Source organism: Antribacter gilvus (assembly GCF_003946865.1).
Classification (GTDB): Bacteria; Actinomycetota; Actinomycetes; order Actinomycetales; family Cellulomonadaceae; genus Antribacter; species Antribacter gilvus.
On sequence record NZ_QXTH01000001.1, the window covers coordinates 1 to 57,671 of the forward strand.

A 57,671-nucleotide genomic window follows, 5' to 3' on the forward strand; every position below is an offset into this window, starting at 1 on the left:
CGACAGCTCCACTTCACAACCGGAGGCCTTCCTCATCCGGTAACCCGAGCCCGTGTCGACATCACGGGCTCGGAACAACCTCCCTGGACATCACAGCTAGACCTGCAGGCACACCCCTGCGCATGTCGAGCACTGGGGTGGCGCGGACTAGCAGCGACACTCTTCCAGTGGGACATGGGGTTCGTTGATGCAGGATGGGATGGTCATTGCCAGTGAACGGGACGACCGACCTCGACGAATCCAAGCCGGCCGTAAACTCCTTGTCCGATGTCGCTGCTGCTCAACGTAGCCGGCAACTCCGAGGCGAGGGCGAGGACTCGCTGCAGCAGCGCGGTGCCCAGCCCCGCGCCCCGGACCGCGGGTAGGACCGCGACTGCGCTGACGACGAGGCAGGACCTGGTCACCAGACCCAGAGCACCCCCGGCCGGGCGGCCATTCAGTTCTGCGAGCAGGAGCGAAAGACCTGGTTGCCGCTGAGAGCCTGCCGGGTGGAGTTCTCCGGGGCGGCTGGGCGGCCCTCCGTTCGCCTCGAACACCACCCGCTCCCAGGCAATGGTGTCCGAGTCCGAGGTCACTGATCGGATCGTGAACCCGACCGGGAGCGTGTGATCATCCACCGCGCCCGGGGCTCGGTGCATCCACGGGTTCGACTCCGCGCGTCGACGGCTTGGCATGTCGTTCTCATCGAAGGTAGCGAAGGAGTCACACACGGTGCCCTGCACCTCGGCAAGGGCACCCGCCGATGCCGTCATATTCAACGTCACAGCGCCGAGGAGGAAGCGGTGCGGAACTCCCTCCGGGGTCCAGCCGTAGTCGTTGCCCACCGCCCAGGAACTCCCAAGACCCTGGTGGAGCACCCGCTGCAGCTCGCTTTCACCTTCGGCGCACAAGGCCGCACGGGCGTCTGTCATGGCAAGCAGTCTAGGGAGACTCACCAGGTCTCTCGCTCGCAACCTGCTGCCTTACCTGGGCGTATACATCGACGTTGAGCTCTGGGGCTACCCAGAGACCCTCAAGACCGCGAGGCACAGGACGGCCGTCTGGAACCAGTGGCGAGCCACCCGCTCTGCCATCATCACGGGATGGAGCTCCTATGCCGCCGGTGCCACCGCCCCGTGAGCGTCAGCGCAGCCGGATACGACACATTCGAGCAGATGCACTACATCTGCTTCCACTACGAGTTCGAGCACCGGGGTTTCGACGTCGATGAGAGCTGTGGCCTCGCTGGGTGCCCATCGGCCGCATACGGGTCAGGGAAGCAGGCCGTCATCGCGACAGCCAGATCACTTGCGATCGCCGCTGCGGCCGACGAGCCGTGGACCAACCCAACGTTGCACGAGTACCTCGAAGCTCTCGCTGGTTGGCTCGAGGACTCCGACGGGTACTACCTCAACGTCGTCGGGCGCCGGACTCCGCCTCAGAACGGCTGGGAGGTGTTCAATGACGCGCTCCAGGCGGCTGCGACCTACGAGTGAACCCGCGGCCGCCCACGTTGTGCCCAACCACGCGGCCACTACACCGCCAGGTGGTCACCCACGGACCCGCTAGTGGCCTTGTAACAAAGGTGGACCGTTTTACAACCTAGGCTGCACGTCCACAGCGCGCTCCTACACCTGCATGTCGACGAAGCGCTGGTAGTGGCCCTGGAAGGCGACGGTGATGACGTCGGTGGGGCCGTTTCGGTGCTTGGCCACGATCAGGTCGGCCTCACCTGCCCGCGGGGACTCCTTCTCGTAGGCGTCCTCGCGGTGCAAAAGTATGACAACGTCCGCATCCTGCTCAATAGACCCAGACTCTCGCAAATCAGACATCTGCGGTTTCTTGTCCGTGCGCTGCTCGGGACCACGGTTCAGCTGCGAGATCGCGATGACCGGGACCTCGAGCTCCTTCGCGAGCAGCTTGAGCGCACGGGAGAACTCGGAGACCTCCTGCTGTCGCGACTCGACGCGCTTGCCGGACGACATCAGCTGGAGGTAGTCGATCACGACGAGCTTGAGGTCGTGGCGCTGCTTGAGCCGACGGCACTTGGCCCGGATCTCCATGAGCGACATGTTCGGCGAGTCGTCGATGAAGAGCGGCGCGTCCGACACCTTGCCCATGGTGGCGGCGAGCTTCTGCCAGTCGCCGTCGTCCATCTTTCCTGAGCGCATGCGGGTCAGCGGCACCCGGGCCTCGGCCGCGAGCATACGCATCGTGATCTCGTTGCGGCTCATCTCGAGCGAGAAGATGACGGCCGCCATGTTGTGGTGGATAGCGGCATGACTCGCCACATTGATGCCCAAAACGGACTTTCCAATTGCCGGTCGCGCCGCGACCACGATCATCTGGCCCGGGTGCAGGCCGTTCGTGAGCCGGTCGAAGTCCGAGTACCCGGTCGGTACGCCTGTCATGCCCTCGCCGCGGCCCTGAGCGGCGTCGATCTCGTCGAACGTGGGGCCGATGATCTCGGACAGCGGCAGGTAGTCCTCCGACGCCCGCCGCTCCGTGACCGAGTACAGCTCGGCCTGGGCGTTGTTGACGATGTCGTCGACCTCGCCGCCGTCGGCGGCGTAGCCCATCTGCACGATGCGGGTCCCGGCTTCGACGAGACGGCGCAGCACCGCGCGCTCCCGCACGATGCGGGCGTAGTACCCGGCGTTGGCGGCCGTGGGGACGCCCGCCATGAGGTCGTGGATGTAGGGCGCCCCGCCGATGCGCGCCAGCTCACCGCGGCGGGCGAGCTCGGCGACGACGGTGATCGCGTCCGCGGGCTCACCTCGCCCGTACAGGTCGATGATCGCCTCGTAGATCGCCTCGTGGGCCGGGCGGTAGAAGTCGTTGCCGCGGATCTGCTCGATGACGTCAGCGATCGCGTCCTTGGACAGCAGCATGCCGCCCAGCACGCTCATCTCAGCCGCGATGTCCTGCGGCGGGGTCCGGTCGAGGCCCGGCGTCCTGGCCGGGGCAAAGCTCTCGAGCTCCTCGATCGACATCCACACCTCCGCTTCACCGTCACTGCGCGACGTCCGCCGCCCGTCCGGCACCGGGCCCTACATCAGTTCTACTCCGGGTGACCGACACGATCGTGGACCTCGTCCACAGGCGTTTCCGCGAACCGCGCCCGATGACCGTACGGCGGTGTCCCAGGCACCGCAAGGAGACCTGTGGACAGTGGTGTGCACAGGAGTGTGGAAAGGTGGCACCGGGCTGTGCACACAGGGTGGACAACTCCGTTCACATCTGGGGATAACCCCTGTGTACAACGCCACACACCCCTTCTGACCTGCGACGACACTTCCCTCAGCCTGTGGAGAAAAAGAAGTTGGGCGACTTGCGCCACACCAGCCCCGAGAGGGCCGTCGACGCGGCTTCCCGGCGCCGCGTCGACCGCGAGATCCTCGCGCTCGCCGTCCCGGCGCTCGGCGCGCTGGTGGCCGAGCCGCTCTTCGTCCTGGTGGACAGCGCCGTCGTCGGCCACCTCGGCACCCCCCAGCTCGCCGGGCTCTCGCTGGCGAGCAACGTGCTGCTCACCGTCGTGGGACTCTGCATCTTCCTCGCCTACACGACCACCGCCCAGGTGGCCCGCCTCATGGGCGCCGGCAAGGAGCGCGAGGCGCTCCGGTCCGGTGTCGACGGGCTCTGGCTCGCCGTCGGCCTTGGTGCGGTGCTCGCCGTCGCCGTGGCGACCACCGCCCCGCTCGCGGTCGATGCGCTGGGGGCCCGCGGCGACGTCGGGCAGCATGCCGTGACCTATCTGCGGTGGTCCGCGCCCGGCCTGCCCGGGATGCTCCTCGTCCTGGCCGCGACCGGCGTGCTCCGCGGCCTGAAGGACACGCGCACCCCGCTCGTGGTGGCGACAGCGGGGGCGATCGTCAACGCCGTCCTCAACGTCGTGCTCGTGTACGGGGCGGGCCTGGGGATCGCCGGCTCGGGCCTGGGGACGGCCGTGACCCAGCTGGGGATGGGCGCCGTGCTCACCGCCGTGGTGGCCCGCGGGGCGCGCGCCCGCCGGGCGGGCCTGCGGCCGCACCGTGCCGGCATCCTGTCCGGTGTCGCCGCGGGTGCGCCGCTCCTGGTCCGCACGCTCTCGCTGCGGCTCGCGATCCTGCTCACCGTGGTGGTCGCCACCGACCTCGGTGACGTGTCGCTTGCCGGCCACCAGGTGGTGAGCTCGCTCTGGGGCCTCGCGGCGTTCGCGCTGGACGCGCTCGCCATCGCCGCCCAGGCTCTCGTGGGGCACGGCCTGGGCGCGGGCGACGTCGGCCACGTGCGGGGCGTCCTCCGTCGCTGCCTGCAGTGGGGCGTCGGTGCGGGGGCCGCGATCGGCCTGGTGCTCGCGGCGGCGGGCTGGTGGATCGCCCCCCTGTTCTCGTCGGACCCGGAGGTGCGCGTCGCCGCGGCCCTCGCCCTGGCGGTCTGCGGGCTGCTCATGCCCATGGCGGGCTGGGTCTTCGTGCTCGACGGCGTCCTGATCGGCGCCGGTGACGGGCGCTACCTCGCCTGGGCCGGCATGATCACGCTCGCCGTGTACGTCCCGTTCGCGCTCGCCGTCCAGACCTGGGCGCCCGACGGCGGACCCGGCCTCGCGTGGTTGTGGGCAGCCTTTGCGGGGGTCTTCATGGCGGCCCGAGCCGTGACCACGGGCCTGCGCGCGCGCGGCACGGCCTGGCTGGTGACCGGCGCCTGAGCCGGGGGCGTCAGGCCGCCACCATGAGCCGGTAGCCCACCCCGCGCACCGAGGCGACCTCGAGGTCCCGCACGGTCGTGAGGCGCTTGCGGAGGCGCTTCACGGCGGAGGTGACATGGTCCGGGTCGCCCAGGTACTCGCTGTTCCACACGGTGGCCGTGAGCTCGGCGAAGGACCACACCCGGTCGACACGCGACGCGAGCACGGCGAGGAGGTCGAACTCGCGCACCGAGAGGTGGATCCGGCGGCCGTACGCCGTCACCTCGCGGGTGGCGGGGTCCAGCACGAGCGGGCCGCGCACGAGCGGCGCGGGACGTTCGACGAGGTTGTGGACCATGGGGACACGCCCCGCACCCGTGGAGAACCGGGGCCGGAGGCTGAGGTTCGGGACGCCGCGCCGTATCGAGGGGACGCGGCGGACGGTGCCCGCCGACCCCGCCGCCGCAATTGCCCCCGCCGCCGCCCCCGTCTCCCCCGCACCCGCCGCCGCACCCGCCGCCGTGCCTGCCGCAGTGTGGGCGGCCTGCGTGGGTGCAGGCCGGTGGCCTCTCGGTCCCGGTGCCCGGACCACGGGGATCGCCAGCGTTGCCGCCGCGTTCCATGCGCCGGCTCTGCTCCGTCCCTCGGCGGCGCCCTGCGGGCTGACCGTGAGAGGCGGGGCGACGTCGGGACCTGTCGGTACCGGCACGGGGTCCGCCGGGACCACGCTGACCGCCCGCGGGCCGGGCGCTCCGGCTGCCCTGGGGGCAGGCGGGCCGAGCAGCGCCCGTGCGCCCTCGGTGTCGGCGGTGGCGAGCACGACGCCGTGCCCCCGGAGAAGCCGTGCGATCTCGCTGACCTGGCTGAGTGTCAGGCCGACGCAGACGACGTATCCGCCGTCCGCGCCCGCCACGGGCTCGTGCGTCATGGACCACCCTCCCTGACGACGCTGACTTTCAGGGTGTTCGGGACCGCGGATGCGGAGCCCGCACCGAGTCTTGCCCGAAACCGTACCGTCGAGGTCAATTGTTGGTTACCGTCCGGTGACGGGGCGAAATTGGCGTATTCCTGCCTGGATGGCGGGTTTGTGCAGTCGAGGGGTGAAGTTCAAGCAACTGCCCTTGAAGTGGGACGGTTCTGTCCGGTATGCGCACAACGCTCAGTAGGCGGTCCGTCGGTGTTCCGACCGCAAAGTGTCCGTCGGCTGACGGGTAACTGCCCTTAACCTGACCGACGACCAACCTTGTTGCTCCGGACGACTAACGCGACGGTAGGTGAGGCCCACGACCGTGGGTCGTCGCATGCACGCCCGCCTACCGGAGGGTGTGCTCGCACCTGGAGGCCTCATGCACCGTCGCACCATGCTGGCGAGGCGCGGGGCGGTCGCTGTCACAGCGCTCGCCTCACTCGTCGTCGCCTCAGCGCTCGGCGTCGCCCCGGCGATCGCCGCGCCGTCACCGACAGCGCCGCTACCGACATCGTTGTCGGCAGCGGACGTGGCTGTCGCAGCGGAGGACAAGCTCACGACAACCGCACGGGACCGGCTCGAAGCCGGCACAGCCGACTTCTGGGTCAAGATGGCCGACACCACAGACCTCTCGACGGCGAGGGGGATCGTCAGCTGGGCTGATCGCGGCCAGTTCGTCTACGACGCGCTGACCAAGACGGCCGAGGCGTCACAGGCTGGAACCGTTGCCGAGCTCCAGGCTGTCGGGGCCGAGTACGAAACCTTCTGGATCAGCAACCGCATCCTCGTCAAGGCCGGCACCCTCAAGCTCGCCACCTCGCTCGCCGCCAGCGCCGAGGTGAAGGAGATCCACGAGACGGAGACGCTGGAGGCACCGGAGCCCGTCGAGGCGGCGCCCTCGGGCCCCGTCGGCCTGGACGCCCCGGAGTGGGGTCTCAACGCGATCCGCGCCCCCGAGGCATGGGCCATGGGCGTGACGGGCGAAGGCATCGTGGTGTCGAGCGTCGACTCCGGCGTCCAGTACGACCACCCCGCGCTGGTGAACCAGTACCGCGGCAACGACGGCGACGGTACGTTCACGCACGACTACAACTGGTTCGACACGTCCGGCCGATGCGGCGGCGTCCCCTGTGACTTCGCGGCGGCCAGCAGCCACGGCACCCACACCATGGGCACCATGCTCGGGTCCGACGGAGGCTCCAACCAGATCGGCGTCGCCCCCGGGGCCCGGTGGATCGAGTCCAACGGCTGCGACACCTGCTCGGACGCCGACCTGATCCAGGCCGGCCAGTGGATCACCGCGCCGACCAACCTCGCGGGCACGAGCCCCGACCCGGCCAAGCGCCCGCACGTGGTGAACAACTCGTGGGGCATCTCGACGGCGGGCGTCATCGACCCCGAGTGGTACATGGACGTCACCGCGGCCTGGGAGGCGGCGGGCATCTTCGCCGTCTGGTCCGCGGGCAACAAGGGCCCGACGTGCGACACGACGTCGTCGCCCGGCGCGAACCTCTCGTCCTACTCCGTGGGCGCGCTGCAGTCGAACGGCACCATCGCGTCCTTCTCCTCGCGCGGCGAGGGCGAGGGCGGCCAGATCAAGCCGCACATCGCGGCGCCGGGCGCGGCCGTGCGCTCGTCGATCATCAACGGGCAGTACGGCAACCTGTCGGGCACGTCGATGGCTGCGCCGCACGTGGCGGGCGCGGTCGCTCTCCTGTGGAGCTACGCCCCGGCTCTCGTCGGTGACGTCACCGAGACGCGCCGCCTGCTCGACGCGTCCGCCGTCGACACCAGCGACACCACCTGCGGTGGCACCGCGGCGGACAACAACGTGTACGGCGAGGGCAAGCTCGACGTGGTCCGCCTCCTCGAGCTCGCACCGCTCTCCGCCGGGACCGTCGCCGGAACGGTGACCGGGGCCGGCGCGCCGGTCGCCGGGGCGACAGTCGTCCTCGACGGCTCGACCGACCGCACGGTCACCACTGGCGCCGACGGCACCTTCTCCGTCAGCGTCGAGGTCGGTGACTACACCGTCTCCGCCTCTGCGTTCGGCTTCGTCACCGAGTCGACCACGGCGACCGTCGCGATCGACGCGACCACGACCGTGGACTTCGACCTGGCCGCGGCCTCGCGCTACGCCGTCTCGGGCACGGTCACCGACAAGCTGGCGGGCGGAGCCGTGAGCGGCGCCACCGTCACGCTCGCGCCGGGCAGCCTCAGCACCACGACGGCCGCGGACGGCACGTTCTCCTTCCCGGCCGTCCCGGCCGGGACCTACACGCTGGGGACGCCGGGCAGCGCCTGCGCGGACGCCTCCAGCACCAGCGTCGTGGTCGACGGCAACGAGACCGTCCCGGTCAAGATCTCCTTCAGGTACGACGGCGGCGGCTACTTCTGCTCCGTCGGTACCGGCGGATTCGTGGCAGGCGACACCAAGCTGACCCTGACGGGCGACGACGTGGCCACCTCGGTGCCCCTGCCGTTCGCCTTCCCGCTCTACGGCACGGACTACAGCACCGCGTTCGTGTCCTCGAACGGCTTCCTGAACTTCCTCGCGAGCGCGACGTCGCTGAGCAACGTGGCGATCCCGGCCGCGGGGGTTCCCAACGCCGCGCTCTACCCGTTCTGGGACGACCTGCTCATCGACTCGTCGGCGGGCGTCTACACGGCGACGAGCACGATCGGCGGCGTCCAGGCGTTCACTCTCGAGTGGCGCAACGTCCGGAAGTACAGCCCGTCGACCGACCGGGTGAACTTCTCCGTCACGATGTTCGAGGACGGCAAGGTTGTCTACGGCTACGGCGACCTCACGGAGACCGCCACGGCCAAGGGCAGCTCGGCCACGGTGGGCCTGGAGAACGCGAACGGCACCATCGCGTCGCAGTTCTCCTACAACACTGCCGGGCTGTCGGACGGCATGTCGATCACGTACGACCTCGCCCCCATGGGCACGGTGTCCGGCGTCGTCAAGGACTACAACACCAAGGCGGGCATCGCCGGGGCCGACGTGGTCCTGACCGCCGCGGACGGCAGGTCCACGACGCTCACGACGGGCGCCGACGGCACCTACTCCACCGCCCTCGTGATCGGCCGGTATGCGCTGGCGTTCTCGGCCGACGCCTACCAGGGCGTCTCGCGGAACATCACGGTGACCGACGGCGGCGCGCTCGTCTCGAACGCCCAGCTCAAGGCGGGCAGGCTGGTCGTCAGCACCACGGCGATCACCTCCAGCCTCGCGATGGGCGGCTCGGTCTCCCGGAACGTCCGGGTCACCAACACGGGCTCCGCCCCGGTCGAGGTCAACCTCTCCGCGGGTGGCAGCGACTTCGCCCCGCTGGGCGCGACCGGGGCCACCGGCGTGGTTCAGGGCGTGGAGAAGCCCGCGACGAGCGTCACGACGTCCGGTTCCGGCGGCTCCTCCACGCTCGCCAGGGCGTCGGCGGCGACGAAGGCGACGACGGCTGCCACCTCGGTGACCCCGGCGATGGACATCGACCCGCTCGCGACGACGATCACCCACTCGGCCTCGCAGAACATCCTCGAGGTCAACTCGGTCGCCTGCCCGAGCGGCCCGACGTCGCACCTGCGCACGTTCACGCTGAGCGACTTCGGCGTCGATGGCTCGTTCGACGTGTCGAGCGTGTCCTTCGGCGTCGAGATGAACCGCCAGGCGCAGGACGTGGACGTCAACCTCTACACCCTGTCCGGGGCCTTCGTGTACGCGAACCTCACCCCGATCGGCTCCACGACGGTCAACCTGCCCGCGCAGGAGCTGACCATGGTGGAGGTCCCGGTCACCGGTGCCGTCCCGGCGGGAGGCACGCTCGTGGTGGAGATCTCTCAGGCGATCGGAGGGTCGTTCTACATCGGCTCGAACGACGCCGGCGAGACCGCGCCGTCGTACATCGCGTCCGAGACCTGCGGCATGCCTGACCCCGCCTCGGTCGAGGGCGAGTGCTTCCCAGGCGTGCACTACGTCATCAACGTGACGGGTGACGCTGCCGGTGGCGGCTCGGGCGTCGAGTGGCTGGACGTCCAGCCGCCGTCGTTCACGCTGGCCCCGGGGCAGAGCGTCGTGGCGATCGCCACGATGTCCGCCACGGTGGACCAGCCCGGGACCTACACGGCGAACATCACCGTCGGTGGTGAGACGCCGTACGCCAACCCGTCCGTCGCCACCACGATGACCGTCAAGGCGCCGGCCGGCTGGGGCAAGATCACGGGCACCGTCTACGGCAACGGCACGCCGCTCGACGGCGCCGTCGTCCACCTGGACGGCATCTCGTACGACGTGACGCTGCTGACCGACGCCGACGGTACGTACTCGTACTGGATGCAGAAGTCGAACGCGCCGCTCCAGCTGACGGTGGCCGCGGCGGGCTTCGTCCCGCAGACCACCAAGGCGCAGATCATCGCCGGCCAGACGACGGTCTACGACTTCAACCTCGCCCCGCTCCCGTAGCCGGGCCGAGCGGCGCGTAGGAGGACCGGACGCCATGAAGGGGGCGGCCCCGCGACGTGAGTCGCGGGGCCGCCCGTCGTGCGACCAGGGCACGGCACAGGTCGTGTGGGAGCCATTCCGGGCCGCTCGCCCAGACCCTAGCCGCGCCAGCCGGGTGAAAAACGGGCCGACAGGGTCTCGAGGCCGAAATGTCGGTCATAACGTGTGCCCGGGGCCGTTATCGTGTGCGCCAGTGCGCCCACAGTGGGCGTTTCCTCGATCGGAGTTCCATGAAGGCTTCGTGCTGCACGGCAGGGGGCGTCGTCGTCGGCGCGCTGCTCGTGTCGAGCCTGGTCGCTCTGCCGGCTGCGCAGGCCGCTACACCGCCCGGGTCCTGGTACTACCTGACGAACGGCACCACCGGCGGTTCCGCCGACATCGCCTTCGCCTACGGCAAGGCGGACGACACGGTCCTGGTCGGTGACTGGGACGGCGACGGCACAGACACCCTCGGTGTCCGCAGGGCCCAGATGTACTACCTGACCAACGGCACCACCGGTGGTACCGCGGACATCACCTTCGCCTACGGCAAGCCGGACGACGTCGTCCTGGTGGGCGACTGGGACGGCGACGGCACGGACACCCTGGGTGTGCGCCGCGGCAACATGTACTACCTGACGAACGGGACCGCCGGCGGTTCGGCCGACATCACGTTCGCCTACGGCAAGAGCTCGGACGTCGTCCTGGTGGGCGACTGGAACGGCGACGGTACCGACACGCTCGGCGTGCGCCGCTCCAGCACGTACTACCTGACCAACGGCACCACGGGTGGCGCGGCGGACATCACGTTCGCCTACGGCCGGGGTGACGACGTCGTCCTGGTGGGCGACTGGAACGCGGACGGTACGGACACGCTCGGCGTGCGCCGCTCGAGCGCGTACTACCTGACCAACGGCACCACCGGTGGCGCGGCGAACATCACCTTCGCCTACGGCCGGGGTGACGACGTCGTCCTGATCGGTGACTGGAACGGTGACGGCAGCGACACCCTCGGCGTCCGCCGCGCGACGGGCCCCGCGTCGATCCCAGCGGCGCCCGCGTGGTTCTACGATGACGAGTACATCGGATTCAACGTCGGCGGATTCCGGGTCTACCCGCACCTCACGAGCGTCCCCACCGGTCTCTACAAGACGCCGAGCTCCGGCTACGCCTGTAACTGGCAGACGCAGGACGCAGCAGGCAACGTGCTGGGCGGCTTCTTCGGCCCCGGTCCGCTCCACATCGAGCTGACCGCCGACGTCGCGGTGCTGGCAGTGTCCGGCGGCTGCGACCTTCCGTGGGCCACCGTGTTCCCGGGCGCTCAGCCGCGCATCGCCAACACCTTCGGTGAGGGCGAGTACGCGCTGGGCAAGGACATCCGGCCGGGTGTCTATCGCTCGCTGGTGCCTTCTGCGGAGTGCTTCGTGCTGGCGCTCAACGACTTCCAGGGCCGCGACTCGTCGATCCGTGGCGGCTGGGAGCCGTTGCCCGAAGAGATCGGCCAGGAGGTCTACCTCATCATCGAGTCGACAGATGTCGCGGTGCGCAGCTACGGCTGCGGAACCTGGGAGTGGGTCGAGGAGGAGCCGGCGGCTGCCGCCGCCGGCGCCCGCACGTTCGACTCCCTGGCGCGGCTGGACACCCCGGCGGCTGAGCTCTCGACGCTTGAGGGCCTTGAGGCCGTCGAGGCCGTCGAGGCCGTCGAGGCGAAGAACTGACCTGACCTGACCGGTCACGACGAAGCCCTCGTCCTCCTCTGAGGGCGGGGGCTTCGTCGTGCCGCACGTTCCCCGACGCCGCAGGCGTCATCGTGATCGGAGTTCTATGAAGACGCTTCGTGCTGCGCGGGCAGGGGGCGTCGTCGTCGGCGCGCTGCTCGTGTCGAGCCTAGTTGCTCTGCCCGCGGCTGAGGCCGCTACCCCGCCGGGGTCGTGGTACTACCTGACGAACGGTACGGCCGGTGGGTCTGCCGACATCGCGTTCGCCTACGGCAAGGCGGACGACACCGTCCTGGTCGGTGACTGGGACAAGGACGGTACGGACACTCTGGGTGTTCGTCGGGCTCAGATGTACTACCTGACCAACGGCACCACCGGTGGTGCCGCGGACATCACGTTCGCCTACGGCAAGCCGGACGACGTGGTGCTGGTGGGTGACTGGGACGGTGACGGTACGGACACCCTGGGAGTGCGTCGTGGTAACTCGTACTTCTTGACGAACGGCACCACGGGTGGCGCGGCGGACATCACGTTCGCGTACGGCCGTGCGGACGACGTGGTCCTGGTGGGCGACTGGGACGGCGACGGTACGGACACGCTCGGCGTGCGCCGCTCCAGCGCCTACTACCTGACCAACGGCACCACGGGTGGTGCTGCGGACATCACGTTCGCGTACGGCCGTGCGAACGACGTCGTCCTTATCGGCGACTGGAACGCGGACGGTACGGACACGCTCGGCGTGCGCCGCTCGAGCGCGTACTACCTGACGAACGGGACCACCGGTGGGTCTGCCGATATCGCGTTCGCCTACGGCCGGGGTGACGACGTCGTCCTGATCGGTGACTGGAACGGTGACGGCAGCGACACGCTGGGCGTCCGCCGCCAGAACGGCCCCGCCACGATCCCGTGGTCGCAGTACCCCACGTGGTACACGGTCGGATCGAACCACTCCCCGGGCTACCCCCACCTACCGACGGGCCTGTACCGCGCGTCGGTGACGTTCACCTACTGCTACTGGGAGGCGCAGGACCTGAACGACGTGATGGTCGGCCGGGGTGCGGGGCCCGGCCCCGCCTACATGGAGCTCACCTCGAAGGTCGCGTGGGTCTATGTCGATCCGGGGTGCGGATACTACGACGGATGGCGCACCGCGTTCCCCGGCGACGTTCCCAACCTGGACCTGCCGTTCACCGGGCAGTACCGCGTCAACATCGATGTCGCCCCGGGCCTCTACCGCGGCGTGCCGACGGACGGCGACACCACCGACGAGCTGGACGCGTGCTGGGTCGGCTTCCTCAAGGACTTCACCGGCGCCGACGGCTCGTACGTCGGGGCTGAGCTGCCCTACGGCCAGGAGGTGATCGTCGAGATCCCCGCGGACTACACGGGCTTCGAGACCTTCTACTGCAACACGGGGTGGGAGCCGTACGTGCCGCAGGACGGCCTTAAGTTCGAGGCCGTGTCGCCGTGGACCATCGGCGCGCCGGGGATCTCCAGCGCCACGGAGCGTCCGGCAGCCGCCACCAGGACGCCTGCGTCGCGCCCATGAGGTGACGTCCGGAATGTCGACCGGATCCGTCCTTATCGGGTGACACCACCTGGCGTCCTGGACACAAGGAGGGGAAATGGGCGAGAAGATCAACCGCAGGGCCGCGGCAGCCGCTGCGGCTCTGGCGGCGGTCGGCGGCCTGATGGCCACGTCGGTCGTGCTCGCGCCGTCGGGCGCGGCGCACGGCGTCAACGTCTGGCACGGCGACACCTACCTGCTCAAGAACACGCTGGCAGGCGGATCGGCCGACGTCACCTACACCTTCGGTGACACGGAGTACCTTCCCACGCTGATCGGCGACTGGGACGGCGACGGGGACGAGACGCCGGGCGAGCTGATCGGACGGCGCTTCCTGCTGTGGGACGACTGGGAGAGCGAGGACCCCGCGTACTCGTTCACGTTCGGCCCGACCAGCTCGGGTACCCCGTATGTCGGGGACTGGGACGGCGACGGCGACGACACCATCGCCGTCCGGCCCTCCGACACGACCACGTTCTATCTCAGGAACGAGCTGGCGTCGGGTCCGGCGGACGTGACCTTCAGCTACGGACAGCGTTGGGCGGACGCCTACACAGGTGACTGGGACGGCGACGGCGACGACACCTTCGCCGTGCGGCCGTACGGGACGAACGCGTTCCACGTGCGCAACGTCCTCGCGGGCGGCCGTGCCGACCTCGTGTTCGGGTTCGGCCGACCCTGGGAGACCGTCGTGGCGGGCGACTGGGACGGCGACGGCGACGACGCCGTGGCACTCCACCGGGAGAGCCGGCTCTACGTCTTGCACGGCCTGACGGGCGGGACGGCCGACGTCACGATCGCGTTCGGCAGGCTCTGGGACAGCCCGCTCACCGGGGACTGGGACGGAGACGGGTACGACACGTTCGGTCTCCGGCGTGCTCCGTGCGAGTACTGCTGAACCTCGACAGGCCCTTGCAGAGGCCCGGTCTCCTTTGTCGGAGACCGGGCCTTCGTGCGTTTCGTTCTTCACCCGGTCGGGTCTCAACGGAGTGCGGCCCCCGTACGTCCTTGGGCATTGAGACGTGACAAGACGTCCTGAACCGGGGAGAAAAGACATGAAGACGACCGTCGCCCGCAAGGTCACCTCGACGGCTACCGTGCTCGCCACGGCGTTCGGTGTGGCGGGGGTCGCGCTGGCCATGGCGCCCGCGAGCCAGGCCCACGGGACGAGCTCCGGCTGGGGCGAGACCTTCCTCCTGAAGAACAGCCTCCAGGGCGGCGGCGCTGACGCGACGCATGTCTTCGGCGGCACGCAGGAGGTGACGCTGCTGGGCGACTGGGACGGCGACGGCGTCGAGACGCCGGGCATCAAGAACGGGCGTGAGTACCAGCTCTGGAACAACTGGGCCGGCGGGGCGCCCGCGTACGCGTTCACGTTCGGTCCGGCCACCCCTGGTACCGCAGTCGTGGGCGACTGGGACGGCGACGGCGACGACACGATCGGCGTGCGGCCCGCTGGTACCACCACGTTCCACCTCACCAACGACCTGGCGGCAGGACCGGCGGACGTGAGCTTCACCTACGGGCCCTCGTATGTCGACGTCCTCTCGGGCGACTGGGACGGCGACGGGGACGACACGATCGGCGTGCGTCCGAGCGGTACCAACACCTTCCACCTCCGCAACTCGCTCACCGCGGGCTTCGCGGATCGTGTCGTCGCCTTCGGCCGTGCGACCGACGAGGCGGTCGCCGGTGACTGGAACGCGGACGGGACCGACACGATCGCCCTGCACCGCGCGCAGTACATCTACGTCCAGAACACGCACTCCGGTGGGACCGACCTCACGCTCGCCTTCGGCACGCCGTGGGACGCGCTCCTCGCCGGTGACTGGGACGGCGACGGTGACGACACCTTCGGCGTGCTGCGGGTTACCGAGGGGTCCTGCGGCTGCTGACGGCCGCCACCGGGGCTCGCCCCCGGACGCACGAAGGCCCGGCCTCCCTGGAGGGAGACCGGGCCTTCGCTCGTGGTGCTACCCGATCGCGCGGGCGTTGCTCAGGCTGACCGAGGTCAGAGAGCGACGACCTTCACCGCGATCTTCGCCGACACCTCGGGGTGCAGGCGGATGGACACCTTGTAGTCGCCGGTCGTCTTGATGGACTGACCGATCTCGATCTTGCGCTTGTCGACGGACGGGCCGCCGGCCTCGGCGACCGCGCCGGCGATGTCGCCGGTGGTCACCTGGCCGAACAGACGACCGGACTCGCCGGCCTTCGCCTTCACGACGACAGGCTTCGCACCGAGCGCGTCGGCGGTGGCCTTGGCCTCGTCCAGCGTGGCGATCTCGCGGGCCTTGCGGGCCTTGCGGATAGCCGTCTGCTGGGACTCGGCGCCCTTGGACCACGGGGTGGCCAGGCTGCGCGGGATGAGGTAGTTACGGGCGTACCCGTCCTTGACCTCGACCACGTCGCCGGGCTCACCGAGACCGGTGACCTCGTGAGTCAGGATCAGCTTTGCCATGTTTTTCGATCCCTTCCTGGTCAGCGAGCCGACGACGAGTACGGCAGCAGGGCCATCTCACGGGCGTTCTTCACGGCCTTCGCGATCTTGCGCTGCTCCTGGACGGAGACGCCGGTCACGCGACGGGCGCGGATCTTGCCGCGGTCGGAGATGAACTTGCGCAGCAGCGCCGTGTCCTTGTAGTCGATCGAAGCGATCTTCGCGGACTTGAGCGGGTTGGTCTTCTTCTTGGGCTTTCGCACCACAGGCTTGGCCATGGTGTTGCTCCTTCGTCAGGTGCGGTCCGCGCCCTGGACGCCCGGGGGCGCCGTCGGGCTGCGGACGGAGTGATGATCTGGGGAGGTGCCGATCAGAACGGCGGTTCGTCCGAGAACGATCCGCCTGACGACGCGGGGCCGGCCGTGGCCCACGGGTCGTCGTTGCTCTGGCCGCCACCGGACGAGCTGAATCCTCCGCCTTGCGCGCCGCCGGCGTTCCCACCGGCGTTTCCGCCGCCCGAGAAGTTGCCGCCTCCGCCGCCTCCGCCGAAGCCGCCGCCACCCTGACGCTGGGTCCGGGTGACCTTGGCCGACGCGTAGCGCAGGGACGGACCGATCTCGTCCACCTGCAGCTCGACGACAGTGCGCTTCTCGCCCTCGCGGGTCTCGTAGGAGCGCTGCACCAGACGGCCTTGCGCGATGACGCGCGTGCCCTTGGTCAGCGACTCCGCGACGTTCTCAGCGGCCTCGCGCCAGAGCGAGCAGCGCATGAACAGGGTCTCCCCGTCCTTCCACTCGTTGCTCTGGCGGTCGAAGGTGCGCGGCGTCGACGCCACCGTGAAGTTGGCCACCGCCGCACCCGCAGGGGTGAAGCGAAGCTCCGGGTCTCCGGTCAGGTTCCCGACCACCGTGATGACGGTCTCACCAGCCATGCCAATTCCTCGATTCTCGTCGTCGACGCTTGCTGTGTCTGTGGTTGTGAGGGAATCCCACCACGAGCCACCGACACGCGCGCCCTCAGGGGCGCGGATTCAGCTCAAGCGGTTCAGCGGACGCCGGTGCGCAGGATCTTGGTCCGCAGGACGACCTCGTTGAGGCCGAGCTGACGGTCCAGCTCCTTCGCGGTGTCCGCGGTGGCGGTGAAGTCGACCACGGCGTAGATGCCCTCGGACTTCTTCGCGATGTCGAACGCCAGGCGGCGGCGACCCCAGATGTCCACCTTGTCGACGGTGCCACCCTCGGTCGTGATGACCGACAGGTACTTGTCGAGCGACGGGGCTACGGTGCGCTCCTCGACCTCCGGGTCAAGGATCACCATCAGTTCGTACTGACGCATGTTGACAACCCACCTCCTCTGGTCTCAACGGCCACGGTCGTTCCGTGGCAGGAGGGTTACGTGCGTGCGTCGCTGTGCCCGAAAGGCACAGCGACGCACCAGTCTACCGGACGCTTACCGCTCGATGTCCCCGCGGATGAAGGCCTCAAGCTGGGCGCGCCCAGCGGTGTCCTCCATCTGCACGGGCGGCGACTTCATGAAGTACGTCGACGCGGAGAGGATCGGTCCGCCGACGCCGCGGTCCTTGGCGATCTTGGCGGCGCGGACGGCGTCGATGATGATGCCGGCCGAGTTGGGCGAGTCCCACACCTCGAGCTTGTACTCCATGTTCAGCGGAACCTCGCCGAACGCGCGACCCTCGAGGCGCACGTAGGCCCACTTGCGGTCGTCGAGCCAGGCGACGTAGTCCGAGGGGCCGATGTGCACGTTGCGCGCACCCAGGTCGTGCTCGAGGTTCGACGTGACGGCCTGCGTCTTGGAGATCTTCTTCGACTCGAGGCGGTCCCGCTCGAGCATGTTCTTGAAGTCCATGTTGCCGCCGACGTTGAGCTGGTACGTGCGGTCCAGCACCACGCCGCGGTCCTCGAAGAGCTTGGCGAGCACGCGGTGCGTGATCGTGGCGCCCACCTGGGACTTGATGTCGTCGCCGACGACCGGCACACCGGCGTCCTCGAACTTCTTGGCCCACACCGGGTCCGACGCGATGAAGACGGGCAGCGCGTTGACGAACGCCACCCCCGCGTCGATGGCGCACTGCGCGTAGTACTTCGCGGCGACCTCCGAGCCCACGGGCAGGTAGCAGACGAGCACGTCCGCACGGGCCTCGCGCAGGGCGGCGACGATGTCGACCGGCTCGGCGTCGGACTCCTGGATGGTCTCGCGGTAGTACTTGCCCAGGCCGTCGTTAGTGACGCCGCGCTGGACGGTCACCCCGAGCGGCGGCACGTCCGCGATCTTGATCGTGTTGTTCTCGGATGCGTTGATCGCGTCGGAGAGGTCGAAGCCGACCTTCTTCGCGTCGACGTCGAACGCCGCGACGAACTCGAGGCTCGACACGTGGTAGTCGCCGAACTGCACGTGCATGAGGCCCGGGACGGTTCCGGCGGGGTCGGCGTCACGGTAAAAGTGCACGCCCTGCACCAGGGACGACGCGCAGTTGCCTACGCCGACGATGGCGACGCGGATGGAGGTCATCCTCGCTCCTTCTCGTTCGTGCCGGGGTGGGGAACACCCTCGGCGGGGTGTGTTTCGTGGTCCCCGCCGGCCGTGCGTGACGGCCCGGACGTGGGTGTGCTGCTGCTGGCCCGTGCGCGGGCGCGTGCTCCGACGCGTCCCCGCTCGGTGGTGATGAGGCTGTCGAGCCAGCGCACCTCGCGCTCGACCTTCTCGAGTCCGTAGCGCTGCAGCTCGAGCGTGTACTCGTCGAGACGTGCACGCGTGCGCGTCGCGGACTCCTTGACCGCTTCCAGCCGCTCCGTGAGCCGGGTGCGCCGGCCCTCGAGGATGCGGAGGCGGGTCTCGGCGTCGGTCTGCGCGAAGAGCGCGAACCGGACGTCGAAGTTCTCGTCCTCCCAGGCGGCGGGCCCTGACGTGGCCAGCACGGTCTGGAGGTGCTCCTTGCCCTCGGCGGTCAGCTCGTACACGATCCGGCCGCGCCGGCCCGCGAGGGGCGGGGGCGGGGGTGTCGTCCTGCCCGACGCCGGGCTCTCGCCCTCCGTCGTGACGATCAGGTGGCGCGTGACCAGGCTCTTGAGCGCCGGGTAGAGGCTTCCGTACGAGAAGGCGCGGAACGAGCCGAGAAGGAGGTTGAGCCGCTTGCGCAGCTCGTAGCCGTGGAGCGGGGCTTCGCTGAGCAGACCGAGGATGGCGGTCTCGAGCACGTCCGAGCGGCTGCGCACGATGTCTCCTTCCCCTGTGTGCCCGGGGCCATCGCGCGCTTCGTGCGTGACTGACCTATCGAGTCGATACATCGCGAGGATAGGACGAGTGTGAACGGGATGCAACGCGGAGCAGGACACGGGATGAAGGGCAGGAGCCCGGCTCACGAGTGTGAACCGGGCTCCTGGGCACGACAGGTGGTCTGCTACGGGAGGATGCCGCCGCCACCGCCACCGCCGCCGCCTCCTCCGCCGGGCACCGAGATGGACGGCGACGGCTCCGGCTCGGGCTCCTCCGGTCCGCTCGAGACCACCAGCTTCACGATGCTGTGCCGGTCCACCTCCGACCCGGGGCCGGGATTCATCGAGATGACCGTGCCCTCGGGTCGGCTGTCCGGCACGCGTTCGAACGCTGGGGTCAGCTGGTACTCCCGTTTCTGAAGCTCGCGCGTCGCATCCTGCTCGGTCATCCCGACGACGTCGGGGACCAGGACCTTGTTCTGCGCCTTCGGGCCGCTCGAGACGGTCACGGGGATGTTCGCCCCCGGACCCACTATCTGTCCGGCATTCTCGACGTGGATCACGGTGCCCTTGGGCTCGTTCGACTCCTGGAGACGCTCCTGGGCACGTAGCCCGAGCTGCTGGAGGCGCTCACGGACCTGTTCGATGGGCTTGCCGACGAGGTCGGTCGGGACCGTGACGCCTTCCTGCTCCGGGGTCGGCGAGGGCGTCGGGGTCGGCGACGGCTTGGGCGTGGGCACCTTGTACTCCGGGAAGGGCAGCACGGGCTGGCCCTCGAGTGCGGAGCCCATGTAGGCAGTCCAGGCCCTGACGGGCCACGAGCCACCGGTGATCTCTCCGTCTGCCCACTGGGCGAAGGGCGTGATCGTCTCGTACGCACCCTTGCCTTCGTTTGCTTCCCGGTTGAACTGGTAGAGCCCCACCACCGTGGTGAGCTGGGGCACGAACCCCGCGAACCAGGCGGAATGGTTACTCGACGACGTGCCGGTCTTGCCGGCAGCCGGCCGACCCAGCTCCCTCGCGGGCTCGCCCGAACCCTTCTCGACGACCTGGGTCATCGCATAGGTCGTCGCACCGATGACGTCGGGCGCCACGACCGGGTTGGAGATGACCGTGGCCTCGTACTGGGGCTCGTCGCGCAGGGTGGTCACGGTCTGGACCATGTAGGGCTCGCGCTCGATCCCGCCGGCCGCGATCGTGTTGTACGCATGGGCGAGGTCGAGGTTGTGCACGGACGCGTCCCCGAGCACGTTGCCGAGGTTGTTGCCGATGACCTTGGCCTCCGAGCCGTACGTCTCGGGGATCCCCAGCCGGAACGCCACCTCGGCGGTCTTCTCCGGGCCGACCTCCTTGTTGAGCTCGACGTAGGCGGAGTTGATCGAGTCCTGGGTCGCCTCGACCAGGTCGACCTGGCCGTAGCTCTTGCCGCCGAAGTTCTTGACGCCGCGGTCCGCCGAGCCCACGTCGTCGTTGAAGCCCGGGACCATGAGGTTGTGGGTGCCGTCGAACTGGTCGCGGATGCTGACGCCGTTCTCGAGTGCGGCGATGAGTGTGAAGGGCTTGAACGTGGAACCGCCCTGGGCGACGTCGTAGGTCGCCGCGTTCGTCGGCATGGTCACGTAGTCCGGCCCGCCGTAGAGCGCCTTGATCGCACCGGTCGCGGGATCGATCGAGGTGAGCGACGCTCGGGTGAGCGGGTTGGCGTCCGGCGGGAGGGCCATTGCGACCTCGGCGGCCCCCATCAGGCGCGGGTCGATCGTCGTCGTGACCTTGTAGCCCTTCGTCCGGAGGTCCTCGGCGGAGATGTTCGCGCCCTCGGGGTCGGCGAGCTCGTCCTCCACCAGCTGGAGCAGGTAACCCTTGGTGCCCTGGAGGCTGTCGCCGGCCTGCTTCGGGACGGGCACGGGGAAGGCAGCGGCAGCCTTCTCCTCCGGCGTGATCACGCCGTCCTCCGCCATGAAGTTGATGGCGCGCTGCCACCGCTCCTGGATCTTCTTCTGGTTGTACTCGGGGTCCTTGGTCCCGTCCCACTGGTTCGGGGACGGGATGGTACCGATGAGGAACGCGATCTTGTTGTAGTCGAGATCCTTGGCGTCGACCCCGAAGTAGGCCTGGGACGCGGCCTGGATGCCGTACGCGCCACGTCCGAAGTAGATGACGTTGACGTACCGCTGGATGATGTCTTCCTTGGACTGCGCCTCCGTCACCTTGTAGGCGAGGATCGCCTCGCGGACCTTGTCCTTGTACGACTTTCCCGAGCCGTAGTACTGCTCGACGTACTGCATGGTCAGGGTGGACCCACCCTGCTGCGGATTGCCCTGGAGGTTGTTGACGGCGGCTCGGACGATGCCACGCGGGTCCACGCCGCTGTTGGTCCAGAACGTCTTGTCCTCGGACGCGACGAGCGAGTCGGTGATCAGCTTCCAGTTCGGCAGGTCGGCGGGCGTGACATTGACACGGTCGACCGCCTTGAACTCACCCATCACCGAGCCGTCCGCGTAGTACACGGTGGTGGTCTGGTTTCCGACGTCGGCTCCCTGCTCAGGGATCGGCGTCGTCGTGTAGCCCATGACGATCACGCCGGTGGCCAGCGACAACCCCGTGAGGATGGTGCCCACCACGATCCGCCAGGAGGGGACCCACGCGCGCCAACCCCGCCGGTAGGGGCGGGGGTAGTTCCAGAATGGCTGACGCCGGCGCGGGACCTGCGGAGGAATGCTCCAGTTCGCCACGTCCTGCTTCTCCTCTTCGTCGGTCTCTTCGGGTCCGCAGCCGAGGCGACGGCTCGAAGAGCGCGCTCGAGGTACAGCGGACCAACCGAAACAATAGGGGGTCCATCTGGAGGAGAGGCATCGTGACGGCGCAGAAGAGGGTCGTCTGTGCGGTTCCTGCCAGGTCCGCGCAGGCCTCTGCCCCCTGCTTCACACAATCCTCACAGGGTGGATAGGGCCGAGCGGTCGGTTCGGTGGCGGCTCAGTGGTGCCGGAGCGCGTCGACCAGGTCGTCCTTCTTCATCCGGGAACGGCCGGCCACGCCGACCTCGGCGGCCTTCTTGCGGAGGTCGGCCACGCTCCAGTCCTCGTAGGACGGCGACTTGCCGCCCTTCTTCCCGACGCTGCTGCGTCCGCGCGCCGCGGCCGCGTTGGCGATCCGTGCCGACTTCTCCTTGCTGTTTCCCTCCTCGCGGAGCTCCTCGTAGAGCTCGGGGTCCTTCACGCTGGGGCCCGGGGAACGCCGTGGCATCGCGGTCTCCTTCTCTGGTGACTTCTGTGGTAGGGCGCTTGCTTCCACCGTCTCCCCGGGGCGGCGAGGTCGCAACCAACCGGGTGAACTGCGGAACCATTACTGAATTGTGATCAATAAGAGGCCTCGGAACGGTTCCCTCCCGGCGTGCCGATGGGTACGTTCACTTCTCAGAGGTTCCCGGTACCCCGGGTATCAGGAGTCCCGCCAGAGTCGGCGGGCTACGGCGCCGATCTCGCGCCGGACGTACCTGCACCGCGGCGATGGAGCCGCGACGAGAGGACGGAAAGATGGCGAACCACGCCAACCCCTTTGCGCGCCGACCGAGACCGGCATCCACAGCCCTGAGCATCGCGGGGCTCGTGCTCCTGACGCTGGCCATGGTCGTGCTCGTGGGCTTCCTGCTGGTCTACAACGGACAGCTCGCCACCGGCGCCGCCAAGCTCGACTCCGGCGCAGGCGACCTCCAGGCGGGAGCCTCCGAGCTCGCGGACGGCGCCGACCAGGTGTCCGACGGCGCAGGCCGTCTCGCCGAGGGCGCGAGCACCCTCGCTGCGGGCACCGTCGAGGTGACCGCCGGCACGGCGAAGCTGACCACGGGAGCCTGGGAGCTGGACGGGGGCGCCCAGACCGCGCTCGCCGGGTCCCAGAAGCTGGCCGACGGCACGGCCCTCCTCAGGGACGGTGCCCTCAAGATCGCCGACGGCACCGCCGAGACGGCCACCGACGTCCGCGACCTCGCGGCCGGGTCGACGAAGATCGCGGCGGGGACCGGCCAGCTCCTCACCGGCGCCGGCCAGCTCCGCGGAGGCGCGGAGCAGCTCGCCGGAGGTATCGACACCCTGGTGGCCAAGACGCCCAGCCTCGTCGGGGGCGCCGACCAGCTGGCCGCAGGAGCCGGCCGCCTCGCCGTCGGCTCGTCCGACCTCGTCGACGGGCTGGGCGCCCTGGGCGCCGGCTCGGCACAGCTGGCGGCCGGCGCGGCTGACACGGACGCCGGCGCCGACGCGCTCGCGGCGGGGACGACCGTGCTCGCGGCCGGTGCCGACCGGATCGTCGGAGGTGTCGCCACGGTCGATGCAGGCGTCGCCCAGGTCGACGCCGGGCTCGGCTCGCTCGTGGCCGGCACCGCGAACGTGCGGGACGGGAACGCCGCTCTCGCGACGAACCTCCGTGCACTCGCGACGAGCGCCACGGACCCTGCGCTCAAGGCACAGCTCGAGGCGCTCGCCGCCTCGGCGGAGGCGCTCCGCGACGGGTCGGCCGCGACGGCAGCCGGAGCCGCTGCTGCCAAGGGCGGCACGGCAGCGGTCCTCGGCGGCATCCGGCACGAGACGGGGGGCCTGGCGGTGGGCGCCGCCACGCTCCGTGGGGGTGCACAGGGCGCCGCCGCAGGGGCGGCCCAGCTCGCAGCGGGCACCGAGAAGGTCAAGGTCGGCGCGGCCGGCGTGCGTGCCGGCGCAGCCGATGCTCTCACCGGTGCGCGGCAGCTCGAGTCGGGGGCGGCGGACCTCCGCTCGGGTGCCGTCCTCCTCGACGCGGGGGCCTCGGAGCTCGGTGCCGGGGCGCCTCAGCTCCAGGCAGGCGCCCACCAGATCTCCGGCGGTCTCGCCGGCCTCCAGGGCGGCCTGGGAGAGGTTGACGCCGGGGTGATCGAGATCCGCGACCGGGTGGTGCCGAAGGTGACCAAGTCGCAGACGCTCGCCGACGGCGCCGACCGGCTCGCCCTCAAGCTCGGCGAGGCGGAGGACGGCGCGCTCCAGCTCAGCACCGGTCTCGGCACGCTCGCCGAGGGCACGGGCACCCTCGCGGAGGGCGCCAACGCTCTCGACACGGGCGCGCAGAAGCTCTCCGCCGGCGCGGGCGACCTGGCCGACGGCGCCGCCGACCTCGCCGACGGCAGCGGCGACCTGGCCCAGGGCGCCGTCACCCTGGCGGACGGGACCGGCACGCTGGTCGACGGCACCGGGACCCTGAGGGCCTCGGCCGGGACGGGTACCGCGGGCGTGGTCCCCCCGGCGGGCGGCGCGCTCGCAGTCCTCGGTCTGCTGGCCGCGGCCGTGGGCCTGGCACTCCGCCGCCGGGCCTGACCCTCCCGGCGCACACGCTGTGGGTACACAGATGGTCGCCTTCCGGCTTCGGAAGACGACCATCTGTGTACCCACAGCGTTGTGTACCCACCGCGCCGGCCCGGCGCGGGGCTACATCCCTGCGAGGAGGTCCTCCATGCGGTCGATCTCCGCCGTCTGTCCCGCCGCGGTCTCGTCCGCCATCTCGCCGGCGTAGACGTCGGTCCCTTCGGCGACCACCGTGTGCGCCATCTCCACCGCACCCCGGTGGTGGCGGATCATCAGCTCGAGGAACGCCCGGTCGAACTCGGTCCCGCTCGCCGCCTCCAGGTTCGCCAGCTCCTCGGCCGACACCGCGCCGGGCATCCCGGCGTGGCCGTGCCCCGCGTCCGACGGCGTCCGCGGACCCGTGCCGTCGGCCGCCTCCGCGGCCACGGGGACGGGAAGGCCGCGTGCCTCCAGCCAGGCCGCGAGGGCGTGGATCTCGCCCGCCTGGGCGCCCTCGATCCGCTCGGCGAAGGTCCGCACCTGCTCGGACGACGCGCGCCCGGGCGCCAGCGCTGACATCTCGAGCGCCTGCGCGTGGTGGTCGATCATCACCGTCACGAACTCGACGTCCGCGTCGTTCCACTCGCTGTACGGGTCATCCACACCGTCGAAGTCCTCGGGCGAGATGGTGGTCGCGGCCTCACCAGGCCTCCCCGGCTGCACGACGACGGAGCTCGGCTTCGAGGTCTCGTCGCCCTGGGCGGTGCACGCCCCGGTCAGAGCGACCACGCTCAGGAGGGCGAGGGGCAGGAGCGGGGCGAGGGGCCGACGTCGGCCCGCGGAGGTGTGCACGAATCCCATCCTTCCCGATCGAATGTCACTACTGTGTAAAAAATCCCGCCAAAGCCTTTTCTTCGGGCAATTAGAGGGCGAGACTCGCTGGACCCTACCAAGGAGGTGTGACGACTGTGCGTCGTTCAACCGTGAGATCCGGAGTCGCTGCCGGTGCACTGAGCACGGCACTGCTGGTCGGTTCCTTCGCCGCCGCCGCCCCCGTCTACGCGGAGCCCGGAGACACCGCGGGCGGCTCCGCCGCCGAGGTCATCGCTGCCCTCGACGACTCGTCCGTCCTCCCGCTCCTCGACCAGCCGGGCGACGTGGCCTCGGACAACATCGAGCTGCTCGCCAACATCCCCAAGAACGGGGCGTTCGTCCCGGAGGGGCAGTACGGCTCCGACCTCGCCTTCTCGGGCGACTATGCCTTCGCCGGGAACTACGGCGGCTTCACCGTCTACGACATCAGCGACCCGACGGCACCCGTCCAGGCCCTTCAGGTCGTGTGTCCCGGCTCGCAGAACGACATCTCGGTCTACAAGGACATCCTGGTCCTCTCGACCGACTCCTCCCGGTCCGACGACTCCTGCGAGAGCACGACGCAGAGCGTCACGATCAAGGACTCGTGGGAGGGCGTGAAGATCTTCGACATCTCCGACCCCCTCAACCCCGTCTACGTGTCGGCCGTCGAGACGGCGTGCGGCTCGCACACCCACACGCTCGCCCCGACCCGCGACGGGCAGACGCTGTACGCGTACGTGTCGTCGTACAGCCCGAGCCTTGCCGCGCTCGACTGCCAGCCGCCGCACGACCTCATCTCGATCGTGAAGATCCCGGTGAAGGACCCGGCGGCGGCCGAGGTCGTGGCGGCTCCCGCGCTCTTCCCGGACGGCGGCCACCCCGGCGGCCGGAACGAGCAGGGCTTCAACACGTCCGCGACGAGCGGCTGCCACGACATCACCGCGTTCCCGGAGAAGGACCTCGCCGCCGGTGCCTGCATGGGTGACGGCATCATCATGGACATCTCCGACCGCGAGCACCCCGTGGTGATCGACTCGGTCCGGGACACCACGAACTTCGCCTTCTGGCACTCCGCGACGTTCAACAACGACGCCACCAAGGTGGTCTTCACCGACGAGCTCGGCGGTGGCGGTGCGGCCACCTGCAACCCGACCGTCGGTTCCACGCGGGGCGCCAACGGCATCTACGACATCGTGGACGGCGAGCTCGACTTCAAGAGCTACTACAAGATCTCGCGCACCAACACGAACACCGAGAACTGCGTGGCCCACAACGGCTCGCTCATCCCGGTGAAGGGCCGCGACCTCATGGTCCAGGCCTGGTACCAGGGCGGCATCTCCGTGTACGACTTCACCGACTCCGAGAACCCGGTGGAGCTGGCGTGGTTCGACCGCGGCCCGCTCTCCACGGAGCGGCTGATCGTCGGCGGCAGCTGGTCGGCGTACTACTACAACGGCTACGTCTTCTCGAACGACATCCAGAAGGGCTTCGACGTCCTCGAGATCTCTGACGAGGTCGTGCCGAAGCAGAAGCCGAACATGTGGAACCGTGAGTTCAACCCGCAGATGCAGGAGAAGTTCCACTCCTGACCTGCTGCTCCTGACAGGCTGAGCACGACCGAGCCGAGGGACGGCGCCGAGCACGGGGTATCCCGTACTTCTTGCCCGGCGTCTTCCCTCGGCTTGACCGTTGTGCGACGCTTCCGCACGTGACCACACTCCCGCGGCCTGACGAGCCCCTGACCGAGCCGGACCTTGACGCCGAGAGCGAGCGACCGGCGTCGGGCAGCGACGAGGCTCCCGTGCCGCTGTGGCGGCGACGCCTCAAGGCCGTGCTGATCGTCCTGGCCATCGGCGTGGCACTGAACGCGGGGCTGTACCTCTGGCTCGGCGTGAGCGTCCCCGCCCGGCAGGAGGCCGCCGGCTACTCGGAGTCCGACGCGATCTACGCCGACGTCATGCTCGTGCACCACGCCCAGGCCGTCGAGCTCGCGTCCCTCGCGCAGGGCCGCACCGAGGACCCCGAGATCCTGGCGATGGCCGACGAGATCACGGAGGTGTCGTCGACCCGGATCGAGGAGCTCGGCACCTGGCTGCGGGACCGGGGCATCCCGGTGCCGGACGCCGCGTCGTCGGCGCTGGCGCTCGCTGCCGAGGAGGCGCCGGAGGAGGGCTCAGGACCCCGCACCGTCGTCGGCGGGCACGAGCACGGGGCCGACGCCCCGCCGCACGGGATGCTGTCTCCCGAGCAGGTGGAGGTCGTCGCCGGGCTGGAGGGCACGCTGTTCGAGCTGCACCTGCTCGACGGGCTGATCCGGCACCACGACGGGGCGGTCACCCTGGCCGGGGACGAGATCTACGCAGGTGAGGACGACGAGCTGGTCGCGCTGGCCGAGGCGGAGAAGGCGGAGACCGAGGCGCAGCTCGAGCGGCTCCGCGAGCTGCTCGGGCCGAAGATGTTCGCGAAGTCGGACTGACCCGCCTGCTTCGACGCTACTTCGGCGCGGTGATGAAGATGTCGAAGAGCTGCGGGTGGTGGCCGTGCACCAGCACCATGAACACCACGACGTCGAACAGCAGGTGGACGGTCACGACGTAGGCCAGGTCCTTGAACTTCGCGAAGATCCAGCCCTGGACCAGCGCGAACGGGATGGTGAGGAGCGGGCCCCACTCGCGGTAGCCGAGCTCCCACAGGAACGACACGAAGATCGCCGCCTGGAGGAAGTTCGACGTCCACAGCCCGAAGTGCTTGCGGTAGAGGGCGAAGGCGACGCAGACGAAGAACAGCTCGTCCCAGATGCCCACGGCGTTGACGCCCATCAGCAGCCGCCAGATGTCCTGCGACCCCTCGAGATCCGGCCAGTTGAGGTACGCGCCGGAGCCGAGGAAGTAGAAGGGCAGGATCAGGTACCCGACAGCCACCACGATCAGCAGGTACGTCCACTGACCGCGGCCCCAGCGCCGGTGCGTGATCAGCGGGAACTGGATGGTGTCCTGCCGGAACACGTACCGGGACAGGGCCCACGGGACCACCACGGACGCGATCAGCACGACGGCGAAGCGCTGGATGCCCTCGTCGGTGAGGTCGGCCTCCAGGGAGATCGAGGAGATGATCCCCAGGCCCACCCCGATCAGCGCCAGGTCGCGGCCGAGCGCACGGTCCACCGCCAGGCCCAGCAGGATCCCGGCCACCAGCGGCACGTAGGCGATCGGGCGCACGTGCACCGCGAAGAGGAGCACTGCCGACGCCGAGACCAGCATGGCGGCGATCAGGCGCAGGGCGGGCACGGCCGGATGGCGGCGTGTCGTCAGGTCGGTCACGGGAGCACCCTCCCACATGGTGGCGAGCCCTCGGATCGCGATGGTCAAGGATTTCGGGGTCGCGCCTCGTGAGGTTTGTGCTTTACCTCATCCTTGCCCGGTTCTAGGGTGTGGGCGGAACATTTCACCCTCGTGGTCCACCCGGCAAGGAGGCCGCCGTGCGCTCACCTGAGCTTGTTGAGAAGGTCCGGACAGATCCCGGGCTGCCCCCGGTCGCGATCGTCGACCGGCGACCCATGACTCCCGGCAAGAAGATCCTGTTCGCGGTCATCGGGCTCGTCGCTGGGGTCGCCTGGGCGCTCGTCGCGATCCTGCGCGGCGAGGACGTGAACGCCGCGTACTTCGTGCTCGCGGCCGTCGGCACCTACGTCATCGCGTACCGCTTCTACGCGCGCCTGATCGAGTACAAGGTGGTGCGCCCGGACGACTCGCGGGCCACCCCGGCGGAGCAGCACGAGAACGGCCGCGACTTCGCGCCCACCGACCGGCGCGTGCTCTTCGGGCACCACTTCGCCGCCATCGCCGGGGCAGGGCCGCTCGTCGGGCCGGTCCTCGCCGCGCAGATGGGCTATCTGCCGGGGACGCTCTGGATCATCATCGGCGGCGTGCTCGCGGGCTGTGTCCAGGACTACCTCGTGCTCTGGCTGTCGACCCGCCGGCGCGGGCGCTCCCTCGGGCAGATGATCCGCGACGAGGTCGGCACGGTCGGCGGCGTCGCCGGCCTGATCGGCGTCTTCGTCATCATGATCATCCTCATCGCGGTGCTCGCCCTCGTGGTGGTCAACGCGCTCGCCGAGTCCCCGTGGGGCGTCTTCTCCGTGGGCTGCACCATCCCGATCGCCCTCTTCATGGGGGTGTACCTGCGGTTCTGGCGCCCGGGCAGGGTGGCCGAGGTGTCGCTCATCGGCGTCGTCCTGCTGATCCTCGCGATCGTGGCGGGCGGCTGGGTGGCCTCCACAGGCTGGGGCGTCGCACTCTTCACGCTCGACAAGGTGACCCTCGCCTGGCTCATCACGGGGTACGGCTTCCTCGCCTCGGTGCTGCCGGTGTGGCTCCTGCTGGCGCCGCGCGACTACCTGTCCACCTTCATGAAGGTCGGCACCATCGTTCTCCTCGCCGTGGGGGTGCTCATCGCGCAGCCGGTGGTCCAGGCGCCCGCGGTGTCGTCGTTCGCGCTCGAGGGCAACGGGCCCGCGTTCGCCGGTGCCCTCTTCCCGTTCCTCTTCATCACCATCGCGTGCGGCGCCCTGTCCGGGTTCCACGCGCTGATCTCGTCCGGAACGTCGCCCAAGCTGGTGGAGAAGGAGAGCCAGCTCCGGCTCATCGGCTACGGCGGCATGCTCACCGAGTCGTTCGTGGCGATCATGGCGCTGGTCACGGCCGTCTCCATCGACCAGCACCTGTACTTCGCGATGAACGCCCCGGCCGGGCTCACGGGTGGCGAGGCGGCGTCGGCCGCCGAGTACGTGAACGGCCTCGGGCTCTCGGGTGCCCCCGCGACCGCGGCGGACATCCAGGGTGCCGCCGACAGCGTGGACGAGGAGTCGATCGTCTCCCGGACGGGCGGCGCCCCGACCCTCGCGTTCGGCATGGCCCAGATCCTCGGCTCGTTCCTGGGCGGCTCCGGGATGATCGCCTTCTGGTACCACTTCGCGATCATGTTCGAGGCCCTGTTCATCCTCACCACCGTCGACGCCGGGACGCGCGTGGCCCGGTTCATGCTGTCCGACACGCTCGGCAACGTGGGCGGCCCCCTGCGCCGGTTCCGCGACCCGTCGTGGCGCGTCGGTGCGTGGGTCTGCTCGGTCGTGGTCTGCGGCCTCTGGGGGGCGATCCTCCTCATGGGCGTCACCGACCCGCTCGGCGGCATCAACACGTTGTTCCCGCTGTTCGGCATCGCCAACCAGCTGCTGGCCGCCATGGCCCTGGCCCTCGTCACCACGGTGCTCATCAAGAAGGGCCTGCTCCGGTGGGCGTGGATCCCCGGCGTGCCGCTGCTCTGGGACCTCGCCGTCACGCTGACCGCCTCGTGGCAGAAGATCTTCTCCGACGTCCCGGCGATCGGGTACTGGGCGCAGCACACCGCCTTCCGCCAGGCCCGGGACGCCGGCGAGACGAGCTTCGGCACCGCCACCACGCCGGAGGCGATGGACGCCGTCATCCGGAACACCTTCGTCCAGGGCACGCTCTCGATCGTGTTCGCGCTGCTCGTCGTCGTGGTGGTCCTCGCGGCGGTGGTGGTGTGGGTCAAGGCGATCCGGGCAGGTGGCCTGCCCACCACGGAGGAGCCCGCCGTGCCGTCCGCGCTCTTCGCGCCGTCCGGGCTCGTCGCCACCGACGCCGAGAGGGAGGTCGCCGCCGAGTGGGCCGACTATCTCGACGAGAACCCCGAGGCCGCGCGGACGGGGACGCACGCATGAGCCCCGGCCGTGCCTGGCGCGCCCTGACCTGGTACGTCAAGGGCGTCCTCGGCGAGAACGACTACGAGCGCTACGTGGCGCACCTGCGACGTGCCCACCCGGGTGCGCCCGTGCCCGACGTCGGCGAATACTGGCGGACGAGGTACGCGGAGCAGGACGCTCACCCGGGCGTGCGTTGTTGTTGACGTGACAGTCGCTTCGACACAGGAGAGAGCAATGACGTTCTGGATCTGCCGCACGTGCGGCGTGGAGCACGACGAGCGCCCGGACGTGTGCGCCATCTGTGCCGACGAGCGGCAGTGGGTGCCCGCCGACGGCCAGCAGTGGACCACGCTCGACGAGCTCGCCGCGGCGGGCGCCCGCGTGGAGCTCTCCGAGCTGGAGCCGAACCTCACGGCGCTGACGGTGCAGCCGCCGGTCGTGGGGATCGGCCAGCAGGCGAAGCTCCTGCGCACCGACGCCGGCAACCTCCTCTGGGACCCGACGGGTTTCGTGGACGACGCTGCGGTCGCCGCGGTACGGGCGCTCGGCCCGGTCGCGGCGGTCGTGGCGAGCCACCCGCACATGTACGGCCTGCAGGTGGAGTGGAGCCGACGGCTCGGCGACGTCCCCGTCCTGGTCAGCGAGGCGGACGCGGGCTGGCTGGCCCGGACGGCCTCGGTCGTGGAGACCTGGAAGGAGGACCGGGAGATCCTGCCCGGTGTCACGCTGACCCAGCCGGGCGGGCACTTCCCGGGCAGCGCGGTGGTGCACTGGGCCGCCGGGGCGGAGGGCCGCGGCGTCATCCTCGCCGGTGACGCCATCTTCCCGAACCCGGACCGGAAGTCCGTCAGCTTCATGCGGTCGTACCCGAACCGTCTGCCGCTGTCCGGCGCCGTGGCCCAGCGGGTGGCCGCGCACGTGGCGCGGTTTCCGTACGACCGCCTCTACAACAACTTCGAGGGCGTCATCGAGAGCGATGCCCGCGAGGTGGTCCTCCGCTCCGCCGAGCGGCACGCGGCCTGGACCCGGGGTGACTTCGACCATCTGACGTAGCGGTCGGGGTCGCTCACGAAGGCAGGTTCCCTCACGAGGGCAGGTTCCGTCGCGAGGGGGAGGCGCCGCCCCGCCGCCCGAACCTAGGGTGGCGGGGTGGACCGCCCGACCGCTCTCAGCACCAGACCCCGCCTCACCGAGCGCGCCCTCGAGTGGTTCGGCGTGGACGTCGACTGGGAGCGCGTGCCACCGGCCGGCGCCTACCGCAACGACTTCTACCTCGCGGGGATCCTCACCGCCCTGGCCGTGTTCGGTGCGGAGCTGGGCCGCAGCTTCGGCTACTTCGAGGAGACGGACCACCCGGTCTGGCTGATCTACCTGCTCGCGGCGGCGGGCGCCCTCCCGCTCGCGTGGCGTCGTCGGTTCCCGCTCCTCGTCCTGATGGTGGTCTACGCCCACTTCCTCGGTGTGGGGCTCACCGTGCCGATGGTGTCGGCGCTCATGCCGCTGCAGGTGGTGTACTTCATCGCCCTGTTCACCGCGGTGGCGTGGGCCCGCGACCGGCGGGCCATGCTCGTGGTGGTCAGCGGCGCGATCCTGGCGATGCTGGGATGGCTCGCCTGGCAGTTCGGGGTGGACGCCGGGCTCGCCGCCTGGCTCGACGAGGTGGGGCCGGAGCAACCAGGTCTCTTCGGCCCGTTCGTGGCGTACACCGTCTACCTGTGGCTCACGAACGTCGCCTACTTCGGCGGGGCGTTCGCCGCCGGGCAGCACATGTGGCACGCCGCCCGCCGCCGTCAGCAGCTCGCCGAGCAGGCGGCCACGATCGAACGGCAGACCGTCGAGCTCCAGCAGCAGGCAGTCGTGGCCGAGCGGCTGCGGATCGCCCGCGAGCTGCACGACGTCGTGGCGCACCACGTGTCCGTCATCGGCATCCAGGCCGCCGCCGCCCGGCGGCTCCTCGCCCGCGACCCGGACGCCGCCGCCGCACCGCTCGCCACGATCGAGGTCGCGTCGCGCGACGCCGTCAGCCAGATGCGCGGCCTGCTCGGCACCCTGCGCGACCTGGACCGGGCCGGCCCGCCGGACGTGGGGGCCGGCGGGACGTCGTCGGCCCTGGGCGGTGCGGGCTCGGGTGATGGCGGGGGTGCGGGCGAGGGCGTGCGCCTGGGCGCGGTGGCGGGCGCGGGCGCCGCGCCGGGCACGGCGCCGGGCGCGGCGCAGGCCGACCCGGCCGCGCCGCGGCCTCGCGGGGAGAACCGGGCCCCCGAGCCCGGACTCGACGACATCGCGCGCCTCGCCGATGCCGACGACGGGCTCCAGGTCGCATACCGCCTGGTCGAGGAGCCGGAGAGGGCGGCAAAGACGGTCCCCGCACCAGTGGGCCTCAGCCTGTACCGCACCACCCAGGAGGCGCTCGCGAACGTGCGGCGGCACTCGACGGCCCGTAGCGCGACCGTCGTCGTCCGCGTGGACCGCCGCCCCGGCGCGGCGGGACCCGGGGGTACGGAACGCTTCCCGCACGGCTTCGCCGAGGTCGAGGTGCTCGACGGCGGCCGCCCCCGCTCCGGCACGTCCGGCTCGGGCCTGGGGATGCTGGGGATCCGTGAACGGGTGGCGACGCACGGCGGGATCGCCGAGATCGGCCCTCGTGTCACCGGCGGCTACCGTGTACGCGTGCGCCTCCCGCTGCCCGAGGACTGCTCGTGACCAGGCCCGACGCTCCCGTGCGGGTCCTCCTCGTCGACGACCAGCACCTCGTCCGTTCCGGGTTCGCCCTCATCCTCTCGGTGGAGGACGACATCGAGGTGGCTGGTGAGGCCGCCGACGGGGCCGCCGCCGTGGAGCTCGCGCGGACCCTGCGGCCCGATGTGGTGCTGATGGACGTGCAGATGCCCGTCATGGACGGGATCGAGGCCACGCGGCGGATCGTCGCGGAGGACCTGGCGAAGGTGCTGGTCCTGACCACGTTCGACCACGACGAGTACGTCTTCGACGGGCTGGCCGCCGGGGCGTCGGGCTTCCTGCTCAAGAACTCGGACGCCGACCACCTCGTGGAGGCGGTCCGGACGGTTGCCGCCGGGCACGCGCTCCTCGCGCCACAGGTGACGCGGCGCGTCATCCAGCAGATGGTCGCTTCCGGCGAGAACCCCACGGCGCCCGACGCCGGACGGCCCGCCCCGGTCACCGAACGGCCGCCGCGTGAGGTGGACCCGCGCGTCGCAGGCCTGACCCCGCGCGAGCGAGAGGTGCTCGTCCTGATCGGCACCGGCCTGTCGAACGCGGAGATCGCCACGACGCTCTTCCTCGGCGAGGCGACGGTCAAGACCCACGTGTCGAACCTCCTCGCCAAGCTGCAGCTGCGCGACCGCGTCCAGGCAGTGGTGCTGGCCCACCGCTGCGGCCTCGTCTGACGACACCGCCCGGCTCGTCGCTCCGCCCCGAGGGGGAGGCTCGCGTTCCGCCCCGCGGCGGATCCGTCCGCAGACCCGCACGCCTAGCGTGGGCGTCATGACCACACCACCCAGCAGGCCCGGCGCCGACCTCGAGGTCATCGACCTCACGCGGGTCTTCGGCGCCCCGGCCGGCTCTCCGTCGGACGCCCCGGTGCGGGCGGTCGACCGCGTCTCCTTCACCGCGCCGTCCGGCCTGCTCACGGGCTTCGTCGGCGGGAACGGCGCGGGCAAGACCACCACGATGCGCATGATCATGGGCGTGCTCGCGATCACGGGTGGCGACGTGCGCTTCGACGGCCGGCCGGTCACGCAGGACGACCGCCGGGCCTTCGGCTACATGCCCGAGGAGCGCGGCCTCTACCCGAAGCAGCCCGTGCTCGACCAGCTCGTCTACCTGGCGCGCCTCCGCGGCATCGCCGCCCCCGCCGCCCGGGCCGAGGTGCTGGACCACCTGGAGCGTCTCGGGCTCGCCGGACGGGCGAAGGACCACGTGGAGAAGCTGTCGCTCGGCAACCAGCAGCGCGTGCAGATCATCGCCGCGCTCATGGGGTCCCCGCGCGCCCTGATTCTCGACGAGCCGTTCAGCGGCCTCGACCCGGCAGCCGTCGAGAGCATGGTGGAGCTGCTGCGTGAGCACACCGCGCGGGGTGTGCCGGTGCTCTTCAGCTCGCACCAGCTCGACCTGGTCGAGCGGCTGTGCGAGCGCCTCGTGATCCTGAAGCAGGGCCAGGTCGTCGCCTCCGGCGCACCGGCCGAGCTCCAGCGGGCCGGCGCCGTGCGGCACCGCCTGGTCGTGGGCGCCGACGCCGGCTGGGTCCGCGGCGTGCAGGGCGTCCACGCGATCGACGTCGACGGCCCGGAGGCGCTCGTCGAGCTCTCCGACGACGACGCCGCCCAGCTCCTCCTGACCACCGCCCTGGAGCGTGGCCCGGTCCACGAGTTCACGCCCGTCCGGCCCACCCTGGCCCAGATCTACCGCGAGGTGACAGCATGACCGCCACGACGAACCGGCCACAGACCGGGGCGACGGCCGCGCCCGAGGCGAGCAACGGCGTCGGGCACGGGAACCGTGGCGCCTGGCTGATCGTCATGAACCGCGAGATCGTGGTCCGGGCGCTCAACAAGTCGTTCCTGATGGGTCTCGTCATCTCGCTGGTGATGATCGCCGGCCTGACCGGCTTCTTCGCCTGGCAGAGCAGCAAGACGGACACGTTCACCGTGGCCGTCACCGCGGGCGACACCGCGGCCCTGGCCGCCGTGGAGGGGGCGGACGACGCGGCGGCGGAGGCCGATCAGAAGGTCGTCGTCGAGGCCCTCGAGGTGGCCGACGATGACGCCGCCCGTGCCGTGCTCGAGGAGGAGGACGCTGACGCGTGGTTGCAGTCGGGCGAGGCGGCGGGCGAGGCGTCCGGCGTCGAGTCTGGCGAGGAGGGCTGGACCCTCTCCGGCTGGCGTGAGCCCGACTCGGGGCTGTCGCAGCTGCTGACCAGCACCGTCGAGACACAGACGATCGCCGCCAACGCAGCGGAGGCCGGCACCACGATGGACGCGCTGTCCGCGGGCGCCACGCTCGACACCCAGCGCCTGGACGGCAACGCGATCGACCCGCAGGTCGTCTTCATCGCGGGATTCGTCCTCGCGTTCCTGTTCTACCTCGGCACGATCGGCTCCGGCACGATGATCGCCGGGAGCGTCATCGAGGAGAAGCAGTCACGGCTCGCCGAGATCATCGCCACCGCGGTGCCCCTGCGGCACGTGCTCGCGGGCAAGATCCTTGGCAGCTCGGTGATCGCCCTGGCGCAGAACCTGCTGTTCGCGGCTGTGGGGCTGATCGGGCTGTCGTTCACCGACCTGTCCACCATCCTGCCGTCGGTGTCCGCCTCGCTGATCTGGTTCGTCGTGTTCTTCACCGTGGGCTTCCTCGCGGTGGCGGCCCTGTACGCAGTGGCCGGTGCACTGGCCTCCCGGACCGAGGACCTCCAGCACACCACCGGGCCGGTCATGTTCCTCCTCATCGGCATCTACATCGTGACGTTCTCCGCCGAAGGCGTCCTCGAAGTGGTCCTGTCCTACGTGCCGCTGACGTCCATCGTCTCCATGCCGGTGCGCGTGCTCGCCGGTGAGGCGCTCTGGTGGGAGCCCGCGGTGTCGCTCGTCATCATGGCGGCGTTCACTGCGGCGTCCGTGCTCGTGTGCGAGCGGGCCTACCGCGGCGCGCTCCTGCAGACCGGCGGCCGGCTCACGTGGCGCAAGGCGCTCGCGGCGGAGGGGTGACGGGCTGGGGCGGGACGGGCTGAAGCGGGACGGACTGGGGCGTGACGGGCTGGGGCGGGATGGGTGAGGGGTGGGCGTGCCGGGCTCAGCGGCCGGTGGTCGAGAAGTGCTGGTAGTCCTTCGGCGACTCCCAGGACCCGCCCCAGAGCCAGCCGGCGGCCTGGAAGGCTCGCACCACCGCGTCGTCGGGCAGGATCACGCCCGGCTCGGCGGGGCGCCGCACGTAGGGGCGCCCCGCCGGAGGCTCCACCGTGTCCCCCCGCACCCACGGGTTCTCGACGGGGTTCACGTCGATCGCCCGCCCGTACGCGTGCTCGCTCCACCGGGTGGAGCCCGCCACGGGGCGGCAGTTGAACGCGGAGGTGTTGTCCGCCGCCATGGAGGCGTCGTCGCTCCCGCCGAAGTCGTCGACCAGGCGTAGCGACCGGATCGGGTAGTGCGCGTCGAAGAGGTCCCGGAACACCTCCACGAGGCTGTCCGCCACCTCCGTGTGCGCGACCAGCTCGCCCTGGGCCGTCCCGCCTTCGAACGTACGGTGCGTGAGAGTGAGGTACCGCAGGTCGCTCAGCGGGACGGGGCAGCCGTCCCGCCAGGACACGCCGGTCATCCGATTGATCACGTCGGGTGGCAGGGCCGAGACGGTCGCCTCGAAGGCGGGGACTGGTTCTGGGTTCGGGGTGGGGATGCTGGCCGGCGACGGGACCACGGTCGGCGACGGCCCCCCGGTTGACGACGCGATGGTGGTGCTCGGCGCCGGCGTGCTGGGCGGGGTGGTCTGCGAGGTCCAGCTCGGCGCGGCTCTGTTCGGCGAGGTGGCGGCCGGGGGCGTGCAGGCGACACACGTCGTGGACACCAGGACGAGAGCCGCCGCGAGGGCCGCGGTGCGGTGGTCCGCCGGGCGGGTCATGCGGACCAGAGCGCGACGGGCTGTGCGGGAGGCGAGCACCTGGCCAGTGTGGCCCGGGAAGCCGGTGTGTGCAGGACCGACGTATGTGTGCGGGGCCGACGTAACAGACCTTGGGCAACAGTCACGCTCACGTCCCACGGCTGCAACACCGATGAAACGACGGCATCGGACCATGAGACGAAGAGGCGCCCACCCTGAGCGCCCCGTCGACAGGAGGACGCCATGGAGAACCACGCCGCGTATGCCACAACCGTGGCCACCGCACCGTCCGAGCAGCGCGGGAACGCCGGTGACGCCCTGACTGTTGACCCCGCGGACCGCAAGCGCAGGGCCAGTGCTGCCCTGCTGGAGCTCGCCATCGAACGGGCCGCCCGCAAGCGCTGAGCCTCGCGGGACCGAACTGGTCCTGCGCGTCCCCAGGCCCGCGTGCCCCGCGCCCGCGCGTCCCCCGGCCTGCGTGTCCCAGGCCCGCGTGCCCGGGCCTGCGTGTCCGAGGCCCGTGCGTGGAAAGGTCGGGCGGCGCGGTCTGCGGCGGCGCCTCACTGCCGCCTCCACGCTCCCTCGCTGTCGTCTCGCTGCCAGGGTCCGGTGTCGGTGATGGTGTTGCCGTGGGGGTCGGTGAAGGTCCATTCGCTGTTGTGTCGGGTCATGGTGATGTGGGTGGTGTCGACGTGGTTGTGGTGGTGCCAGCAGAGCAGGGCGCTGTTGGTGACGGAGGTTTCTCCTCCGGCGGCCCAGTGGCGTGTCGCGTGGTGGACTTCGCAGCGGGAGGGTGGTTGGTCGCAGCCGGGCCAGGTGCAGTGTTTGTCGCGGGCGATGACGGCGCGGCGGAGCTCGCCGGTGATGGTTCTCTTGGTGCGTCCGACGTCCAGGACCTGGGAGTCGGGTCCGAAGATGACGCGGGTGACCTGGGAGTCGCAGGCGATCTTGGCGAGCAGGGTCGGAGGGATCAGCACCCCGGTCTCGGTGAACACCGCCCCGCCGGAGGTGCCGATCCGGCCGGTCCCGCCGGTCCCGCCTGCCCTGCCGGTCCTGCCGGTTCCGCCGGTCGGTGCCGGGGCCGGTCCGGTCGTGCTCGTGGTCCCGACGCCGCCGAGGCTGCCGATCCCGCCGATCCCGGCGATGCCGGCGATCTGGGTGGGGGTGGCCCCTGCCGTGGTGGCGAGGGCTGTGAGTTCGGTCCAGGAGACGGTGACGGTCAGGTGGGGGCGGACGGCTGCGCCAGAACCGGTGTGGGCGTTGTCCAGGGCGATCCGGGCGAGGTCGGCGAGGGCTTGGGCGCGGCGTTGGGTGGTGGTGCGTCCGGTGCCGGGGGTGGGGGGTCCCATGACGGAGCTTAGGGCGGTGGTCAGGGTCAGGCCGTGCTCGTCGGTGAGGAACCCGGTCAGGTGGTACCCGCCGAACGTCTTGGACACCTCCAGGTGCTCGCGGTCCTTGGTGTGGGTGTAGCCGCGTTCGTCCGCGTCGGGGTCGCTCACGGCGGCGAACCGGGCGACCAGGCGCCGGAACCGGTCGGGGCGGTGGGCGGCGGCCTGGGCAAGGAGGAACACCTCACCCGTGACCGGCCCGCCCCCGGCAACCGCGCCCCCGTCCGCCGCACCACCGTCCCCTGCGCCCTCGTCGCCCGTGCCCTGGTCACCCGGGTCCGGGTCGGGCGCGCTGTCGGGGCCGGGGACGGGTGTGGTCAGGGCGGTCTTGCGGGCCGGGCTGGTCGGGGCGCCGTTGACCAGGATGGTGAGGTGGTCGGGGCCGATGGTCCCGGCCAGGGCCGCAGCCTGGGTGGCGGGCAGGTCCTGGTCCAGGACGCGGGCGACCCTCACCTCACGTCGGGCGGTCGCCGGGCTGATGTTCTGAACCATCGCCAGCCAGGTCGCGAACGACCTGGCGCCGGCTCCGGGGCCGATGCCCCAGCGGCCGTCGGCCTCGATGCGAGGCAGGAACGACAGACGCAACGCATCCAACCGCCCGGTCACCGCCCGCAGGCGGGCACCGGCACCGACAAGCCGGGACACGACCAGCCCGCCCGCGACGTCCAGGACGTCCAGCGCGCCCGGCCCGGCGACGCTGACCAGCTCGCCCGCGACCGCTTCCAGGTCCGCGAGCACGACCTCCAACGACCGCGCCACGGGCACCACCCCACCACGCACGACCGGCACGGACGCGACCGGCACAGGCACGACCGGCATCGACACGACCGGCATCGACGCGACCGGCATCGACGCGACCGGCATCGACGCGACCGGCATCGACGCGACCGGCATCGACGCGACCGGCATCGACGCGACCGGCACGGCGGTCATCGCGGGCACGGAGCGGTCCGCATCAATGGCTCCGACAGTCATCCCCGCACCCCCTCCAAACCCGCGCCATCTGGCCGTTCCTGACCCTCCCGATTCTATCGAACACGCGTTCTTACGGCTTGCTGGTTGAAGAATCTGTGTACAACTTCTTGATTCCACCTGGTGTGGTCGGCCTCGCACCCGCACAACCCCGTCAAGGCGACACCTGACCAACCGTCGCCGCTAGCCTCTCCTCGTGATCTCGCGGCGCAGTGACGACGAATCCCACACCTTCGACCCGGTGCCGGACGACGCTGTGACGCCCCAGGCGCCCCAGGCGGACGAGACCCCAGCTCCCGAGACCCCAGCTCCCGAGACGCACGCCCCCGAGACGCACGCCCCCGAGATGATCACCGGCGTGCCCGGCACGTTCACGGACCCGGACGCACGTACCCAGTCCGGGACCGACATCCCCGGACCGGGCCGACGCGGCGCCGACCTCCGCCGTCGGGCGTCGGCGTCGGTCCACCGGGCGGCGGCACCGTTCCGCCGGGCGGGCATCGGCGCGAGGGACGCCTCAGCGAGGGCCGGACGGTCGGCAGCACGCGCCACCCGCGCGGCCACCGCCGCGGTGCACAGCCGGATCCCGGGCACCCGCAAGGGCCGCGTCCTGCTCGCCGGCGGGGCCGCCGCGGTGGTCGCCGCGGTGGTCGCGGGCGGTGTCGCGGTGGACGCAGCGCTCGACCGGCAGAACCTGGCTGCCGCACCCGGCGGTGTTCTGGCCCTGGACGGCGAGCTCCAGGAGTCCTGGTCCGTGGCCGTCGACGGCGCGCTCGAGATCCGGCTCGTCCGGATGCCGGGGGGTGTGGTGGCCGCCGTCGGCCGGGATGCCGTGCTGGGACTGGACGCCGCGTCCGGCGAGACGCTGTGGACGGTGGAGCGGGCATCCGCCGAGTGCGGCCCACTGCCAGTGGCCCGGGCCGAGCGGGCGGAGGAGGCGGAGCGTCTCGTCTGCGTCGCTCCGGCCGCCACGGAGGACGGCCCGCTGACCGTCACGGTGATCGGCCAGGACGGCGTCGAGGCGACGCGCGAGGTGGAAGCGGCCGCCGTCGTCCGACCCGCGGCCGACGGGGGGCTGTTCGTCGTCCATCGCACGGGCACCCCGCCCGACCCGGTCCAGCCGACCCCCGAGCCGGAAACAGACGCAGAAGGCAACGTGGTGGCGCTCCGCGGCACGGTCGAGGACGGCTGGGACCTGTCCGTGCGGATGGAAGATGCCGCGTCGGGCGAGGTCCGCTGGGAGCGCAGCCTGCCGTTCGAGCCGGCCGACCTGGCCGCCGGCGGGTCGTGCATCGAGTACGACGGCGCGACGGGCGGCCCCACTCTCGCGCTGGACGGCGCGCTCACCGCCTTCTCGTCCCCCACCGTCGTGGCCGTCGCGGGCTGCGGCGCTGCGGGGATCTTCACGCCGGAGGGCGAACCGATCGAGGAGAGCCCGCCGGAGGCATTCGTGCTGGCCGGGGGCAGCTACTACTCCGAGGGAGGCTTGTCCTACACGTCGTTCGCGGGCGCGAGCCTCCCCGGGTCGCGCATCCCCCTCGTGGATGGCGGCTACGTGCGGATCGACGGCACGATCGTCGACGAGGACGGGACAGCCAGCACGCCGGGCGGTGTGGTCCTCGACCCCCTCACCACCGACGGCTCGGCCCCCCGCTTCATGCTGCTCAACCAGCCCAGCCGCCTGGTCGCGGTGGACGACGACGGGGACGGGCGCTGGTCCAGCGAGCTTCCCACGAACCACCTGGTCGCACGGACCGCGAACCTCGCGGTGCTCCTCGACCTCCGCGGACGGCTCGTCGGCGTGGACCTGCGATCGGGCGAGGAGCTCTGGGCGACCGAGCCGGAGCTCCTCGCCGTGGGCGGGTGGACCGCGGTCGAGCAGGTGGTGACGGAGGCGTTCACGGACGGCAGCACCGTCCTCCTCGCGACACCGCCAAGGCCCGGCGAGCCCGGGCTGCGCCTGCTCGCCGTCGACCTGGACTCGGGCGACGTCACCTGGGAGCTGAAGCAGGAGACGCCGTACACGCAGCTGCTTGCCGTGGACGGCAACCTCGTGCAGGTCACGCAGCAGGGCGTCGTCGGGCTGGCGCCGCCGGCCCGCTGACCCTGCGGCTCCGCTCCGGGCATGGCTCGCCCGCGCCCCGATGACGACGTCCACCCCGCACGTCTTCACCGACGGACGCACCCTGATGCTCGGCACCCGGCACCCGGCACCCGGCACCCGGCACCCGGCACCCGGCACCCGGTGCGCGGGGCGCGCCGCTGGACCAACGCGAGATCGAGCTCATCGGCTTCCGCTGAGCCGCCTCGCGGCGTCGCTGTCCTCCAGGGGTCCCCGTGGTTAGGCTCCCCGCATGGGCCGCAAGCGGAGCGACGACGCCGCGTACACGTTCGAGCTCGTCGACGACGACGCGGACCCTGTCGTGACGCCGCAGGCAGTCCCCACCGGTGACGCTTCGCAGAGCCCTGTGCCCGACGCCGGCGGCTCCCCCGGGAGCACCACGGCGGCCTCCGCTCCGGCCGAGCCCGCGGGGGGCGTGCTGACCTTCGACCTGGTCGTGGACGCTGACGGCGAGGGAGAGGTCGTCGCGGGCGGATCAGGCACGTCGGGCCCCGAGGACAGGGCCGGTGTGCGGGAGACGCCCCTCGCCGCGCTCACGGAGCCCGTCCGGCTCGCAGCCCGCGACCTCGGGTCCTGGGTCGGACGCCACCGCCGGATCGTCGTGCCGGCCGCTGTGGCGGTCGTCGTGGTCGCGCTCGTGGGCGGGGGCATCGCCACGGTCCAGGAGCGGCAGCGCTTCGAGCAGCTGGCGTCGGCGCCCGGTGGGGTCGGTTCCCTGCTCGAGGCCCCCGAGCAGGTCTGGGAGCTGGAGGAGTCCTCGCTCGCGGTCGCGGTGCTCGACGGCGCGCTGGTGCTGCAGGACCACGACGAGCTCGTCGCCGTGGAGCCGGGCACGGGCGAGGTGCGCTGGCGGACGGAGCTGGCGTACGCGGAGTGCGGCGAGACAGGCTATGGGCCGTACGGGCAGCAGCTCCCCGCGTACGCCGAGCTCATGTGCCTGGCCGGCCAGGGGCCCGAGCGTGACCTCGTGGTTGTGGGGTCCGACGGCGAGGTGACCTCGCGGGCGTCCGTCGGCGGTGTGGCCGACGGGGCCGACGATGATCCCGGGTCCGGCCGCGAGCCCAGGCTGTGGCAGGGCCACGGTGTGGTCCGGGCAGCGCGGGTCGGGCCGGCGCTCGAGCGCGAGCCCGTCGAGCTCGACTGCGACGAGACCGGGGGGGCGTGCACCGCGCCCCCGGGGGTCGTGCTCGAGGGCCGGGACCTTGCGGTCAGCCTGGTCGACGCGACCGGCGAGACGGCCTGGGAGACCGTCATTCCGTTCGAGCTCGACGACGACCCGGGAACGGTGGACACGAACTGCATCGGGTACGCGTCTGTGGAGGAGTTCGCCCCGGACGAGTTCTGGGTCTCCGTGAGCGGGGAGGCGGTACAGGTCGACGGGTGCGGCGCCCAGGGGCTGATCACGGCAGACGGCGAGCTGCAGCGTGGCGACATGTACTCGATGCCACAGCTCGTGTCTCTGCCAGGCGGAGAGCTGGTCGACGTCATGGTGCGCCCGACGGACGACCCCGACGCGATGTCCGTCACCAGCATCGTCAGGTCGCCCGACGGGACCACGCTTGCGGAGGTCGACGGCTTCCCCCTCGTCCCGACCGCGTCCGACGGTCTCCCGGGGGTGACGCTCGTCGGCGGCGACACGGGGGTCCGGGCGCTCGGGTCGGACTGGGCCGAGCTGTGGTCCTCGCCCGTCCAGACGTGGCAGCTGCTGGCCCAGGCGGGCGGCGTGGCGGTGGTCCACGGGCAGCAGGAAGCCCTGACCGCGCTGGACCTCGACACGGGCGAGGACGCGTGGCGCTGGACCGCGCCGGCAGAGGTGGAGCTGCCGGACGGCACGACCCGCTACCTCGGTGAACCGTATGCAGTGACGGCGTTCACCGACGGGCGGGTCCTGATGGTCGTCTACAGCCTGGTCGAGGGCGGGGCGGGCGGGCCGGGCCTGGTGGCCTACGGCCTGGACCTCCGTAGCGGTGATGTCGTCTGGACCGAGACCTACCCGGGGCTGAGGGAGCTCCGCGCCGTCGGGGGCCGGCTCGTCGGGACCGACGTCTTCGGACTTGCCGGGCTGGGATGACCTCGACCCCTGGCGACGAGCCGCTCCGGATCGAGCTCGACGTCGATCCGGACGACGCGGGCGAGCCAGGAGATCCTGGCGACGCGGTGCACCCGGGCGCACCGCCGGCGTCGGGCACCGGGGACGGGCCCGGGCCGTGGCGCGCCCGCCTGTCCCGCCGGCGGGTGGCCATGGCGGGCGGCGGGCTCGTCCTCGCGGCGGCCGCGGCGCTGGGCTCCGAGGCCCTGCGTGACCAGGCCCAGGAGGCGCAGCTCCGCACCGCCCCGGGCGGCGTCCTGAGCCTCGCCGAGCCGCTCGCCGAGACGTGGTCGCGCGGCCTCGCCTTCGGCGAGGCCGTGCGCCTGCCGGAGGCGCTGGCGGTGGTCGACGACGGCGACCTGCTCGCGCTCGACCCCGTGACGGGGGAGCCGGTCTGGTCGGTGCCTGTGGGCGACGGCTCGTGGTGCGGGCCCTCCGGATACCAGCAGGGCGCTGTCGTCGAGGTGCTCGTCTGCCTCACGCCCGAGCCGGGCGCCGAGGACGGGTGGTACGACGGCAGTGCCGGCTCGGGCGTGCTCTCGGCCGTCACGTCGGGCGGCGAGCTGCTCGGGACGTCGGCGGTGGCCGCGGGCGAGCGCGTCGCGGTAGGCCCCGAGGGGACCGTCGTGCGGCTCGCCCGGGTGGGCCCGTCGCCCGAGGGGCCGGGCTGCGCCGAGGACGGCTGCGTGGAGGGCGGCCTGGTGGTCCGCGGCCGCGACCTGCAGATACGCGTCGAGGACGTGGGGACCGGCGAGCCGCGCTGGACGGAGGTGGTCCCCTTCGACCCGGGCGAGACCGAGGTCAGCTCCTGCCTGGAGCTCACCGAGACCGGGATGGTTCCCGACCCGGGGGCGGTCACAGCCTGGGCCGAGGGGCCGGCGCTCACGGTGGTGGGATGCGGCGTCCGCGTCGGGTTCACCGCCGCCGGCGAGCGGCTCGACACCGACCAGTGGCGTGGGGTGGAGCCGCTGGGCGACGGGTATCTCGTCCGGGGTGTGCTGCGCGACGTCGTCGTCGGGCGGGACGGGTCACGACGGGAGCTGCCGGGCCGCCTCATGGTGCCGCTGGCGACCGACGGCACTGTGCCGGACGTCCTCTTCGTGGACCTCGGGAGCGAGGTCCGGGCCGAGGACGACGCGGGCCGCGAGCTCTGGACCGCGCAGATGATCTCGGACCGGGTGCTGGTGCTCGCCGGCGGCGTCGCGCTCATGGACGACGGCGCCGGGAACGTCACGGCGCTCGACGTCGGCACCGGCGAGGACCTGTGGGCCAGCACCCGGCTCGAGGCGGTGGCCGGCCTCGACCTCACGGCCTGGGCGCCGACCATCGAGCAGGCGTTCACCGACGGGCGGCGCGCTCTCGTCACGATGCGGGGGGTGCCGTCCGAGTCTGGGGTCCTGGTCTTCTCGGTGGTCGTGGACCTGCGGACCGGCGAGGTGGTCTGGAAGGACTCCCGCGTCGGGTGGGAGACGCTCGTGGCAGTGGACGGGCATCTTGTCGTGATGAGCGAGGGAGGGATCGCCGGGCTGGGGTGATGTGGGCGAAACGCAGGGCCGGTGTCGGTGGCCCGGCCTAGGGTGGTCGCATGAAGATCGGCGCGCACGTGGACCAGCAGGACGCGATCGCCCAGGCGAAGGCCATCGGGGCGGAGCAGGTGCAGGTGTTCCTGGGCGACCCCCAGGGCTGGAAGGGTCCGGAGTTCACCTACCCGGGCGGGGCGGAGGCGCTCCGGGCCGACGCCGCGGCGGCCGGCCTCGACCTCTACGTGCACGCGCCCTACCTGATCAACGTGGCGTCCACGAACAACCGCATCCGCATCCCGAGCCGCAAGCTCCTGCAGCAGATCGTGGCGGGCGCGGCGCTGATCGGCGCCAAGGGCGTGGTGGTGCACGGCGGGCACGTGACCGCCACGGACGACCCCGCGGTGGGCTTCGACAACTGGCGCAAGGCGATCGACGCGCTCGAGACCGACGTCCCGGTGCTCATCGAGAACACCGCGGGCGGCGAGTTCTCGATGGCCCGCAGGCTGGAGCGGATCGAGCAGCTGTGGGCTGCGGTGTCGTCGGCGAACGGGTCCGAGAACGTGGGCTTCTGCCTCGACACGTGCCACGCGTGGGCGGGCGGGATCGACCTCGCCACCGCGGTGGAGCAGGTCCGCGCGATCACCGGCCGCATCGACCTGGTCCATGCGAACGACTCGCGGGACACGGCGGGCTCGGGCGCGGACCGGCACGCCCACTTCGGCGAGGGGCAGATCCCCGCCGAGCTGCTGGCCGGGGTGATCACCGCCGCCGGTGCGCCCGTCATCTGCGAGACCCACGGCGACATGGGTCCCGACATCGCCTGGCTGCGCGAGCGGGTCGCCTGAGACGAGAATTCACGCCGCAGCCATACCCACAACGCCTGAACCTGGTTGGCTGGGCGCCGTGACCGGCTACGACCCCGCGTTCCTGGGGACCACCGTCCCGCTTCCCGCCCCCGAGCAGGCCGTCCGCCGGCTCGACTACACGCACTTCACGGTCCTCCTCGACCCGGCTCGCCGGCTCGCGGCCGTGACCTCCTGCGCCGTCGACGGCGCCAGCCTGCGCGCGCTGCCGCGCTCCGGCACCTGGCACCTCGACCAGCGGGTCCCCGTCCACGAGCAGGCCGGCCCGGAGCTGTACCGCAGCAACCCGCTCGACCGCGGCCACCTGGTCCGCCGTCTCGACCCCGTCTGGGGCGACCCCGAGACGGCGCGCCGCGCCAACGGCGACACCTTCGCCTACACGAACGCTGCCCCCCAGGTGGCGCGCTTCAACCAGTCGAAGGAGCTGTGGAACGGGCTCGAGGACCACGTCCTCGAGTACGCCGGCGCCTACGACCACCGCATCGTGGTCCACACCGGTCCGGTCCTCGCCGACGACGACCCGGTCTACCGCGGCGTGGGCATCCCCCGGCTCTTCTGGAAGGTGGTGGCCTGGGCGCCGGGTCCCGAGGGCCTCGCAGCAACCGCCTTCGTGCTGGACCAGACGCCTCAGCTCGACGAGGCGGAGCTCGAGATGGTCACGGCCCAGGCGCTCGCCGCCGACAGGATCCCGCCGCTCGGCCCGTACCGCACGTACCAGGTCCCGGTGGCCGACGTCCCGGCGCTCACCCGTCTGGACCTCGGCCCCCTGCGCGAGGCGGACGTGCTCTCCCGGGGCGAGCTGCCGCCGTCGGGCAGCGAGCGGGCACCCGAGGTGACGATCCAGCGCCTGCCGCGGGCCCGTCGCTGGGCCCACCTGCGGACAAGAGAGCAGATCAGGCTGGGGTGAGGAGATGTGCTGCCCATCACCCGGACGCCATGAGATCTTCAACGCCAGATCGGCATAAGGTCTAGTGCTGTGAGCGACACCGAACTCCAGACCGCCCGTGGCGTGGCTCGGCACGAGGTGCCGGACCTGCTGCGTGACGACGTACGCCTGCTCGGCGGGCTGCTCGGGACGATCCTGCGCGAGGCCGGCGGACAGGACCTGCTCGACGACGTCGAGCGCCTGCGCGAGATGACCATCCGCGCGTACGGCGACGGGGACGACGCGGCCCTCGACGAGGCCGCGACGCTCGTCGACGGCTTCGCGCTCGACCGTGCCGAGCAGGTGGCGCGCGCGTTCACGTGCTACTTCCACCTGGCGAACCTGGCGGAGGAGTACCACCGCGTACGCGTCCTGCGGGCCCGCGAGGCGGAGACCAGGACCGGCCCGGCCGTCCTCGAGGACACCCTTCCCGAGGCGTTCGCGCAGCTCACGGAGGAGGTGGGCCGCGAGGAGGCGCTGCGGCGCCTGGGCGAGCTCGAGTTCCGCCCGGTGCTCACGGCGCACCCCACCGAGGCCCGCCGTCGTGCCGTGAGCGGTGCGATCCGCCGGATCCATCACCTGCTCGCCGAGCGTGACCTGCGCAGCCCGGGTGGGGTGTCGCTCGTCGAGAACGAGCGCCTGCTGCTCGCGGAGATCGACACCATGTGGCGCACGTCGCCCATCCGGGTCTCCAAGCCCACGGTGATCGACGAGGTCAAGACCGTGATGGGGGTCTTCGAGGCCACCCTGTTCGACGTCTTCCCCGACGTGTACCGCCGCCTCGACGACTGGCTGCTCGCGGAGGACGCGGGTCGCACCGCGCCGGTGGCCCGCCCGTTCGTGCGGCTCGGGTCGTGGATCGGTGGCGACCGGGACGGCAACCCGAACGTCACCGCCGAGGTCACCCGCCAGGCCGCGACGCTCGCGTCGGAGCACGCGCTGACGGCGCTCGAGGGCGTGGCCCGCGAGGTGGGCCGCAAGCTGACGCTGGACCAGGACGGCACGCCCGGCTCGGCCGGGCTGACCGCGCTCTGGCAGCGGCTGCGGCAGCTGTCGGAGGAGGTGACGCAGCGGGCGTCCGCCGCGTCGCCGCGCGAGCCTCACCGTGCGGTGCTGCTCGCGATCGCCGAGCGGATCGCCGCCACCCGGACGCGGGACGCCGACCTCGCGTACGCCTCCGCCGAGGAGCTCCAGGCCGACCTGCGCGTGGTCCAGGAGTCGCTCGTCGAGGCCGGTGCACCGCGCGCCGCCTACGGTGACCTGCAGCGTCTCGTCTGGCAGGTGGAGACCTTCGGGTTCCACCTGGCCGAGCTCGAGGTGCGGCAGCACTCGCAGGTCCACGCCGCGGCGCTCGAGGAGATCGCGGAGAAGGGCCCGCACGGGGACCTCTCCGAGCGCACCGCCGAGGTCCTCGACACGTTCCGCGCGCTCGGCGCCGTGCAGCGGCGGTTCGGCGAGCGCGCCGCCCGCCGGTACATCGTGTCGTTCACGCAGGCGCCCGAGCACCTCGCGGCTGTCTACCAGCTGGCCGAGGCAGCGTTCGAGGACGCGGCCGCCGCGCCCGTGCTCGACGCGATCCCGCTGTTCGAGACGTTCGCCGACCTCGAGAACAGCGTCGACATCCTCGAGGCGATGCTCGAGCTGCCGCAGGTGCAGGCACGGCTCGCAGCCAACGGCCGGCGCGTCGAGGTCATGCTCGGCTACTCGGACTCGTCCAAGGACGTCGGCCCGGTCTCCGCCACGCTCGCGCTGCACGACGCGCAGTCGCGGATCGCGGACTGGGCCCGCCGCCACGACATCACGCTCACGCTGTTCCACGGCCGCGGCGGCGCGCTCGGCCGCGGGGGCGGCCCCGCGAACCGCGCGGTGCTGGCCCAGCCGCCGCACTCGGTGGACGGCCGGTTCAAGCTCACCGAGCAGGGCGAGGTCATCCTGGCCCGCTACGGCGACCCCACCATCGCCGCGCGCCACATCGAGCAGGTCGCGGCCGCGACGCTCCTCGCGTCGGCGCCGTCCACGGAGAAGCGCAACGCGGAGACCGCCGCGAAGTGGGCCGGTCTGGCGACGGCGCTCGACGCGTCGTCCCGCGCCCGGTTCCACGAGCTGGTGCGTGCCGAGGGCTTCCCGCAGTGGTTCGCCCAGGTGACGCCGCTCGAGGAGGTGGGCCTGCTGCCCATCGGCTCGCGCCCGGCCCGTCGCGGCCTGTCCGTCTCGTCGCTCGACGACCTCCGCGCCATCCCCTGGGTCTTCTCCTGGTCGCAGGCGCGCATCAACCTCGCCGGCTGGTACGGCCTGGGCACGGCCCTGCGCGACTTCGGCGACCTCGCCCAGCTGCAGGCAGCCCGCGCCGAGTGGCCGCTGTTCGCGACGCTGCTCGACAACGTCGAGATGTCGCTCGCCAAGACCGACGAGCGCATCGCCGGCAAGTACCTGGCCCTCGGCTCGCGCGACGACCTGGCGCAGATGGTGCTCGACGAGCTGCGCCTCACCCGCGAGATGGTGCTCAAGATCTCCGGCAACGCCTGGCCCCTCGCGGGTCGACGGGTGCTGGGCCGCGCCGTACAGCTCCGGTCGCCGTACGTCGACGCGCTGTCGTTGCTGCAGGTGCGGGCGCTGCGCGGGCTGCGCACCGGGGTGGACGGCTCTGTCACCGTGGACGGCGACTACGCCGGCCGGCTGCAGCACCTGCTGCTGCTGACGGTGAACGGCGTGTCGGCAGGCCTGCAGAACACCGGCTGACCTGTGGCGAGCGGACCCGAAAGGACTCACGTGGAACCAGTACTTGTCGGCACCTCTCACGGCACCGACGACCCGGCGGGGCAGCACGCGGTGCGCGCCCTGCTCGACGGCGTGCGCGCCGCCCGCCCGGGCCTCGACGTGCGCGAGGCGTTCGTGGACGTCCAGCAGCCCGAGGTGGCGGACGTGCTGACCCAGGCCGTGGCGGACGCGGGCTCGGCGGTCGTTGTGCCGCTCCTGCTCTCGACCGGGTACCACGTACGGGTCGACATCGCGGAGGCGGTGGCCGGGGTGAACGCGGCGTCGTCGGCCGGGGCGCCAGGGGCGGCTGGGGCCGCTGCCGCGGCTGCCCTGCCGCTCGGGCCGGACCCGCGGCTCGTCGACATCCTCGCCGACCGCCTCGCGGACGTGGCGCCCCGCCCCGACGACGTCCTGGTCCTCGCCGCCGCGGGCTCGTCCGTGGCCGCCGCGGCCGACGCGGTCGAGGAGGTCGCGCGCGGCCTCGCGGAGCGGGTCGGCCGCCCGGTGGTCGCCTCGTACGGCGCGGGCGCCACCCCCCGGGTGCCCGACGCCGTCTCGGCGGCCCGGGCGTCGAGCGGTCCCGGGGCACGGGTCGTCGTCGTGTCGTACCTGCTGGCCCCCGGCTACTTCCTCGACCGGGTGCTCGAGGCCGGGGCCGACGTGGTGAGCGAGCCCGTCGCCGGCTCGCCGTACGCCGAGAAGGCGGACCCGCGGCTGGTCGAGCTGGTGCTGGACCGCTACGACGCGGCGGCGACCGCGCTCAGACGCCGATGATCTTGAACTGGGTACCCAGCGGGTCTGCCACGGTGGCCAGCCGGCCGAACGGTGTGTCCGCAGGCGGCTCCACCACCTGGCCCCCGAGCTCCTCGACGCGCTTCGCGGCGGCATCGGGGTCGTCCGCGCCGAGGTAGACCACCCAGAAGGAGGGCACGCCGTCAGGCAGGAAGCCGGACGCGTCCATGATCCCGGCCCTGGCCGACTCGCCCTCGCCCAGCGTGGAGTACCGGAACTCCGCCGTGTTGCTCATGGTGTGCACGTCCCACAGCGCGGCCGACGCGTAGAAGTCGAGGGCGGCGGGGTAGTCCGTGGCCATGAGCTCGTACCAGGCGGGCGCACCGTGCTCGACGACGAGCTCGCTGCCGTGGTGGGTGCCGGGCTGCCAGAGCCCGACCTGCGCGCCGCCTGGGTCGGTCAGCCAGGCGTAGCGGCCCAGGTCGGCCACGTCGGTGGGTTCGACGACGACGGTGGCACCAGCCGACGTGGCGCGCGCGGCGGCCGCGCCGGCGTCGGACGTCTGCAGGTAGACCGACCAGGCCGCGGCCTGGTCAGGGCTCTGCACGGGCGTGGAGCCCGCGATGCGCCGGCCGCCCTTCGTGAAGGTGCCGTAACCACCTGCCTCCGGCTCGGAGCCTTCGTGCTCCCAGCCGAACAGCGCTGTGTAGAACGGGACGGCCACGTCGACGTCCGTGGTGCAGAGCTCGATCCAGACGGGCGCGCCCTCGGGGAGCTGCGGGGTTGTGGGCATAGGGGTGTTCCTCCTGGGTCGGGACGGGGGGCTCAGCCGGCCGCGCGCGTCGCGAGAGCCGCGACGACGCGGTCGACGCTGGACCGCAGGCCCCAGCGCTCTGCGAGATCGTCGAGGGCCGCGAGGTCGCGCGGGGCGGCAGGCAGCGCGTCGTCGAGCTCGCCGACCGGGGCGTCCCGGGCCACGCGGACCACCTCCGGCGCGACGCGCAGGTAGCCGTCGGCGTCCTCCAGCCGACGGCGCAGGGTGGCGGTGAGGCCCGGGTCCCCCGAGTCGCGGGCGGCGAGGATGCCGACCAGGTCCCCGTACTGCGCGAGCAGCTTGGCCGCGGTCTTCTCGCCGACCCCCGGCACCCCGGGCAGACCGTCGCTGGGGTCGCCGCGCAGCAGCGCCAGGTCGGCGTACGCGGCGCCGGAGCGGATGCCGTACTTCGCCTGGAGGAAGGCGAGGTCCACCACGTCGGGGTCGCGGACGCCCCGCGCGGGGTAGAGGACGCGCACGCCGGCCTCGTCGTCGACCAGCTGGAAGAGGTCGCGGTCCCCTGTCACGATGTCCACGTCGCCCGCCGCGGCGACCTCGTGGGCGGTGAGCGTGCCGATCACGTCGTCCGCCTCGTAGCCGGGCACGCCGACGCGGGCGAGGCCGATCGCCTCCAGGACGTCGACGATGACCGGGATCTGCGCCGTGAGCGCGTCGGGCACCTCCTCGACGTCCGGGCTGGTGCCGTCGCCAGGGACGGCGACGCGGTGGGCCTTGTACGAGGGGATCGCGGCGACGCGGAACGCCGGCCGCCAGTCGTCGTCCCAGCACGCGACCATGCGCTCGGGCCGGTGCTCGGTGACGAGCCACGCGATGGTGTCCAGGAGGCCGCGAACGGCGTTGACAGGATGACCGTCCGGGGAACGTAGCGAGTCAGGCACGCCGTAGTAGGCACGGAAGTAGAGGCTGGCGGTGTCGAGGAGCATCAGGCTCATGCCGGTCAGCCTGCCACCCGCCGCTGACACGGGCATCCGGCACCCCGGCGACCCGGGCCCGGCGACCCCCGGCGAGGCGACCTCAGAACAGCGTGCCGACCGCGATCCCCACGCCGACCGCCAGGACGGTCACCAGGAGCGTGCCGAGCACGGACGCGACAGCGAGCCGCAGCCGGCCGGACTGCGCCAGGCGCACGGCTTCCACAGTGGCTGTGGAGAACGTGGTGAACCCGCCGCACAGGCCGGTGGCGACGGCTGCCCGCCACGGCTCCACCACACCGTCCGCGAGGCCTGGCCCGAGGAGGACTCCCGTCACCACTCCGATGACGAGCGAACCCACCACGTTCACCGTGAACGTGCCCCACGGGAAGCCCGCCCGCGCCCGCGAACGAACCTCCCCGTCGAGCACGAAGCGGGCGGCGGCGCCGAGACCGCCCCCTGCCGCGACGAGGGCCAGGAGCAGCGCGCTCATCGCTGCCCACCCCGAGCCCCGGCCGCGACGCCGGCCACGCACGCCGCGGTTCCCACGAGGATCGTCGCGGCGACGTAGCCGAGCGCTCCGGCGCCGCGTCCGGCGTCGAGCAGGGTCCAGGTCTCGAGGGCGAAGGCCGAGTAGGTCGTGAATCCGCCGAGGAGCCCCGTGCCGAACGTGAGGCGGAGTGCGCGCCCTCGCGGTGTCTCCGCGCCCGCTCGGCCCAGGCGTTCCAGGAGCCAGCCGAGCGCGAACGCGCCCACGACATTGACGACCAGGGTCGCGAAGGGCCAGCCGACGGCGGGCCAGCCCGCTCCCAGCCAGCCCGCAGGCAGAGCGAGCGCCACGGCGTACCGGAGGACGGAGCCGACGGCGCCCCCCGCCGCGACGAGGCCGATCAACGCGGGCTCGCGGTGCGGCGGGCGCCGGCCGGCGGACGTGCGCTGCCTCACGAGAGGTCGGGGGACGGCGCGCCGGGGGGCAGCACCACGACCGGCCGACGCTGGTCGTGCACGAGCCGGCCCGCGACGGTGCCGCTGACCAGGTGCGACGTCCAGCTGCGGAGCCCTCCCCGCCGGGAGCCGACCACGATCATGACGGCGCCCACCTCGTCGGCGACGCGCGCGAGCTCGCGAGCGGGGTCGCCGGCCGCGCGCACGCAGCTCCACGGCAGCCCCACGTCGGTCATGGACCGGCCGACGCCGTCGAGCGGGTCGGCCCCGTACGCGCCACCGGTCACGGCGATGTCCGGGTCCACCGACACGGTGAACCCGCCGGAGCTCGTGACCGCCGACTCGTCGACCCACACGCACACGAGCTCGACGAGGCTGCCGCCAAGGGACTGGACGAGCCCCGCCGCTCGCCGGGGGAGCTCCGGCTGCTTGTGGTCAACGCCGACCACCACGGATCGCACACTCACCCCCCGAGGGTACGGCCGTGACGCTCAGTCGAGGTGCTCCGGCAGGCCGAACCGCGCGAACCACGTCGCGGTGTCGAGAAACGAGGTGATCCCGGTGACCTTCTCCCCGTCATCGTCCAGCACGACGAGCGCCCACGGCCTGTGGCCGCCCTCGGGGTCCGGGCGGTACTGGCCGAACGCGAGCGACCCGTTCGCCCTCACCGGCAGGAGGCGCGAGCCCCTGCACTTGGCCCCCGGGCCGAGCATCCAGCCGGTGATCGCCTCGGGACCCTGCACCCACATCGTGTACGGGGGCATGTTGAGCACGGCGTCCTGGCGCAGCAGGCCCACGAGCGCGTCCATGTCGTAGCGCTCGAACGCCTCGACGTACCGCTCGAGGAGCGCGTTGTCCTCCTCGGCGTCCGGTCCGGACACGCGCTCCGCGCGCGCCTCGGTGCGGCTCAGGTCCCGGTCGGCGAGCGTGGCGCGGGCCCGCTGGAGGGCGCTGTTCACGGAGGCGACCGACGTGTCGAGCAGCGTGGCGACCTCCGTGGCCGGCCAGCGCAGGACCTCGCGGAGGATGAGCACGGCCCGCTGGCGTGACGGCAGGTGCTGCAACGCCGCCACGAAAGCCAGTCGCACCGACTCGCGGGCCACCGCGGTGTCCGCGGGGTCGCCAGGCCCGGGCAGCACGTGGTTGTCCGGGACGGGCTCCACCCAGGACTCCTCGGGCAGCACGTCGCCGAAGTTCTCCAGTGCCGGGGCCGACGACGGCCCCAGGCCCATCGGACGTTCGCGCTTGGACCGGCTGGACCCCAGCTGGTCGAAGCACACGTTGGTGGCGATGCGGTACAGCCACGTGCGGAGCGACGACCGGCCCTCGAACCGGTCGTACGACTTCCACGCGCGCAGCATGGTCTCCTGCACGGCGTCGTCAGCCTCGAACGTGCCGCCGAGCAACCGGTAGCAGTACCCGGTCAGCTCACGACGGTAGGCCTCGAGGGCCGACGTCAGCGCGCCGTCCCGGAGGCCGGTGGACACCGTACTTTCGGTCGGGGTGCTTGCAGTCTGTGCCATGTATCACACCGTACGCCGGGGTACTGACACGGTCCCCGGGAGGCGGTCCAGCTCGAACCACACGGTCTTCCCCTTGCGCCGGGACCGCCGGCTGGCGCGGGTCACCGGCTCCTGGTGCCGGTCCACGCCCCACCGCGACGCGAGCCGTTCAAGGAACTGCACCCCGCGTCCGCCGAAGTCACGGATCTTGGGCTCGCGAAGCTGCGGCTGGGCGGGCGACGAGTCGCGCACACCGATCCGCACGCGCTTCTCGTCCACCTCCACCGTGGCGACGAACGGCGCCTCGCCGTGGTCCAGGGCGTTGGTCAGGACCTCGCTGGTCAGCAGCATGACGGTGCGGCGCTGCGCCAGGGGCACCCCGCACCCCTCCAGCACGTCGTCGACCCACAGGCGCGCGGGCGCCAGCTCGGTCAGCCTGGCGGCGACCTTGCGCTCGGCGAGCGCGGGTCCCGACGGCGAGGGCGGACCGGTCGGCGCCGGCACGCGCACGCGGACGGCGAGGACCGCCACGTCGTCGCGCTGCCTGTCGCCCACGAGCCGGCGGACCAGGGTCACCGGGAGCGCGGCGGTGGCCGTGGTGCTCAGCCTGGCGAACATCGCCTCCAGGTCGGACAGCCACTCGTCGGCGTTGCAGCCGCGCTGCTCCACGAGGCCGTCCGTGTAGAGCAGGAGCGTCTCGCCGGGCCGCAGCACCGTGACGTGGTCCGTGCGTGCGACCGACGGCTTCACCCCGAGCATGAGGTCGGGCATCGAGCCGAGCCGTTCGATCCGGCCGTCCGTCCGCAGCACCAGCGGCGGTGGGTGCCCGGCGTTGGACCAGGTCAGCTCGTACGCGCCCGAGTCGGGGCCGGTGTGCCGGTCGAGGCGGGCCACCACCGCGGTGCCGCTGGCGCCCAGCCCCAGGCCCGCGTTGGCGCGGTCGAGCAGGGTGAGGAGAGCCGCGGGCGACTCGTCGTGGCTCCACGCGAGCGCGCGCAGCAGCGAGCGGAGCTGCCCCATCTTGGCCGCGGCGCGCATGTCGTGGCCCGTGACGTCGCCGATCATGAGCAGCACGGCGTCGTCGTCGACCTGCACCGCGTCGTACCAGTCGCCGCCCACCTGGTCGCCGCGGGCGGCCGGCGAGTACGTGCACGCGAGGTCCAGCCGGGACACGTCCGGGAGCTTGGAGAGCATGGAGAGCTGCAGCGTCTTGGCGGCCTCGCGCCGCTCGTCGAGCAGCCGGGCCCGTTCGAGCGCGTGCGCGGTGTAGTGCGCCAGAGCCGACTCCAGGGCGAACGTGTCCTCGTCCGGCTCGCGGTCCTGCTCCCACACGAACGAGATCACCGCGATGACCACCCCGCCGGCGGTGACCGGGAGGTAGGAGCGCGCGCCCATGCCCGCGTCCACGTGCCCCCGGGAACGGGGGAACGCCTGCGTCATCTCCTCGGTGGTGCGGAAGAACAGCGACTCGCCGGTGCGCACCACCTGGGCGCAGGGCCGGGGATCCTCGATGCGGGCGTGCCGGTACCCCGACGGGAGCCCGGGCTCCGTGTGCAGCAGCGAGACGTACGTGAGACCCCGCCGGTCGTTGTCGGTGAGGGCCAGGGCGCAGTAGCGCGCGCCGATGCCCGTGGTCGCGACGTCGGCGATGACCTCCTCGATCTCGTCGACGGTGGTGGCGTCGGCGAACGCCTCGCTGAGCGAGAGGAGGAAGCGGCTGCGCCGGTTCGCCCGCACGGCGGCCTGCTGGATGCGCCGCGAGCGTTCGCGCTCCGCCCGCATCCGTAGCTCCGCGGTGCACGCGGCGGCGAGGTCGGCGAGGCCCGCCAGATCGTCCGCCAGCCAGCGGCGGGGGCGGGTGTCCATCGCGCAGAGCGCGCCGACCGCCCGGCCGCGCAGGTCGAACACCGGGTATCCCGCGTAGGCGACCAGGCCCAGCTCCTGGACGACGTAGCTGTCGTGGTGCTCGGGGTCCCTGCGCGCGTCCTGCACGACGACGGCCGTACCCGTCCGGATCACCCGCTGCGTGAACGGCGCGGGTGTACGGAGCCGGCGCTCGGTCTGGAACGGCTCGAGCAGGCCCTCGGCGCCCGGGTAGACGAAGCCCTCCGGGAGGGCGAACGCCACCATCGCCATCGGCACCCGCAGCTGACGCCGGACCAGCCGCGCGAACCGGTCGAACGCCTCGTCGGCGACGGCGTTGCCCAGCCCGACGTGCGCGAGCTCGCGCACAGCCTGGAGGTCCGTCGGCACCCGCTCAGTATTGATGGAAAGGCCGTACGGCGCGAGAGATGCACGCAGGTCAGCGGGGTCCCGGCCGGAGACCGGCTGCCCTCAGGCCCGGAGCAGCCCGCGCTGGTGCGCCAGGCTCACCGCCTCGGCCCGCCCGGAGGCTCCCAGCTTGGCGAGCACGTTGGACACGTGCACGCTCACCGTCTTGGTCGAGATGAAGAGGCGCTCGCCGATCTGCCGGTTGGACAGGCCCTGCGCCACGAGCGTCAGCACCTCCTCCTCCCGGTCGGTGAGGGCCGACGTCGTCGCGTGCCGCACTCCCGGCAGGTCCAGCCGGCC

The 57,671-nt window shown here is 71.6% G+C and carries 48 protein-coding genes (1 of these 48 running past the window's edge); 25 read left to right on the forward strand and 23 right to left on the reverse strand.

Translation table 11 applies throughout. From position 1 onward, the window contains the following. Positions 1-203: 203 nt before the first annotated feature. Entirely contained in the window at positions 204-911 is a 708-nt protein-coding gene (locus D1350_RS00005) for a GNAT family N-acetyltransferase (RefSeq protein ID WP_125772652.1), read from the reverse strand. Between the two features lie 204 nt (positions 912-1,115). Between D1350_RS00005 and D1350_RS00010 the strand changes: the two genes are divergently transcribed. Continuing rightward, a complete protein-coding gene (locus tag D1350_RS00010; RefSeq protein WP_125772654.1) occupies positions 1,116-1,475 on the forward strand; it encodes a DUF7660 family protein in 360 nt (119 codons plus the stop codon). Between the two features lie 132 nt (positions 1,476-1,607). Here the strand turns inward: D1350_RS00010 and dnaB are convergent, their stop codons facing one another. Next, the gene (gene dnaB / locus D1350_RS00015) at positions 1,608-2,972 is read right to left on the reverse strand and encodes a replicative DNA helicase (protein WP_125772656.1); all 1,365 of its coding nucleotides are present in this window, start codon (positions 2,970-2,972) and stop codon (positions 1,608-1,610) included. A gap of 329 nt (positions 2,973-3,301) precedes the next feature. On the opposite strand from dnaB, the gene D1350_RS00020 reads away from it, so the two are divergent. After that, on the forward strand, positions 3,302-4,666 hold the full coding sequence (locus D1350_RS00020) for an MATE family efflux transporter (protein WP_420807784.1): 1,365 nt from the start codon (positions 3,302-3,304) through the stop codon (positions 4,664-4,666). A 10-nt stretch (positions 4,667-4,676) separates the two neighbouring features. On the opposite strand, the gene D1350_RS00025 is transcribed toward D1350_RS00020, so the two are convergent. Then, positions 4,677-5,573 carry a winged helix-turn-helix domain-containing protein gene (locus D1350_RS00025; protein WP_125772660.1) on the reverse strand — a complete coding sequence of 299 codons (897 nt, stop codon included), beginning with the start codon at positions 5,571-5,573 and terminating at the stop codon, positions 4,677-4,679. A 418-nt stretch (positions 5,574-5,991) separates the two neighbouring features. Between D1350_RS00025 and D1350_RS00030 the strand changes: the two genes are divergently transcribed. From D1350_RS00030 to D1350_RS00050, 5 genes are all read left to right on the forward strand, one after another. Then, entirely contained in the window at positions 5,992-10,074 is a 4,083-nt protein-coding gene (locus D1350_RS00030) for a S8 family serine peptidase (protein ID WP_240643778.1), read from the forward strand. Positions 10,075-10,343: 269 nt separating this feature from the next. Continuing rightward, complete coding sequence (locus D1350_RS00035) at positions 10,344-11,810, forward strand: hypothetical protein (protein ID WP_125772662.1); 1,467 nt, start codon at positions 10,344-10,346, stop codon at positions 11,808-11,810. Positions 11,811-11,916: 106 nt separating this feature from the next. Beyond that, positions 11,917-13,359, forward strand: coding sequence for a hypothetical protein (locus tag D1350_RS00040; RefSeq protein ID WP_125772664.1), 1,443 nt, complete (start codon positions 11,917-11,919; stop codon positions 13,357-13,359). A gap of 76 nt (positions 13,360-13,435) precedes the next feature. Beyond that, positions 13,436-14,275 (forward strand): hypothetical protein, encoded by an 840-nt coding sequence (locus D1350_RS00045; RefSeq protein WP_125772666.1) that lies wholly within the window; start codon positions 13,436-13,438, stop codon positions 14,273-14,275. A gap of 157 nt (positions 14,276-14,432) precedes the next feature. Continuing rightward, positions 14,433-15,272, forward strand: a complete 840-nt coding sequence (locus D1350_RS00050) for a hypothetical protein (RefSeq protein WP_125772668.1) — start codon at positions 14,433-14,435, stop codon at positions 15,270-15,272. Positions 15,273-15,388: 116 nt separating this feature from the next. Here the strand turns inward: D1350_RS00050 and rplI are convergent, their stop codons facing one another. The 8 genes from rplI to D1350_RS00090 all read right to left on the reverse strand — a co-directional run bounded on the left by rplI (position 15,389) and on the right by D1350_RS00090 (position 22,293). Next, on the reverse strand, positions 15,389-15,838 hold the full coding sequence (gene rplI / locus D1350_RS00055) for a 50S ribosomal protein L9 (RefSeq protein ID WP_125772670.1): 450 nt from the start codon (positions 15,836-15,838) through the stop codon (positions 15,389-15,391). Positions 15,839-15,858: 20 nt separating this feature from the next. Beyond that, positions 15,859-16,095 carry a 30S ribosomal protein S18 gene (rpsR, locus tag D1350_RS00060; RefSeq protein ID WP_125772672.1) on the reverse strand — a complete coding sequence of 79 codons (237 nt, stop codon included), beginning with the start codon at positions 16,093-16,095 and terminating at the stop codon, positions 15,859-15,861. Positions 16,096-16,187: 92 nt separating this feature from the next. Next, positions 16,188-16,748 carry a single-stranded DNA-binding protein gene (locus D1350_RS00065; RefSeq protein WP_125772674.1) on the reverse strand — a complete coding sequence of 187 codons (561 nt, stop codon included), beginning with the start codon at positions 16,746-16,748 and terminating at the stop codon, positions 16,188-16,190. A 113-nt stretch (positions 16,749-16,861) separates the two neighbouring features. Further along, the gene (gene rpsF, locus D1350_RS00070; RefSeq protein ID WP_125772676.1) at positions 16,862-17,152 is read right to left on the reverse strand and encodes a 30S ribosomal protein S6; all 291 of its coding nucleotides are present in this window, start codon (positions 17,150-17,152) and stop codon (positions 16,862-16,864) included. 114 nt (positions 17,153-17,266) lie between these two features. Further along, positions 17,267-18,346, reverse strand: coding sequence for an inositol-3-phosphate synthase (locus tag D1350_RS00075; RefSeq protein ID WP_125772678.1), 1,080 nt, complete (start codon positions 18,344-18,346; stop codon positions 17,267-17,269). Then, positions 18,343-19,050: a PadR family transcriptional regulator gene (locus D1350_RS00080; RefSeq protein WP_125772680.1), complete on the reverse strand. Its 708-nt coding sequence runs from the start codon at positions 19,048-19,050 to the stop codon at positions 18,343-18,345. Before D1350_RS00080 ends, D1350_RS00075 begins: the two co-directional genes overlap by 4 nt. 185 nt (positions 19,051-19,235) lie before the next feature. Beyond that, positions 19,236-21,782 (reverse strand): transglycosylase domain-containing protein, encoded by a 2,547-nt coding sequence (locus tag D1350_RS00085; protein ID WP_125772682.1) that lies wholly within the window; start codon positions 21,780-21,782, stop codon positions 19,236-19,238. A 241-nt stretch (positions 21,783-22,023) separates the two neighbouring features. Further along, a complete protein-coding gene (locus D1350_RS00090) occupies positions 22,024-22,293 on the reverse strand; it encodes a DUF7218 family protein (RefSeq protein ID WP_125772684.1) in 270 nt (89 codons plus the stop codon). 290 nt (positions 22,294-22,583) lie between these two features. Here D1350_RS00090 and D1350_RS00095 point away from each other — a divergent pair, with 290 nt between their 5' ends. Next, positions 22,584-24,383, forward strand: coding sequence for a hypothetical protein (locus D1350_RS00095; RefSeq protein ID WP_164544971.1), 1,800 nt, complete (start codon positions 22,584-22,586; stop codon positions 24,381-24,383). A 111-nt stretch (positions 24,384-24,494) separates the two neighbouring features. Here D1350_RS00095 and D1350_RS00100 read toward each other — a convergent pair whose 3' ends face one another. Beyond that, positions 24,495-25,202 carry a DUF305 domain-containing protein gene (locus D1350_RS00100; RefSeq protein WP_206074370.1) on the reverse strand — a complete coding sequence of 236 codons (708 nt, stop codon included), beginning with the start codon at positions 25,200-25,202 and terminating at the stop codon, positions 24,495-24,497. A 131-nt stretch (positions 25,203-25,333) separates the two neighbouring features. Here D1350_RS00100 and D1350_RS00105 point away from each other — a divergent pair, with 131 nt between their 5' ends. Further along, entirely contained in the window at positions 25,334-26,794 is a 1,461-nt protein-coding gene (locus D1350_RS00105; RefSeq protein ID WP_240643779.1) for an LVIVD repeat-containing protein, read from the forward strand. Between the two features lie 119 nt (positions 26,795-26,913). Next, on the forward strand, positions 26,914-27,681 hold the full coding sequence (locus D1350_RS00110) for a DUF305 domain-containing protein (RefSeq protein ID WP_125772692.1): 768 nt from the start codon (positions 26,914-26,916) through the stop codon (positions 27,679-27,681). A gap of 16 nt (positions 27,682-27,697) precedes the next feature. Here D1350_RS00110 and D1350_RS00115 read toward each other — a convergent pair whose 3' ends face one another. Further along, complete coding sequence (locus D1350_RS00115) at positions 27,698-28,543, reverse strand: CPBP family glutamic-type intramembrane protease (protein ID WP_125773859.1); 846 nt, start codon at positions 28,541-28,543, stop codon at positions 27,698-27,700. A gap of 140 nt (positions 28,544-28,683) precedes the next feature. Here D1350_RS00115 and D1350_RS00120 point away from each other — a divergent pair, with 140 nt between their 5' ends. The 7 genes from D1350_RS00120 (at position 28,684) to D1350_RS00150 (ending at position 36,650) form a co-directional block, all read left to right on the forward strand. Beyond that, the gene (locus D1350_RS00120; RefSeq protein WP_125772694.1) at positions 28,684-30,945 is read left to right on the forward strand and encodes a carbon starvation CstA family protein; all 2,262 of its coding nucleotides are present in this window, start codon (positions 28,684-28,686) and stop codon (positions 30,943-30,945) included. Then, complete coding sequence (locus D1350_RS00125) at positions 30,942-31,130, forward strand: YbdD/YjiX family protein (RefSeq protein ID WP_125772696.1); 189 nt, start codon at positions 30,942-30,944, stop codon at positions 31,128-31,130. The genes D1350_RS00120 and D1350_RS00125 overlap by 4 nt, the downstream gene beginning before the upstream one ends. Before the next feature lie 31 nt (positions 31,131-31,161). After that, positions 31,162-31,980 (forward strand): MBL fold metallo-hydrolase, encoded by an 819-nt coding sequence (locus D1350_RS00130; protein WP_125772698.1) that lies wholly within the window; start codon positions 31,162-31,164, stop codon positions 31,978-31,980. 96 nt (positions 31,981-32,076) lie between these two features. Beyond that, a complete protein-coding gene (locus D1350_RS00135; RefSeq protein ID WP_240643780.1) occupies positions 32,077-33,630 on the forward strand; it encodes a sensor histidine kinase in 1,554 nt (517 codons plus the stop codon). Continuing rightward, the gene (locus D1350_RS00140; protein ID WP_125772700.1) at positions 33,627-34,334 is read left to right on the forward strand and encodes a response regulator; all 708 of its coding nucleotides are present in this window, start codon (positions 33,627-33,629) and stop codon (positions 34,332-34,334) included. Before D1350_RS00135 ends, D1350_RS00140 begins: the two co-directional genes overlap by 4 nt. Before the next feature lie 97 nt (positions 34,335-34,431). After that, complete coding sequence (locus D1350_RS00145) at positions 34,432-35,370, forward strand: ABC transporter ATP-binding protein (protein ID WP_125772702.1); 939 nt, start codon at positions 34,432-34,434, stop codon at positions 35,368-35,370. Then, positions 35,367-36,650 (forward strand): ABC transporter permease, encoded by a 1,284-nt coding sequence (locus D1350_RS00150; RefSeq protein WP_125772704.1) that lies wholly within the window; start codon positions 35,367-35,369, stop codon positions 36,648-36,650. The genes D1350_RS00145 and D1350_RS00150 overlap by 4 nt, the downstream gene beginning before the upstream one ends. Positions 36,651-36,735: 85 nt before the next feature. Here D1350_RS00150 and D1350_RS00155 read toward each other — a convergent pair whose 3' ends face one another. Beyond that, on the reverse strand, positions 36,736-37,596 hold the full coding sequence (locus D1350_RS00155) for a M15 family metallopeptidase (protein ID WP_240643781.1): 861 nt from the start codon (positions 37,594-37,596) through the stop codon (positions 36,736-36,738). 183 nt (positions 37,597-37,779) lie between these two features. Here D1350_RS00155 and D1350_RS23495 point away from each other — a divergent pair, with 183 nt between their 5' ends. Further along, positions 37,780-37,941, forward strand: coding sequence for a hypothetical protein (locus D1350_RS23495; RefSeq protein WP_164544972.1), 162 nt, complete (start codon positions 37,780-37,782; stop codon positions 37,939-37,941). A gap of 155 nt (positions 37,942-38,096) precedes the next feature. On the opposite strand, the gene D1350_RS00160 is transcribed toward D1350_RS23495, so the two are convergent. Then, the gene (locus D1350_RS00160) at positions 38,097-39,899 is read right to left on the reverse strand and encodes an HNH endonuclease signature motif containing protein (protein WP_125772706.1); all 1,803 of its coding nucleotides are present in this window, start codon (positions 39,897-39,899) and stop codon (positions 38,097-38,099) included. A gap of 238 nt (positions 39,900-40,137) precedes the next feature. On the opposite strand from D1350_RS00160, the gene D1350_RS00165 reads away from it, so the two are divergent. The 7 genes from D1350_RS00165 to D1350_RS00195 all read left to right on the forward strand — a co-directional run bounded on the left by D1350_RS00165 (position 40,138) and on the right by D1350_RS00195 (position 50,949). Next, positions 40,138-42,000, forward strand: coding sequence for an outer membrane protein assembly factor BamB family protein (locus D1350_RS00165; protein ID WP_125772708.1), 1,863 nt, complete (start codon positions 40,138-40,140; stop codon positions 41,998-42,000). 250 nt (positions 42,001-42,250) lie between these two features. After that, positions 42,251-44,089, forward strand: coding sequence for an outer membrane protein assembly factor BamB family protein (locus tag D1350_RS23500; RefSeq protein WP_164544974.1), 1,839 nt, complete (start codon positions 42,251-42,253; stop codon positions 44,087-44,089). Beyond that, positions 44,086-45,642, forward strand: a complete 1,557-nt coding sequence (locus tag D1350_RS24685) for an outer membrane protein assembly factor BamB family protein (RefSeq protein ID WP_125772710.1) — start codon at positions 44,086-44,088, stop codon at positions 45,640-45,642. Before D1350_RS23500 ends, D1350_RS24685 begins: the two co-directional genes overlap by 4 nt. 50 nt (positions 45,643-45,692) lie before the next feature. Further along, the gene (locus D1350_RS00180) at positions 45,693-46,475 is read left to right on the forward strand and encodes a deoxyribonuclease IV (RefSeq protein WP_125772712.1); all 783 of its coding nucleotides are present in this window, start codon (positions 45,693-45,695) and stop codon (positions 46,473-46,475) included. Between the two features lie 58 nt (positions 46,476-46,533). Continuing rightward, entirely contained in the window at positions 46,534-47,400 is an 867-nt protein-coding gene (locus tag D1350_RS00185) for a DNA/RNA non-specific endonuclease (protein ID WP_125772714.1), read from the forward strand. 69 nt (positions 47,401-47,469) lie between these two features. Further along, positions 47,470-50,157, forward strand: coding sequence for a phosphoenolpyruvate carboxylase (locus D1350_RS00190; protein WP_240643782.1), 2,688 nt, complete (start codon positions 47,470-47,472; stop codon positions 50,155-50,157). Positions 50,158-50,187: 30 nt separating this feature from the next. Continuing rightward, positions 50,188-50,949, forward strand: a complete 762-nt coding sequence (locus tag D1350_RS00195) for a sirohydrochlorin chelatase (protein WP_125772718.1) — start codon at positions 50,188-50,190, stop codon at positions 50,947-50,949. Here D1350_RS00195 and D1350_RS00200 read toward each other — a convergent pair. From D1350_RS00200 to D1350_RS24690, 8 genes are all read right to left on the reverse strand, one after another. After that, entirely contained in the window at positions 50,936-51,700 is a 765-nt protein-coding gene (locus D1350_RS00200; RefSeq protein WP_125772720.1) for a VOC family protein, read from the reverse strand. The two genes, D1350_RS00195 and D1350_RS00200, sit on opposite strands and share 14 nt — an antisense overlap. Before the next feature lie 32 nt (positions 51,701-51,732). Then, positions 51,733-52,674, reverse strand: coding sequence for a 5'-3' exonuclease (locus D1350_RS00205; protein ID WP_240643783.1), 942 nt, complete (start codon positions 52,672-52,674; stop codon positions 51,733-51,735). A gap of 82 nt (positions 52,675-52,756) precedes the next feature. Beyond that, positions 52,757-53,146 (reverse strand): fluoride efflux transporter FluC, encoded by a 390-nt coding sequence (locus D1350_RS00210; protein WP_125772722.1) that lies wholly within the window; start codon positions 53,144-53,146, stop codon positions 52,757-52,759. Further along, positions 53,143-53,598, reverse strand: a complete 456-nt coding sequence (locus D1350_RS00215) for a fluoride efflux transporter FluC (RefSeq protein WP_125772724.1) — start codon at positions 53,596-53,598, stop codon at positions 53,143-53,145. The genes D1350_RS00210 and D1350_RS00215 overlap by 4 nt, the downstream gene beginning before the upstream one ends. Next, positions 53,595-54,065 (reverse strand): universal stress protein, encoded by a 471-nt coding sequence (locus tag D1350_RS00220; protein WP_125772726.1) that lies wholly within the window; start codon positions 54,063-54,065, stop codon positions 53,595-53,597. Before D1350_RS00220 ends, D1350_RS00215 begins: the two co-directional genes overlap by 4 nt. Positions 54,066-54,089: 24 nt before the next feature. After that, positions 54,090-55,121, reverse strand: a complete 1,032-nt coding sequence (locus D1350_RS00225) for a sigma-70 family RNA polymerase sigma factor (RefSeq protein WP_125772728.1) — start codon at positions 55,119-55,121, stop codon at positions 54,090-54,092. Positions 55,122-55,124: 3 nt separating this feature from the next. After that, entirely contained in the window at positions 55,125-57,353 is a 2,229-nt protein-coding gene (locus D1350_RS00230; RefSeq protein ID WP_240643784.1) for a SpoIIE family protein phosphatase, read from the reverse strand. An 81-nt stretch (positions 57,354-57,434) separates the two neighbouring features. Continuing rightward, positions 57,435-57,671, reverse strand: partial view of a helix-turn-helix transcriptional regulator gene (locus D1350_RS24690; RefSeq protein WP_206074371.1) — the 3' portion only. Its footprint extends 2,784 nt past the window's final position; the window shows 237 of its 3,021 coding nt (coding positions 2,785-3,021); its start codon lies beyond the right edge, outside the window; it ends in the stop codon at positions 57,435-57,437.

Excerpts from the sequence above, each read along its gene's own strand:
- D1350_RS00130 (WP_125772698.1), top strand. The coding sequence starts at position 31,162 with ATGACGTTCTGGATCTGCCGCACGTGCGGCGTGGAGCACGACGAGCGC.
- D1350_RS00150 (WP_125772704.1), top strand. The coding sequence starts at position 35,367 with ATGACCGCCACGACGAACCGGCCACAGACCGGGGCGACGGCCGCGCCC.
- rpsR (WP_125772672.1), bottom strand. The coding sequence starts at position 16,095 with ATGGCCAAGCCTGTGGTGCGAAAGCCCAAGAAGAAGACCAACCCGCTC.
- D1350_RS00045 (WP_125772666.1), top strand. The coding sequence starts at position 13,436 with ATGGGCGAGAAGATCAACCGCAGGGCCGCGGCAGCCGCTGCGGCTCTG.
- D1350_RS00095 (WP_164544971.1), top strand. The coding sequence starts at position 22,584 with ATGGCGAACCACGCCAACCCCTTTGCGCGCCGACCGAGACCGGCATCC.
- D1350_RS00025 (WP_125772660.1), bottom strand. The coding sequence starts at position 5,573 with ATGACGCACGAGCCCGTGGCGGGCGCGGACGGCGGATACGTCGTCTGC.
- D1350_RS00050 (WP_125772668.1), top strand. The coding sequence starts at position 14,433 with ATGAAGACGACCGTCGCCCGCAAGGTCACCTCGACGGCTACCGTGCTC.
- D1350_RS00125 (WP_125772696.1), top strand. The coding sequence starts at position 30,942 with ATGAGCCCCGGCCGTGCCTGGCGCGCCCTGACCTGGTACGTCAAGGGC.
- D1350_RS00065 (WP_125772674.1), bottom strand. The coding sequence starts at position 16,748 with ATGGCTGGTGAGACCGTCATCACGGTGGTCGGGAACCTGACCGGAGAC.
- D1350_RS23500 (WP_164544974.1), top strand. The coding sequence starts at position 42,251 with ATGGGCCGCAAGCGGAGCGACGACGCCGCGTACACGTTCGAGCTCGTC.
- D1350_RS00035 (WP_125772662.1), top strand. The coding sequence starts at position 10,344 with ATGAAGGCTTCGTGCTGCACGGCAGGGGGCGTCGTCGTCGGCGCGCTG.
- D1350_RS24685 (WP_125772710.1), top strand. The coding sequence starts at position 44,086 with ATGACCTCGACCCCTGGCGACGAGCCGCTCCGGATCGAGCTCGACGTC.
- D1350_RS00030 (WP_240643778.1), top strand. The coding sequence starts at position 5,992 with ATGCACCGTCGCACCATGCTGGCGAGGCGCGGGGCGGTCGCTGTCACA.
- D1350_RS00145 (WP_125772702.1), top strand. The coding sequence starts at position 34,432 with ATGACCACACCACCCAGCAGGCCCGGCGCCGACCTCGAGGTCATCGAC.
- D1350_RS00200 (WP_125772720.1), bottom strand. The coding sequence starts at position 51,700 with ATGCCCACAACCCCGCAGCTCCCCGAGGGCGCGCCCGTCTGGATCGAG.
- rplI (WP_125772670.1), bottom strand. The coding sequence starts at position 15,838 with ATGGCAAAGCTGATCCTGACTCACGAGGTCACCGGTCTCGGTGAGCCC.
- D1350_RS00180 (WP_125772712.1), top strand. The coding sequence starts at position 45,693 with ATGAAGATCGGCGCGCACGTGGACCAGCAGGACGCGATCGCCCAGGCG.
- rpsF (WP_125772676.1), bottom strand. The coding sequence starts at position 17,152 with ATGCGTCAGTACGAACTGATGGTGATCCTTGACCCGGAGGTCGAGGAG.
- D1350_RS00075 (WP_125772678.1), bottom strand. The coding sequence starts at position 18,346 with ATGACCTCCATCCGCGTCGCCATCGTCGGCGTAGGCAACTGCGCGTCG.
- D1350_RS00090 (WP_125772684.1), bottom strand. The coding sequence starts at position 22,293 with ATGCCACGGCGTTCCCCGGGCCCCAGCGTGAAGGACCCCGAGCTCTAC.
- D1350_RS00205 (WP_240643783.1), bottom strand. The coding sequence starts at position 52,674 with ATGAGCCTGATGCTCCTCGACACCGCCAGCCTCTACTTCCGTGCCTAC.
- D1350_RS00225 (WP_125772728.1), bottom strand. The coding sequence starts at position 55,121 with ATGGCACAGACTGCAAGCACCCCGACCGAAAGTACGGTGTCCACCGGC.
- D1350_RS23495 (WP_164544972.1), top strand. The coding sequence starts at position 37,780 with ATGGAGAACCACGCCGCGTATGCCACAACCGTGGCCACCGCACCGTCC.
- D1350_RS00160 (WP_125772706.1), bottom strand. The coding sequence starts at position 39,899 with ATGACTGTCGGAGCCATTGATGCGGACCGCTCCGTGCCCGCGATGACC.
- D1350_RS00115 (WP_125773859.1), bottom strand. The coding sequence starts at position 28,543 with ATGTGGGAGGGTGCTCCCGTGACCGACCTGACGACACGCCGCCATCCG.
- D1350_RS00210 (WP_125772722.1), bottom strand. The coding sequence starts at position 53,146 with ATGAGCGCGCTGCTCCTGGCCCTCGTCGCGGCAGGGGGCGGTCTCGGC.
- D1350_RS00040 (WP_125772664.1), top strand. The coding sequence starts at position 11,917 with ATGAAGACGCTTCGTGCTGCGCGGGCAGGGGGCGTCGTCGTCGGCGCG.
- dnaB (WP_125772656.1), bottom strand. The coding sequence starts at position 2,972 with ATGTCGATCGAGGAGCTCGAGAGCTTTGCCCCGGCCAGGACGCCGGGC.
- D1350_RS00005 (WP_125772652.1), bottom strand. The coding sequence starts at position 911 with ATGACAGACGCCCGTGCGGCCTTGTGCGCCGAAGGTGAAAGCGAGCTG.